Raw genomic sequence first — 55,811 nt, forward strand, 5'->3', positions numbered from 1 at the left:
GAGGCGGCTGATAGGCGGGCTGTTGCTGCTGATAATAGGCCGGCGGGACCTGGTATTGCGGCTGGCCATAAGCCGGGGCGCCGCCCGCGAACAGGGCCGGGTTGTTGATCGGGCTGAGATCGGGCGTATCGCCGACTTCCGACAGGCGCTGCGCCGTGGCGCAGGCGGTCAGGCTGGTGCCCATCAGGAGAATGGCGAAGAGGCGTGTGGCTTTCATCGGTGTTCCCCCCGGATCAGGATGCGGTGCCGCCGGAGACGACCCGGGCGCGGCCCGGACCCTCGACCATGGCTTCCACGGTGCGGTTCGATTGCAGGTTCACGAAGCGGGCGATCTCGTCTGCCCCGGCGTTTTCCAGCGCCCGGGCCCGCGCGGTCAGCGTCATGCCCGGCACGGTGAAGACCAGCGCGACGATCTCGCCGCGTTCGACCACGACCGGCGCCTGCAAATCATAGCCGCGGACCGGCTCGCCGGGTCTGAGGGCGCGCCGCGCCGCCATGTTCTCCATGGCCCCGGCATCCATCACCGCGTCGGCGCGGATGCGGTCGGCGCGGACGGGGAGCCAGTCGATGTCGGCCGGCTCGATCACCTCGCCGGCGGAAATGTGCCGCGTCAGGACCGGCACCAGCGCCGTGGCATAGGCCCGGCCTGTGACGCGCACCGGCCGGCCGCCTTCATGGGTGACGATCTCGGCGGTGAAGAGCCCGCTCGACGTGTTGTGCTGCAGGTTCGCGATGTCCGGCAGACCGGTCGCGCCGGCCGGGGCGTGAAAGCTCTGCGTGCCGGAGAACTGCACCTCGTATTCGTCGCCGGTGCGGGCATAGAGCTCCGCCGCGACCAGCTCCGTGACGAGGTCCATCCCGATCACGCGGCTTTCCCGCGTCACCGCAATGCGGCGCACATGGCTGGCATTGGCCCATTCGTAGCCGTGGCGCGCAGCCATCTCCTGCACATAGCCCGGATCGATCGAGCCGCGCTGGCCCGGCTGCGGCGCACGGGTGATTGGCGTGTCGGCGGCGTCGCCCTCGATCCCGAACAGATCGCCGAGCGTGACCATGTCGCCATCGACCGTGATCGCATCGCGCAGGATGACCGGCTCGTCGGCCAGGGCGGGGGCGGCGAACAGCGTGGCGGCGAGAAGGGCGGCTTTGAAGCGCATGATCAGCCTCCTCAGCGCAGGTTCGACGAAGCGGCGAGCATCTCGTCCGACGCCGTGATCACGCGGGCATTCATCTCGTAGGCGCGCTGCGCCTGGATGAGGGCGGTGATCTCCGACACCGAATTGACGTTCGAGGTTTCCACGAAGCCCTGGCGGATCAGGCCGAAGCCCGGCGAGCCCGGCGTGCCGCTGGTCGCCGCACCGGAGGCCGCGGTTTCGAGGAAGAGATTGTCGCCGACCGCTTCGAGACCGGCCTCATTGAAGAAATTCACCAGTTCGATCTGGCCCACGACCTGCGGGGTCGGATCGCCGTCGAGGATCGCCTGCACCTGGCCCTGCTGGTTGATCGCGACATCGCGCGCGCCCTGCGGGATGGCGATCCCCGGCGCGACCGTATAGCCGTCGGTGGTGACGATCTGGCCGTCCGGGCTGACCGCGAAATTGCCCGCGCGGGTATAGGCGTCCTCGCCGGACGGCAGCTGGATGCGGAAGTATCCGCGCCCCGAGACGGCCATGTCGTAGCGGTTGCCGGTCTGGATCAGATTGCCCTGCTCGGTGATGCGGTAGGTCGAGGCCGCCTGCACGCCGAGACCGACCTGCACCCCGGTGGGTACGATCGTGCCGGCGTCCGACGAGCTGGCGCCCATCCGGTCGACATTCTGGTAGAGCAGGTCCTGGAATTCGGCGCGCTGGCGCTTGAACCCGGTCGTGTTCATGTTCGCGATGTTGTGGGAGATGACTTCCACATTCATCTGCTGGGCCATCATGCCCGTGGCGGCGGTGGTGAGCGATCGCATGGCGTTTGCTCCTCGTTCTCTAGACGCGGCCGAGGCGTTCGATCGCCCGGCGGCTCAGTTCCTCGCCCTGGGACAGGACTTTGGACACGGATTCATAGGCGCGCATCGTCTCGATCATGCGTGTGAGTTCGACGACGGGCTGGGTGTTCGACTGTTCGAAATAGCCCTGCCGGACGGTGGCCAGCGACAGGTCGGCCTGCATCCCGTCGGGCGCGGCGTAGAGCCCGTTGCCGAGCTTCTGCAGCGCGCCGCGATCCTCGAAGCTGTACATTCCCAGCCGGGCAATCTCGTTGCCATTCTGGATGATCGCGCCGGTGGACCGGATCTCGACCGGGCCCTGTGCAATGTCGATCAGGATGGGCGCGCCGCCATCATCGAGCACCGGTGCGCCTGACGTGGACACCAGCAGCCCCTCGGCATTGGTCTGAAAGCGGCCGTCTCGGGTGTAGCGCAGATCGCCGTTTTCGGTCTCGACGGCGAAGAAGCCGTCGCCCTCGATCGCGGTATCCAGCGGCCGGCCGGTGAATTCCATCTCGCCGGGCCGGAAGTCGCGGCCGACGCCCCAGTCCTCGACATACTGAAGGCGCTGCGGGCCGTCGTCCGAGCGCGCACGGCTGGCCGGGTTGGCCTCGAGCAGCAGCATCTCGGCCTGGAATCCGGGCGTATTGGCGTTGGCGATGTTGTTGGCGAGCACATCCATCTGCCGACGCAGGGTCAGCTGACGGGAGAGCCCGATCATGAAGGCGTTTTCCATGGCGCGTCCGTCCGTTCTTTGACGTTCGGTTTGTTCCGGCCCCGTCTGACGCGGAGCTCGCACAACGCATTGCAGCGACCGTGCCATAGATAACATCCAGTGTTTTCAATGCCTTGAAGAGTTCGTTGCCGCGGCAGCCCCTGCCGCCCCGGCAGCTTCGCCCCGGCAACTGGGCAAAACCTGCCGGGAAGGGGGCTTTGCAAACCCCTCGTTAACCGGAGCGGACGTTAATCCTTGGACAAGGCGAACGCCGTGTGCGGAGCGTGAAATGGCCAAGAAAGACAAGCAAAAGCCGGAGACCGAGGCCCCCGAATCCGGAGCCGAATCCGAAGAGGGCGCGGACGGCGAGCAGCCGAAGAAGAAGGGCGGCATCATGAAGCTCGCCCTGTTCATCGGTCTGCCGGTGCTCATCCTGGCGCTGGGCGGTGTCGCGGCGATGCTTCTGCTGGGCGGGGGCGGCGGCGACGAGACCCAGGTCGCCGAGGCCGGTGAGCATGGCGAGGTTGCCGACGGTCATGGCGGCGGTGGCGGTCACGGCAGTGGCGGCGGCGCGGCCGAGCACGCCTATTTCTATGAAATCCCGCAGATGCAGATCACCATCCAGAACGGATCGGGCGGCTTCGCGCACGTCCAGATCACCTTCTCGCTGGAGATCCCCGACGAGGACTTGGCGCACGATCTCGACGAGAATCTGCCGCGCATCCTCGATCAGTTTCAGGGCTTCCTGCGCGAGCTGCGCCCGGAAGACCTCGCCGGCAGTGCCGGCGCCGAGCGTCTCCGCCTCGAACTCCTGCGCCGCGTGAACCTCGTCATGGGCGAGGGGCAGGTGCGCGCCGTTCTCATCACCCAGTTTGTGATCGCGTAGTCCATGGCCGACACAGCAGAAACCCAGGCTCCCGCCGAAGACGAAGACATGGCGGCGACCGAGGCCCCCGCCGAGGGTGCCGACGGAGATGACGAGCTCTCCGCCGAATGGGAATCCATGGTCGGCGAGGAGGGCGGCAATCACAGCGGCGGCGCGCATGAGCGCATCCTCAATCAGGACGAGATCGACTCGCTCCTCGGCTTCTCGGTGTCCGACGACGACGGCAGCGACCGCTCCGGCATCCGCGCCATCATCAATTCGGCGCTGGTGTCCTACGAACGCCTGCCGATGCTGGAGATCGTCTTCGACCGCCTCGTGCGGCTTATGACGACCAGCCTGCGCAATTTCACATCCGACAATGTCGAGGTCAGCCTCGACAACATCTCGTCGATCCGATTCGGCGACTATCTGAACTCGATCCCGCTGCCGGCCATCCTGTCGGTCTTCCGCGCCAAGCAGCTCGACAATTACGGCCTGCTGACGGTTGATTCCAACCTCATCTACTCGATCGTGGACGTGCTGCTCGGCGGCCGTCGCGGCACCTCCGCCATGCGGATCGAGGGCCGCCCCTACACGACGATCGAGCGTACGCTGGTCCAGCGCATGATCGAGGTCATCCTCGGTGATGCGAAGCAGGCGTTCGAGCCGCTCACCGAGGTCGATTTCTCGCTCGAGCGGATCGAGACCAATCCGCGCTTCGCCGCGATCGCCCGGCCCGCCAATGCCGCCATCCTGGTGAAGCTGCGCATCGACATGGAAGATCGCGGCGGCCGGGTGGAATTGCTCCTGCCCTACGCCACGCTCGAACCGATCCGTAAGATGCTGCTGCAGCAGTTCATGGGCGAGAAATTCGGGCGCGACAATATCTGGGAAAGCCACCTCGCCACCGAGCTCTGGTCCACGCAGATGGACGTGAAGGCCGTGCTCGACGAACAGCTCATGCCGCTCGGCAAGGTGATGGAGCTGAAGGTCGGCGACACGATCATGCTCGACGCCACGCCGGAGAGCACCGTCAAGCTGCGCTGCGGCTCGGTTCCGCTCACAAGGGGGCGCATGGGGCGTCTCGGCCATTCCGTCGCGGTGCGTCTCGATGCGCCGCTCACTCCCACTGCCCGCAAAGCGATGTTGAAGCTCACATGACCCTAGCTGCCCTGGCCTTCGAAGGCATTGTCGCTCTCCTCCTGCTCGCCGCCGCCATCATGATGTGGCGCGTCGACCGCAAGCTGAACGCGCTGCGTAACGGTCAGGACGGCGTGCGTCAGGCCGTCGTGGCGCTCGATGAGGCGACCGACCGTGCCCGCGCCAGCCTCGCGGCGCTCAATCGCGCGACGCACGAAAGCGGCGAGGGACTCGAGCAGACGGTGCGCGAAGCCCGCAAGGTGGCCGACGAGCTGCGGCTGCTGACCTCCGGTGCCGACCGCCGTTCGGAATCGATCGCCGGCACGCGCCCGGCGCGCAAGCCGATTGCCGACGTCTTCCCGCAGGGCGGCCGCCCCAACGTGTTTTCTGATCTCAAGGATGTGCGCTGATCATGGCTGCTCCCGTCCGTCTCCTCGCCACGGCCGGCATCCTTGCCGGCGGCCTGTTCGTCATGAAGGCGATGGACGTGGCCATGGGTCTGCCCGACGCCTGGGCAGCGTGGGCGGCGGATGACCCCGCGCAGACCCAGGAAGCTGGGCATCCCGGGAACACGGCCGAGCCCTATCTCCCGAACCTGGCGGATGAAGGACAAGGCGCGGACGCCAACTGCCCTGCCGTCTCGAATGACGTCTTCGCCGAGCGCGTCGGCGCATCGCCGAGCGAACTGGAAGTGCTGCGCGCCCTGTCGGAGCGCCGCCGCTTGCAGGATGCGCGCGCCGACGAGCTCGATACCCGCGAGGCACTGCTTGAAGCCGCCGAACAACGCGTCGACGGCCGGATCGCAGAACTCCGCGAACTGCGCGACGAGATCGAATCCCTGATCGGGTCCCTGTCCGAGGCCGAAGAGGCCGAGATGGAGCGCATCGTCGCCTTCTATCGCGGCATGGACCCCGCCGACGCGGCAGAGCGCATCGCCGCGCTCGCCCCCGATACGCAGGTCCAGATTGCCGCGCGCATGCCGGCCCGGAACTTCTCGGCCATTCTGGGTGAGATGCCGGTGCCGCAGGCCGCGCAACTGACCATGCGGATCGCCGCGCGCAATGACGTGCCGGACACGGTCGCAGAGCTGGAGAACCGCCTTGGCGAGGAGGGCTGACACAACGGCCCTCGTCGGCGCGCTGGCCGCGCTGACCTTTGCCGGATCGGTGCTGGCCGCCGAACCGGTGGAATTCCGCGTCGACACTATCGGCGGCGCGGCGCGCATCCTGATCACCTATCCCGAAGCCTTTGGCGGTGAAGCCCCGACCGCCGAAATCGAATCCGCTGCCGGCGGGACCGTGTTGATCGCCCGTTTCTCCGAACCCGTTGAAGGCAGCACGGCGACCCTGGCCGAAGCGCTGGGCGACCGGGTCGCCATGGTGCGCCTCGATCCCGATGGCTCGGCCCTGCGTCTCGCCATGCGCGGTGCGCAGGAAGCGCGCGTGACGCGCAGCTGGAACATGGTCGCGATCGATCTCGTGCCGCCGGGGGGATCTCCACCGCCGCGCATCATCTCCCCTTACGAGCAGGCGCAGATCGACGCCGCCGCCGCAGCAGCGGCAGCGCCCCCGCCGCCACCGCCGCCGGCCCTTCCGGTCGATCTGCGGTTCGGCACCGCCGCCAGCAATACGCGGATCGAATTCCTGTGGCCGGAAGAGATCGGCTATTCGCTCGATCAGGACGGCAACACGATCACGCTGCATTTCGAAGCGCCTGGCGAGATGGATCTCGCCGAGCTGCGCGCCTCGCCGCCGCGCCTCCTGCAGACGATTTCCGGGGCCCGCGGCGATACCGATCACACGCTCGAACTGCTGGTCGATGACGGTGTCTCGGCCCGCGCCTTCAATGAAGGCGGGCGTGTCGTTATTGACCTGCTTGATCCGGACCGGACAGAAGCCACCGATCTTCTCAATGCACTCGCCGGCATGGGCGAAGTCTCCGGCAGTCTTGGTGACCCGGAAGGCGACGCCGAACCGGAACAACATGCCGATGCGGGCAATCACGCCCCGCAGCCCGAACAATCCGCGCCCGAACAGGCCGCGCCTGAAAACGTCACGACGGTCGAGTATCGCGAAGATCCTGAACTGCCGCCCGAAACCGAGCGCGAGGTCCCGGAACATCTCGCGGTCGAACACGAAGCGCCACGCGCCGATCCGGTGCCGCCGGGCGGTGTGGTCCACGTCGCGGCAACCGAAGCCAATGGCGATCTGCTCGCCCGGTTCGAATGGGCCGCCCCGGTCGGCCTGTCGGTCTTCCGCCGCGGTGAGGCGATCTGGGCCGTGTTTGACGCCGACGCCTCGCTCGACATGGGCGAGGTGGCGCAGGGCGCGCGCGGTCACATCGTCGGGTTCGAGCTCGTCGATGGCGACGGCTATACCGCCGTGCGCATGGTCGCTCCGACCTCGACCAGTGCCGAGGTCCGCTTCGACGGGACTTACTGGACGCTGGCATTCTCCGAACGCATCGAGACGCCGCCGACCCCGGTCGAAGTCGATCGCCAGACCGCGCCCGGCGCGCCGTCCGGCGTGGTGCTGCGCCTCGATCATCCGACCGCCGTTCATTGGGTCGCCGACCCTGTGGTCGGCGACCGCATTGCCGTCGTCACGGCGCTGGCCCCCATCGAGGGTGTTCTCGCCCCGCGTGTGTTTCCCGGCGGCTCGCTTCTGGCATCCACGCAGGGCGCGGCGGTCGAGACCTATGCCGACGACCTGCTCGCCGAAATTGGTGAGAATGGCGTGCGCATCGCCCGGCCCGACGCGGCCAGCGGGCAGCAGCGCCCCGTGACCACCCTGGCGATGTCGGCGGCGACCCGCCAATCGCCCGCCTTCATGGATTTCGACGCCTGGCAGGGCAGTGGCAATTACTGGCGCGACCTGACAAGGCGGCAGAATGCGGCTGCGCCCGAAGATGCCGATGCCCGCGTCGAGCTCGCGCGCTTTTATCTCGCCAACGGGCTGGCACCGGAGGCTCTGGGCGCACTCGATGCCGCGCTGCTGATCCGGCCGCAACTGGCCGATGATCCGCACATCCACGCCCTGGCCGGTGTCGCCAGCTACATGATGGGCCGGATCGAGGACGCCCATACCGCCTTCGCCATTCCCGTCCTGATGAGCGACCCGGATGCCGCGCCGTGGCGCGCCATGATCGCGGCCGATCAGGAAGAGTGGGAAGAGGCAAGCCGCCGCTTCGATACCGGCAGTGAGTCGATCTACGGCTATACGCCCGAATGGCGCGCGCGTTTCCGCGTGGCCCGCGCGCGTGTCGCGCTCGAGAACAACGACTTTGCCGCTGCCTCGGCCTATCTGCGCGAATTGTCGCGCGACGAGCCGGGTCCGCGCGATCTCGCCGAGGCGGAATGGATTGCCGCGCGCGTCGATGCGGAAAGCGGCGAGGAAGAGCGCGCGATCGAACGCTTCCGTGCGCTGAGCCGCTCCGGTTTCCCCGGCGTCGAAGCCGCCTCCCTGTTGGAACTTTACCGCCTTGAACTCGCCAATGGCGACATGACGGCGCAGGAGGGCGTCGACGCACTCGAAAGCCTGCGCCTGCGATGGCGCGGCGATGCGCTCGAACTCGACACGATCCGTCTGCTCGGCCAGATCTATATCCGTGAAGGCGCCTATGCGCAGGGTCTCGAAACCATGCGCACGGCGCAGGCGCGCTTCCCCGACAGCCGCGCCAGCCGCCGGATCGGTCAGGACATGGCACGCGTCTTCCGGGCGCTCTTCCTCGAGGGCGAGGCCGACAGCCTCGACCCGATCGAGGCGGTCGCCCTGTTCTACGAATACCGTTTCCTGACCCCGATCGGCTCGGACGGGGACCGCATGGTTCGCCGCCTGGTTGACCGGCTCGTCGCCTTCGACCTTCTGGGTCAGGCCGCTGACTTGCTCGAATACCAGGTCGAGAACCGCCTGCGCGAACCCCAGGCGAGGGCACAGGTCGCAACCGATCTGACCGTCATCTACCTGACCGATCACCGCCCGGCGGATGCGCTGCGCACGCTGCGCAACACCCGCGTCGCCGGTTTGCCTGAAGACCTCGTGGCGGAGCGCCGCATGCTCGAGGCCCGCGCTCACGCCGAACTGGGCCGCTTCGAACATGCCCTCGAACTCGTCGCCGGGGATGAAAGCCCGACCGCGCGCCGCCTGCGCGCCGATGTCGCCTGGGACCGCCGCGACTGGCCCGATGCCGGCCGCCGCCTCGAAAGCGCGCTCGGCACCCGCTGGCAGGACGACACGCCGCTCGGCGAGAGCGAGCAGGCCGATGTGCTGCGCACTGCCATCGCCTTCAACCTCGCTGGGGACCGCGATTCCATCCGCCGTCTCGACCAGCGCTATGGCGCGCTGATGCGCGCAACAGCGCAGGCAACCTCCTTCGATGTGCTGACCAGCGAACTGACCGTGACCGGCGACGCCCGCGTTGGCGATCTCGCCCGCCGCATCGCCGACATCGACACGCTCGACGCCTTCATGCAGCGCTACCAGACGCGGTTCGAAAGCGGGGGCGGGGAGAGCTAGCGCTCCCTCCCCTTGAAGGGGAGGGACGCGAGCGGCCTTCGTTAGAAGGTCGGGAGCGGGGTGGGGTGAACGCGCAAACAAGACACCCCCACCCCGGTCGGCTGGCTATCGCTCAGCCTCCCGGCCCTCCCCTCAAGGGGGAGGGCGAAGAAGCAGGGTCTAGTTGACGGTAGACAGGTCCCGGCACAAGGCCGGGACAGCGCAAAGCCACTTACCCCGGTGGCGCGCCGCTCCCGATCGTGCCGAAACTCTCCACCAGCGACCCCGCGACCAGCCGCCAGCCGTCCACCAGGACGAAGAAGATCAGTTTGAAGGGCAGCGAGATCACGATCGGCGGCAGCATCATCATGCCCATCGACATCAGGATCGAGGCCACGACCAGGTCGATGATCAGGAAGGGGATGAAGAGCAGGAAGCCGATCTCGAAGGCGCGTCTCAGTTCCGAAATCATGAAGGCCGGGGCGATGACCCGGAAGGGTGTGTCCTCCGCCGTGGCCGGGCGGTCTTCCGGCGGCAGGAAGGAAATGAACAGGCCGAGATCGTCCTCCCGGACATGCGCCATCATGAAGTCCTTCACCGGCGAGGACGCCCGGTCGAAGGCCTCGTCCATCTCGATTTCCTGGTTGATCAGCGGCTGGATGCCTTCCTCGTAGGCCTCGGTGAAGACCGGCGCCATGATGAAGGCGGTCAGGAAGAGGGCGAGGCTGGTCAGGACCACGTTCGGCGGACTCTGTTGCAGGCCGACCGCGGTTCGCAGCAGCGACAGCACCACCACGATCCGCACGAAGCTCGTCGTCATGATCACGATCGACGGGGCGAGCGACAGGATCGTCAGGAGTGCGGTGAGTTGCAGGACGCGCTCGGTCAGCGTCCCGCCATCACCGAGATCGAGTGAGAATCCGGGTCCCGTCGTGGGCGCGGCGGCTTCCGCAGATGATCCGAAGATCACGAAGATGACGGCGAAGATCGCGAAGATGGCCGGAAAACGCTTCATGACGCGGTCTCCGTCGCGGATTTGGCCGGCCGCCGGTCGAGCACGATTTCCGTCCCGGCACCCAGGAGCAGGACCTGCTCTTCATCATCAATCATCACGATCACCACGCGCCGCCTGGGGTCGAGCACGAGCGATTCCGTAACCCGCAGTCTCCGCACGCGTTTCGTGCGTTCCAGCCCCTTGGTGGCGAGGCTGTTCATCAGCCGGGTGAACCAGCCCTGCGTCCCGGCGAGGGCGAACAGCCCCAACAGGCCGAGAACCACGGCGAGGGCAGCGAAATACTGGGCGAAGTCAACGACATCCATGGCGCGTCTTTACGACTCGGAAAGCTTGGTTAACGCCATTGCCAATGCTTGCCGTTAACGCCGCGTTAAACGGCGCGGCGCAGCTTCATTCCCAACGATAAAAAACCAACAGGTGCGCCATGCGTCCCGGAGACGCCCCGGTTCTCACGCTCTTGCGGGAATCCCTCGGATTTCATTCGCAAAGACAGAGCGTGCTGGCCGACAACATCGCCAACGCGAACACGCCGAATTTCGTGCCGCGCGACATCGAGGAGGCCCAGTTCCACCGGGCGCTCCAGAACGAGTTGCGCGGGTCGGTCTCGGCCGCGACGTCTGTGGCTATGGCGGCGAACCGGCCGGGCCACATCACGCCGTCGGGCGGGGATGCCGGCAACCGCACCTATCGCGCCGTTTCGGCGCCGGACAGCGAAACCACGGTGAACGGCAATGCCGTCTCCCTGGAGGAGCAGATGGTCCGCGCCCAGGACAACCGCATTCGCTACGAGACCGCTTTGGGGCTCTACGAAAAGAGCCTGGGCCTGATCCGCATGGCCGCGCGGCCCGTGGCGCGCTGACGGAGGATAGACGATGAGCGAACCTTCAGACGCCCTGACCATCGCCGCGGCGGGCCTGCGTGCCCAGTCCGCGCGTATGCGGATCATCGCGGAAAACCTGGCCAACGCGTCATCCACGGCGCGCGAGCCGGGCGGGGATCCCTATCGCCGCCAGATCCCGGTCTTCGAATCCGAGCTCGACCGCCAGACCGGTCTCGAACTGGTCCGCATGAACCGGGTCAGCGCCGACCAGAGCGAGTTCAACCTGCGCTACGAGCCGGGCCACCCCGCCGCCAATGACGAGGGATATGTCCGCTATCCGAACGTCCAGACGCTGATCGAGCTGATGGACATGCGCGAGGCCCAGCGCAGCTATGAAGCCAATCTCAACATGGTGGAATCGAGCCGTGCGATGATGCAGCGCGCGCTCGAACTGCTGCGCCGCTAGGGAGGGTATAGATGGCCGCCGATCTTTCCGCCCTTCGCGCCTACGCCGCCGCCGCGCAGAACATGTCCCGCGCGGCCGAAGGGCCGCAGGCCGGTGACGAAGCCGGCGCATCGGATTTCTCCGCCATGGTGTCGAGCGCGGTCCAGAATACGGGCAATTCCCTCGCCCAGGCCGAACAGCTGACCGCCGGCGCGGCGATGGGCCAGACCGAGCTGATCGACGTTGTCACCGCGGTCTCCGCGGCCGAAGTTCAGCTGCAGACCGTCATGGCTGTCCGCGACGAAGTGATCCGCGCCTATAACGACATCCTGAAGATGCCGATCTAGATCATCCCGGTCTTCTGAACGCATCTTCGTCATCATCGACATGAAAACCCCCGCCGGATCGCTCCGGCGGGGATTTCTTTGCCCGGAAGCGGGGATTACTCCGCGCCGGCCTGTTCGGCCTCGATCCAGTTTTCGACCCGTCTTTCCAGAACCGAGAGCGGCAGGGCGCCCTGGCGCAGAACGACGTCGTGATATTCCCGGATGTCGAAATCGTCGCCGAGTTCCTCACGCGCCATTTCACGCAGGCGCAGGATCTCGTTACGGCCGATCATGTAGGCCGTCGCCTGACCCGGATAGACGATGTAGCGGTCGATCGCGTTGACGATGTCGCCCTGCGGATTCGGCGTGTTCTCGGCGAGATAGTCGACCGCTTCCTGACGGCTCCAGCGGTGATGATGCAGGCCGGTGTCGACCACGAGGCGGCAGGCCCGCCACAGCTCCATCGCCAGCCGGCCGAAATCGGAATACGGATCCTCATAGAAGCCGAATTCGACCGGGAAATACTCCGAATAGAGCCCCCAGCCTTCGGTGTAGGCGGTGTAGCCGCCGAACCGCCGGAAGGACGGAACGCCCTCCAGTTCCTGCATGATGGCGAGCTGCATGTGGTGGCCCGGAATGCCCTCGTGATAGGCGAGCGCTTCCATCTGGTAGGTCGGCATGTCGGCCATGTCGCGCAAATTGGCGTAGTAGACGCCGGGGCGTGACCCGTTCGGGGCCGGGCGCTGGTAGAAGGCCTTGCCCGCCGAGGCTTCCCGGAATTCCTCCACCCGCCGCACGACCAGCTCGGCCTCCGGGAAGGTGTTGAACATCTGCGGCAGGGCCTCGCGCATCGTGTCGATCAGCGCCGTGGCTTCCGACAGGTAGCGTTCACGGCCCTCGTCCGTGTTCTCGTAGTAGAACTGGCTGTCGGTCCGCATGAATTCGAAGAAGTCCTGCAGCGAACCCTCGAACCCGACTTCCTCCATGATCGCTTCCATCTCGCCGTGGATGCGCTCCACTTCGGCGAGACCAAGATCGTGGATCTCCTCCGCGGTCATGTCGGTCGTCGTGTAGCCGCGCAGCATGTAGGCGTAATATTCGCTGCCACCGGGCACGTCCCAGACACCGTCGGTCTCGCGGGCCGCGGTCTCCTGCTCCCCGAACATCGCGATCAGCCGTTCATAGGCCGGGGCGAGGCTCTCGGTGAGGGCAGTTTCCGCCTCGGAGACGAGCCGGTTCTTCTCCTCCTGGGAGATGTCGAGCGCGTCCACCTTCGACCGGAAGTCGGCTAGGATCGGACTGTCTTCCCCGTCATCGAACGGCGCGCCGGAAATCACGTTGCGCGAGGTCTCGATCATCGGCAGATAGGTCCAGCGCGGCGTCGTCACCCCCATCTCGTAGGAGCGCTGCGCATTGGCGGCATTCTGGTCGAGATACTCGGCGGCATTGCGGATGCGCGAGATATAGGCCTCGGCATCCTCGACCGTGTCGACCCGGTGATTGTTGATCAGGAAGGACGGCACGCCCATGTGCGGGCCGGACCGCGGTGTGAAGGTGTAGCCGTGGTCGCGCCACTGCCAGCCTTCGGCCTCGCGCTCGCCGTCATACTCGAACAGCTCGTAGGACAGCTGCTCCGACTCCGGCAGCGTTTCCGGATCGAACGTGTCGCGCATGTAGGCGAGATCGGCCTGCGACAGGCGATAGCTCTCCTCGGCGAATTCGGGCGAAGCGTCATTCCACTCCCCGTAATTCGTCTTCCGGCCGAGGAAGGTCTGCGTCATCGGCGACCGGGCGACGCCGGCCTCGAACGTGTCCTCGAACCAGGTATTGATCTGCTGCGCAGCGTCGGGATTGTCGTTCGCCGCCGGCGTGTCAGTGTCCGACGTCGTCACCGCCGCATTGTTGTTCGCGGGAGTGTCGACGGCGTCGTCTTCGGTCTCGCCGGAACAGGCGGCGAGCGCGATCGTCGTCGCCGCGCTCATCAGAGCGAGGCGGAATCTCTTGATGCTCATGTCTGTTTCCTTTCGCGGCATCAGCCGTTCTGGTTTTCGGCGATGTATTCGTCGACGAGGTCGCTGAGCAGGGTCAACGGCACCGAGCCATTGCCCAGCACGACGTCGTGGAATTCGCGGTAGTCAAAATCTTCGCCCAGCGCGTCCATGGCCCTCTGGCGCAGGTCGAGAATGGTTTCCATGCCGACCTTGTAGGACACCGCCTGACCCGGCCACACGATGTAGCGGCGGATCTCGTTCTGGATGTCGCCGGCGGTCATCGGCGTGTTTTCCAGCATGTATTCGGCGGCCTGTTCCTCGGTCCAGCGGTGATGGTGGATGCCGGTATCGACGACGAGGCGGGCGGCGCGGAACACTTCATAGGAGAGGCGGCCGAAATCCTGATACGGATCTGTGAACATGCCCATGTCCTTGCCGAGCCGTTCGGAATAGAGCGCCCAGCCTTCGCCATAGGCCGAATACCAGGTCACGCGCTGGAACATCGGGACGCCTTCCAGTTCCTGCGCGATCGCCGACTGCAGGTGATGGCCCGGAATGCCCTCATGATAGGCCAGCGTCTCCATCTGGTAGACCGGCACTTCCTCCATATGGGCGAGGTTCACGTAATAGGCCGCAGGCGCGGACCGATCGAGCGGGCCGGGTTCATAGAAGGCGCCGGTCGCGGTCTCGATCCGGTAGGGTTCGACCGCGCGGACTTCCATCTCGGCCTGAGGCAGGCGGCCGAAATAGGCCGGAATTTCCTCGCGCATCGTGTCGACCATGGCGGTCGCCTCGGCGAGATAGCGCGCCCGGCCTTCCTCGGTGTTCTCGTAGTAGAATTCCGGGCTCTCGCGCAGGTGGGCGAAGAATTCCTGCAGCGTGCCCTCGAAGCCGACCTCTTCCATGATGGCGCGCATCTCTTCGTGGATGCGGTCGACTTCTGACAGGCCAAGCTGGTGGATGTCTTCCGCCGACAAATCGTCGCGCGTCGTGTAGTTGCGCAGCTGGGCGGCGTAATAGGCTTCGCCGCGCGGCAGGTGCCACACGCCGTCATCCTCGCCGACGGTTCCGGCCTGGCGTTCCATCTCCGCAATCAGCGCCTCATAGGCCGGCTGGACCGAATTGATGAGGGCGTCGCGGCCAGCCTCGAGAATCGCGTCCTTTTCCTCCTGCGGAATGTCGAGCGCGTTGGTCTTTTCCTGCAGGTCGGCCCAGAGCGGGCTGTCCGAACCGGTGTCGTCGAACGGCGCGCCGGTGATGATGCCGCGCGCGGTGTTGATCACGACCGGGTAGGCGAAGGCCGGCGGCTGGACGCCGGCTTCCGCGCGGGCCTGCGCCTGGGCGGTCAATTGTTCGATGGCCGGGCCAAGGCCTTCGAGGCGGCTGACATAGGCGCGGGCCTGGTCGGCATTGTTCACACGGTGATAGCCGATCAGCATGGACGGCATGTCCGAATGCGGCCCGAAGAATTGCGTGAAGATGTAGGTCTGGTCGCGGAATTCGCCCTGGTCGAGAGAGTTCTGCTGAACGAATTCGAAGAAGCGGTAGCTGACCTGTGCCTGTTCGGTCAGGCGGTCGTAGTCGAAGTCGTTGTGCAGACGATCCAGATCGCTGCGCGCACGGTCCATTCCGGCCTCGAAAGCCTCGTCGCTGACATCGTCCCAGCGGCCATAGGCATCATTGTCGTCGACCATGCCGAGATAGGTCTGGCCTTGCGGCGACAGCGCCAGCTCGCGCTCGAAGACTTCCTGGAAGAAGGCGTTCAGCCGCTCGGTCTCCGCTTCACGGTCCTCAGCCGTGATTTCGGTTCCGGTTTCGGCGTCGGTCATCGCCGTTTCGGCAGAGGTGGCCGGATCGGCGGCCGTGTTCGCATCTTCGGCTTCCGGATTACCGCAGGCGGCAAGAAGCGCGGCGGCGCTCACACTGATCAGAAATGCACGCATTGGGTCGGACCTCCCCGTCCAGACAAAGGGTTTGCTGCCCCTTTCTTAACGCCTCGGAGCGTTCGGTAAACCTGACCAATCTGTAATGTGGCGCCTCGGCCGCTGCGGCGCGTTTACACTTATTGACCCTTTCTTAACGCGAACGGGCGGAGCGTCGGCTACGCAACTTGGTTAATTCCGGGCAGGCGGCGTCCCATGAATGGCAGCGAAGTTCTCGATCTGGCGCGCGATGCGATCTGGCTGATGCTGGCGTTGTCGGCGCCGGTCATGCTGGTCGGTCTCGCCGTCGGCGTGGTGATCGCGCTCTTCCAGGCGCTGACGCAAGTTCAGGAAATGACACTGGTTTTCGTGCCGAAGATCATCGCGATCTTCGTGGCGCTTCTGATTTTCCTGCCCGTGATGGGGGCTCTGATGTCGGCCTTCATGAACGGCATTGCCGACCGGATCGTCGCCTCGTGAATGATGAACTCTCAGCGCTCGTCTATGCCGGTGCGCTGATCTTTGCGCGGCTCGGGGCGATTCTCATGCTTATGCCCGGCATCGGTGAGCCCGGCGTGCCGCCGCGCGCGCGTCTGGCCTTTGCGCTGATGTTCTCGCTGGCGCTCGCCCCGTTCATCGCGCCCGAGTTGCCCGCCGAACCGGTGCAGCCGCTGGCCATGGCCGCGATGCTGATGAGCGAGGCGCTGATCGGTCTGATGATCGGCGCGGTCATGCGCATGTTCATGTCGGTCGCCTCTGTCGCCGGCCAGATTGTCGGCCAGCAGACGGGCCTCGCCATGGCGCAGGCCTTCGACCCCTCGCAGGGGCAGTCCGGCGCCCTGATGTCGACCTTCCTGAACCTGCTTTTCATCGTGCTGATCTTCGTCACCAACCTGCATCATCTGCTGCTCCTGGCCGCCCGCGGTTCGTATGACGTCATGCCGGTCGGGTCGCTGCCGCCGCTCGCCGATGCAGCGGAATGGGCGCTGACTGTCTTTTCCGACAGCTTCCGGATCGGCATCCAGATCGCCGCGCCGCTGATCGTCTTCGGTCTGGTCTTCTATTTCGGCCTCGGCGTGCTTTCGCGCCTGATGCCGCAGGCGCAAATCTTCTTCATCGCCATGCCGGTGAACATCCTGGCCGGCTTCTTCATCTTCGCGATCTCGGTGGGGGCCATGGCCATGGTCTGGCTCCAGCGTCTCGAATCCTTCGCCGTCGAATTCCAGTAGGAGCGCGCGATGGCAGACGATCAGGACGAAAGCGAAAAAACAGAAGAGCCGACAGCGAAGCGCCTGCAACAGGCGCGCGAGAAAGGCGACGTTCCCAAATCGCAGGAGATACCGGGCTGGTTCGTGCTGGCTTCCGGCCTCGTCGTCATTGCCCTCTTGGGACCGTCCATTGCGCGCCATCTGGCCGGCAGCCTGTCGGTCTTCCTGGCGCGCCCGCACGAGCTCAGCCTCGATCCAGCCGCCGCGCTCGACCTGACGGCCGCAACCGCCTGGACGGTCGCGCTGGCGGTCGGGTTTTCCTTCCTGATCCTGATGGGCGCGGGTCTGGCCGGGCACCTCGTCCAGACCGGGCTCTTGTTCTCGACCGAGAAGATGAACCCGAAACTGTCGAAGCTGAATCCGGTTGAGGGCGTGAAGCGGATGTTCGGCCCGCAGGGCTGGGCCAACTTCCTCAAAGGCCTCGGCAAGATGGCGCTGGTCTCCGGCGCGATCTTCATCGTGATCTGGCCGAAGCGGACCGAGCTGGCAGCCCTGCCGGCCATGGACGTGTCGGGCATTCTGCAGGTCGTCCTGACGGACGTGATCCTGCTCTTCATCGCCGCGCTCGTGGCCTATGCCGCCATCGCCGCGCTCGACTACATCTACCAGCGACAAAGTTTCATGAAGCGCAACCGCATGTCGCGCCGGGATTTGAAGGACGAGCTGAAACAGACCGAGGGCGACCCGATGATCCGCGCGCGCCTTCGCCAGATCCGCCAGGAGCGCGCCCGCCGGCGCATGATGGCCGCCGTGCCGGACGCGACCGTAGTGATCACAAACCCGACCCACTATGCCGTGGCACTGAAATACGAGCAGGGCGTGACCGCCGCGCCGATCTGCGTCGCCAAGGGTGCCGACGCGGTTGCCTTGCGCATTCGGGAGCTGGCGAAGGAGCACGGCGTGCCGATCGTCGAGGATCCGCCGCTCGCCCGGGCGCTCCACGCCAGTGTTGAGATCGACGAAACCATTCCCGCCGAACACTACAAGGCGGTCGCCAAGGTGATCGGCTACGTGCTCACGCTCGCGCGCAAGCGGGCGTGACGCCGCGTTGCGATGTAGAGTTTCGAACGGACGCGCGATTCGGATCGCGTACGGAGGATTCCATGGCCGAATTTACCCAGCCCGTGAAAGCGATGCGGGCGCCGCTCTGGACCCAGCCGGTGGCTCGCGGATTGTTCTGGACCGCCGCCCTCTGCGCCCTGGCCTCGGCCGGTGTGGCACTGTTCGCGGCGTCCGAAGCGGGCTGGCACGGCTTCATCCTGCTGGCCGGGTTCGCGGTCGCCGCTTTCCTCCTGCTTTACGCGCTCGCCGCCGGTGAAGCCGCCGGGCGCGCCCTGCGCGAAAAGGCCGAACGCCATGCCCTCCCGGGACCGTCGGCACTGGCGCTCGAAGCGCTCGATCTGCTGGCAGACCCGGTGCTCGTGACCAATCGCAAGGGCGCGCCGCGCTGGGGCAATGCCGCCTATCGCGATATCGCGAAAACGGCGGGCGGTCTCGGCCAGAGCCTCGCACTCGCCGGTCCGGACCGGATCTGGGCCGGCAGCGACGGGGCGATCTATCGCCTGATCCTGGCGGCGGCCTCCGGTGCGACGGCGCGCGAACGCATGCCCGCGCTCGACGTGGACGGCGAACTGCGCCGCTACGACATCGAGGTGCGCCCCTCCGGCGACGATCACATTGTCTGGCGGGTCATGCCGTCTGTCGACGAAGTCACAGGCGAAAAGGACACGCGCCTGCGCCCGGACTGGGCCGACAATGCCCCGGCCGGCCTTATGGCTATCGACCCCAAGGGCAAGCTGCTCGACGGCAATGCGACGCTGCGCGAGTGGCTCGGCCTGAAGCGCGAGGACGAATTGCCGGCGCTGCGCGACATGCTGACCGGCGACGGCGCGCGCGCGGTGCTGAAGACCTGCGGCCAGCCCGACACGGTGCGCCTCGATGCGCGCCTCAAAGGGCGGGAAGGGGTGGAGACGCCGGTCGCCATCGCAATCCGCTGGGAAGGCGGCAAGCAGCCCGTCGGCCGCGCCATCGTCTATGGCCTGTCGACCACCGGCGCGCCGCCGGGAATCGCCCAGGCCATGCCGACCGGCGCCAAGGCCGGGCGCACCTTCGACGAGATGTTCTTCTCCGCGCCCTTCGGCGTCGCCCGGCTCGACGGGGCAGACCCGGAAGCCGCGATCATCGAGGACGCCAACCCGGCGCTGCTGCAGTATTGCGGCGGCACGGCCATCCCCGGCGCGAAATTCATCGACCTGTTCGACTGGAGCGACGGGCGCACGCCGGCCGAGGCGATCGCCCGCGCCTCCAGCGGCACGACCGAGCCGGCCGAAGTCGTCCTCAAGGGCGAATCCAAGCGCGAGGCGCACCTGGTCTTCGCACCGGCCCGCGGCGGCAAACGCGTCGCCTATGTCATCGACGTCTCGGCGTGGAAGGACCTCGAGCGGAAATTCGCGCAGGGCAACAAGATGCAGGCGGTCGGCCAGCTCGCCGGCGGCGTCGCGCACGAATTCAACAATCTGCTGACGGCGCTGCGCCTGACGGTCGACGAATTGCTCGGCCGCCATCCGGTCGGCGATCCCTCCTACGCCGACCTGCAGCACATCAACTCGACCATCGCGCGCGCCGCGGGCCTGGTGAAGAAGCTGCTCGCCTTCTCGCGCAAGCAGACCTTCCGGGTCGAGACGCTGGAAGTGCCGGACGTGCTGTCCGACTTCTCCATCCTCCTGCGCCAGATCCTCGAGGAGACGGTGAAACTGGAGATCGTCCACGGCCGCGACCTGCCGCCGATCCGCGCCGACAAGGGTCAGCTGGAAACCGCGATCATCAACCTCGTCGCCAATGGCCGCGACGCGATGCGCGAGAAGGGCGGCGGCACGATGACGATCCGCACCTCCGCCGCGACCGCAGACGAGGTCCGCGAGGCCGGGGCGCCAGACCCGGTGGCCGGCGACTGGGTCCTGATCGAGGTGCAAGACGAAGGCACCGGAATGGACGAGGCGACGCGGGAGAAAATCTTCGAGCCCTTCTTCACCACCAAGCCGCAAGGCAAGGGCACCGGGCTCGGCCTCGCCACCGTCTACGGCATCGTCAAGCAGTCTGGCGGCTTTCTTTTCGTCGAGTCCGAACTCGGCAAGGGCACGACTTTCCGCCTCTTCCTGCCCGCCACCGAGGCGACCGAGGAAGTGCGCGAGGAGGTCGAACGCAAGAAGGCCGAGCGGGCGATCGAACCCAAGCCGGCCGACCTCGCCGGGCGCGGCCGCATCCTCCTCGTCGAGGACGAGGACAAGGTGCGCATGATCGCGGCCCGCACGCTTGCCAAGCGCGGCTATGAGGTCACTGAAGCCGAGGACGGGGAGAAGGCGCTCGCCATCCTGCAGGACGGTGAGAGCACATTCGACCTCCTGATCTCCGACGTTGTCATGCCGGGCCTGGATGGTCCGGGACTCGTCGAGAAGGCGCGCGATCTCTTGGCCACGACCCGGATCGTCTTCATCTCCGGCTATGCCGAGGAGGAGTTCTCGCACACGCTCTCGCGCGAGCACGACATCTCCTTCCTGCCCAAGCCCTTCACGCTGTCGCAGCTGGCCGAGAAGGTGAAGAGCGAGATCGGCGCACGCGCCGAGGACGCCGACGCGGCCTGACAGGCCGCGTTCCGCTCCTTCAAATGTTCCGGTTGCGTTCCGGGAACAAACGCGGTACAAGCCCCTTCAATTGCCCCGCTGACGGGGCCGTGAAATAAGGGGCAGGACCCATGGCCAGCAATGCGATTCGTCTCGTGAAGAACAACGACACCTCCGACAAGAAGAAGGCGCTCGAAGCCGCGCTCTCCCAGATTGACCGTGCCTTCGGCAAGGGCTCGGTGATGAAGCTGGGCGAACGCCCGGACATGGATATCGAGGCGATCCCGACCGGTTCGCTCGGTCTCGACATCGCACTCGGCATCGGCGGCCTGCCCAAGGGCCGCATCATCGAGATCTACGGCCCGGAATCCTCGGGCAAGACCACGCTGGCGCTGCACTGTGTCGCCGAAGCGCAGAAGAATGGCGGTGTCGCCGCCTTCATCGACGCCGAGCATGCGCTCGACCCGGTCTATGCCGGCAAGCTGGGCGTCGACGTCGCCGAACTTCTGGTGTCCCAGCCGGACGCGGGTGAACAGGCGCTCGAGATCGCCGACACGCTGGTCCGTTCCGGCGCGGTCGACGTGCTCGTCATCGACTCGGTCGCCGCGCTGACGCCGCGCGCCGAGCTGGAAGGCGAGATGGGCGACAGCCTGCCGGGCCTGCAGGCCCGCCTGATGAGCCAGGCGCTGCGCAAGCTGACCGGCTCGATCTCGAAGTCCCATACGATGGTGATCTTCATCAACCAGATCCGCATGAAGATCGGCGTGATGTTCGGCAACCCCGAAACCACGACCGGCGGCAATGCGCTGAAATTCTACTCCTCCGTCCGTCTCGACATCCGCCGCATCGGCCAGATCAAGAATCGCGACGAGGTGATCGGCAACCAGACCCGCGTGAAAGTGGTGAAGAACAAGGTCGCCCCGCCCTTCCGCGAGGTCGAGTTCGACATCCTCTACGGCGAGGGCATTTCCAAGACCGGCGAGATCCTCGATCTCGGCGTGAAGGGGGGCATCGTCGAGAAGTCGGGCTCCTGGTTCTCCTACAATTCCGAACGCATCGGGCAGGGCCGCGAGAATGTACGCCGCTTCCTCCTCGACAACCCGGATATCGCCAACGAGATCGAGGCGAAGGTCCGCGCCAATTCCGGCGTGATTGCTGACGAGATGCTGACCGGCCCCGACGTCGAGGACGACGGGGGTGACGAGGCCGCCGCGAGCTGATCCGTCAGCCCGGTAACTTCGCAGCCGCAAAAATTTCAGCAGCGGGCGCTTGGCGAGGCCGGGCGCCCGTTCGTATATGGAGTGACATTCACCGCCCGTAACACCGGCACAAGACACACCCGGCCCGCACCGTGGCCGGTAAGGACGCCATGATGACCAGCCTGCGCGACATCCGCAGCGGATTTCTCGACTATTTCGCCAAGCACGATCACGAGGTCGTGCCGTCGAGCCCGCTCGTTCCCAAGGACGACCCGACGCTGCTCTTCACCAATGCCGGCATGGTGCAGTTCAAGAACGTCTTCACCGGGCAGGAAAAGCGCGCCAAGCCGCGTGTCGTGACGACGCAGAAATGCGTGCGCGCCGGGGGCAAGCACAACGACCTCGACAATGTCGGCTACACCGCCCGCCACCACACATTCTTCGAAATGCTGGGGAATTTCTCCTTCGGCGACTATTTCAAGGAACGGGCGATCGAGCACGCCTGGACGCTGCTGACGAAGGATTTCGGCCTCCCGAAGGACAAGCTTCTGGTCACCGTCTATTCGGAAGACGACGAGGCGCATGGTCTGTGGAAGAAAATCGCCGGCCTGTCCGATGACCGGATCATCCGGATATCCACGATGGATAACTTCTGGATGATGGGCGACACCGGTCCCTGCGGCCCGTGCTCGGAAATCTTCTATGATCACGGCCCGGGTATTCCCGGCGGCCCTCCGGGATCGCCCGGCGAAGACGGCGACCGTTTCATCGAGATCTGGAATCTCGTCTTCATGCAGTTCGAGCAGAAGGACGGCGGAGAGCGCATTTCCCTGCCCAAGCCCTCGATTGATACCGGCATGGGGCTGGAGCGGATCGCGGCGGTTCTGCAAGGTGTCCATAACAATTACGAGGTCGACCTGTTCAAGGCGCTGATCGAGGCGTCCGAAGAAGTCCTGTCTTCGAAGGCCGAGGGCGACGCGCTGGCGAGCCACCGCGTCATCGCCGATCACCTGCGCTCGACCTCATTCCTGATGGCGGATGGCGTGTCGCCCTCCAACGAAGGCCGGGGCTATGTCCTGCGCCGCATCATGCGCCGCGCGATGCGCCATGCGCACCTGCTCGGCGCGACCGAACCGGTCATGCACAAGCTGGTGCCGGCGCTGGTCAAACAGATGGGCGAAGCCTTCCCGGAACTGCCGCGCGCGCAGGAAATGATCCAGTCGACGCTCGAGGCCGAGGAAGAACGTTTCCAGCGCACGCTTGGCCGGGGCCTGGCCCTGCTCGACGAGGCCACGCGCGGCATGAAGGAAGGCGACTCGCTGTCCGGCGAGACGGCCTTCCGCCTCTACGACACCTATGGCTTCCCGCTCGACCTGACGCAGGACGCGCTTCGCGCCCGCGGCATGACGGTCGACACCGAGGCGTTCGAGGTCGCGATGGAAGGCCAGCGCGACGCGGCCCGGGCGAACTGGAAGGGCTCGGGCGAAGCCGCGCCGGACGCCGTCTGGTTCGCGGTCCGCGACCGGCTCGGGAAGACCGACTTCCTCGGCTATGATTGCCACGCCGAGAAGGGCGAATTGACCGCCATCGTCGCGGGCGGATCAGAACAGGACACGCTCGAAGCTGGACAAAGCGGTGAACTCGTCTTCGACCGCACGCCTTTCTACGGTGAGAGCGGCGGTCAGATCGGTGACGCCGGCGTGATCGAATTCGCCAGTGGCGCGCGTTTCGTCGTCGACGACGTGCAAAAGTGCGGCGGCGACATGCATGGTCATGTCGGGCGTCTGGAATCGGGCTCGATCGCCATCGGTGATACCGCGACCCTGACGGTCGATGAGGGCCGCCGTTCGCGCACCCGCGCGAACCACTCGGCCACCCACCTTCTGCACCGCGCGCTGCGCGATGTGCTGGGCACGCATGTGACCCAGAAGGGCTCCTATGTCGGGCCCGACCGGCTGCGCTTCGACTTCTCGCATCCCAAGTCGGTAAGCGCCGACGAGATCGCGCGTATCGAGGCCGAGGTGAATGCGATCATTCGCCAGAACGATGTGGCCGAGACCAAGGAAATGGCCCCGGAAGACGCCATCAAGGCCGGCGCGCTGGCTCTGTTCGGCGAGAAGTATGGCGACATGGTCCGCGTCCTCGCGATGGGCCGCGATGTCGAGCCGGGGCGGCGCTATTCCGTTGAGCTCTGCGGCGGCACGCATGTCGCGCGCACCGGCGATATCGCCCTGTTCAAGATCGTGTCCGAAGGCGCGGTCGCGTCTGGCGTGCGCCGGATCGAGGCGCTGACCGGCGAAGCCGCGCGGCAATGGCTGGAAAACCAGGCCGGCATCGCCCGCAAATCCGCCGAGGCGCTGAAAATCCCGGTCGGAGACCTCCAGACGCGGATCGCCGCGCTGGTCGATGAACGCAAGTCGCTGGAACGCCAGCTGGCCGAGGCCAAGAAGCAGCTCGCCATGGGCGGTGGCGGGGCCGCTTCTCCTGCGGGCCCCGAAGATGTCGGCGGCACGAAATTCATCGGCCGCGTCGCCGAAGGCGTTGGCGGCAAGGACCTTCGCGCGCTGGTGGACGACGCCAAGGGTCAGCTGGGCTCGGGCGTGGTTGCCTTTGTCGGTGTCAATGACGGCAAGGCGGCGCTGGCGGTCGGCGTGACGGACGACCTCAAAGGCAAATTCTCCGCGGTGGAGCTCGTCCGCGTTGGCGCCGAGGCCGTGGGCGGCAAGGGCGGCGGCGGCCGCGAGGACTTTGCCCAGGCCGGTGGGCCGGACGGGTCGAAAGCGGATGACGCCATCGCGGCGATCAAGTCGGCCATCGCAGGCTGATGGCAAGACAGCCGAAGTCCGACATCCAGTTCGCTGGCGACAAGGCCGCCGGGCGCGCCATTGCGTCCGTGCGGGCGGCCTTCAACACGGCGCTGGAAACCCGGTCGCTGAAGGCGATCGCCGACTGCCTGCACGCAAACGCCATCCTCGTCCCGGGCGAGGATGCGCCTCTGATCAATGGCCGCGACGCCCAGATCGAGGCGTGGACGACGATCTTCAATGAGGCGCCGGACGTCACTTATGTGCGGAGCCCCGCGCGCATCGAGGTGAACGAGGACGGATTGCTGGCGGCCGAAAGCGGACGCTGGACCGGCGGCTGGACCGTCGAGGGCATGACCGTGCGCTACACCGGGCGGTATTTCGCGAAATGGCGGCTCGACGGCGACGATTGGCGGATCGAGGCGGAAACCTTCGTCACCATGCGGCGTCAGTCCGTCTGAGGCACCGATTTTCCTGTCGCAAATCATCGCCGCGGAGTAGAATTCCCTCGGGCTGTTCAACCTGAAGGGGAGGCGTTCCGATGCGCATGATGCTTGCGTTGACCTGTCTGGCGGCGGTGTCAACAACCACCGCAAATGCTCAGTATTCCGAAGACGTGCCGGCCTATCCGGGCTGCACATGGGAAGACACGGTGCTGGCCGCGCCGGAAACGTCCTCCATGCCCGATCTCGCTCTGCGCATTCAGCGCTGCGATGATCCGGACATGCAGATCAGCCTGGATTACGCGATCGACGGCATGATCAGCGAGGTCTTCACCGACGGCTATCAGATGGAGCGGATCCAGGTCTTCCATGATCCAGACGTGGAAGCCGCGGCATTGATGCGGATGGTGGCGGAAGCCAACGTGCCAGAAGACGAACGCGTGCGCTGCACCTTCAGCGAGGACGAGCCGGGTTTCTGGACCTATGGGCCGGACGGCGATTACGAAGCCGAACTCAATGCGCTGAACGAACCGTGGGAAGCCTGCGGACTCTTTGGCGAAGGGGCGCAGGTGCAGTTCTTCAAGATCATCGGCGCGCACACCGCGGTCTATGTCTGGGCGGGTCAGGACCTGCCGCTGTTCGATCCCCGCAGCATCGAACTGGCGGAGTAACGCCCGAATGAAAAAGGCCGGGCGATGGCCCGGCCTTTTCGTTTCGGTCTATGCGGGCCTTAGCCCTTCATCGCCGCGGCGAAGCGCTCATTGACCTTTTCCAGGAAGCCCTCGGTCGAGAGCCAGCCTTGCTGGTCGCCGACGAGCAGGGCGAGGTCCTTGGTCATGTAGCCGGCCTCGACGGTGGAGATGACTGTCGCCTCCAGCTTGTCGGCGAAATTCATCACCGCCTCATTGCCGTCCATGCGGCCGCGGTGGTGCAGGCCGCGTGTCCACGCGAAGATCGACGCGATGGAATTCGTCGAGGTCTGCTCGCCGCGCTGATGCTGGCGGTAGTGGCGGGTGACGGTGCCGTGGGCGGCTTCGGCCTCGACCGTCTTGCCGTCCGGGCTCATCAGCACCGACGTCATCAGGCCGAGCGAGCCGAAGCCTTGCGCCACGGTGTCGGACTGCACATCGCCGTCATAGTTCTTGCACGCCCAGACGAAGCCGCCGGACCACTTCATCGCGGCCGCGACCATGTCGTCGATCAGGCGGTGTTCGTAGGAGATGCCCTTCGAGGCGAAGGCGTCCTTGAATTCGGCGTCGTAGATCTCCTGGAACAGATCCTTGAAGCGGCCGTCATAGGCTTTCAGGATCGTGTTCTTGGTCGACAGATAGACCGGCCAACCGCGCTGCAGGCCGTAATTCAGACTGGCGCGGGCAAAGTCGCGGATCGAGTCATCCAGATTGTACATGCCCATCGCGACGCCTGCGGACGGGAATTCGAAAATCTCGTATTCCATCTTCTCGCCGCCATCGTCCGGCGTGAAGGTCATCGTCAGCTTGCCCTTGCCCGGCACCCTGAAATCGGTCGCGCGGTACTGGTCGCCGAAGGCGTGACGGCCGACGACGATCGGCTTGGTCCAGCCCGGTACCAGCCGCGGCACGTTCGAGATCACGATCGGTTCGCGGAAGACGACGCCGCCGAGGATGTTGCGGATCGTGCCATTCGGCGAGCGCCACATCTTCTTCAGGCCGAATTCCTCGACCCGGGCTTCGTCCGGCGTGATGGTCGCGCACTTGACGCCGACGCCGTAATGCTTGATCGCCTCGGCCGCTTCGACGGTGATCTTGTCATCCGTCTCGTCGCGCTTCTGGATCGACAGGTCGTAGTATTTCAGGTCGACGTCGAGATAGGGGTGGATGAGATAGTCCTTGATCAACTGCCAGATGATCCGGGTCATCTCGTCGCCGTCGAGCTCGACGAGCGGGGTATCGACTTTGATTTTGGCCATGTCGGTCTGCTTCCGTTCTGACTGGAAAACGGCACGTGCACGTGCGTGAGGATTGAAAATGTGGCGGGTTCCTAGCACCCGCCGCGCCGGATCGAAAGGGGCCTTGGTATGCGCGCGCCCGCCATCATTCTGGTGAACCCGCAAATGGGCGAGAATATCGGCGCTGCGGCGCGCGTGATGGGTAATTTCGGTCTCGCCGATTTACGCCTCGTCGCGCCGCGCGACGGCTGGCCCAATCCGCAGGCCGAAGCCATGGCGGTGGGCTCGCCCGTGCTTGAGTCGGCCCGCGTCTTCGACACGGTTGCCGAAGCGACCGCGGACCTGTCACGCGTCTACGCCACGACCGCCCGCCCGCGCGGCATGGAAAAGCGCGTGCTGACCGGCCGCGAGGCGATCGCCGAAGCGCGGGGTGCGCTGGCTGCGGGCGAGGGGACGGGCATTCTGTTTGGCGCCGAGCGTCAGGGGCTGGAGAATGACGCGGTCGCCGGCGCGGACGCGATCCTGACTCTGCCGGTTGATCCGGCCTTCAAGTCGCTGAATCTGGCGCAGGCCGTCGCGGTCGTGGCCTATGAGTGGGCGTCGGGTGACCCGGTGCCGGAGGCCTTCACGGATATGGCCCCGCCTGCACCGCGCATCGAGATCGACCGCCTGTTCGAGCATTTCGAGACCGAGTTGGACCGTGCCGGCTTCTTCCATCCCCCCGACAAGACGCCGCTGATGATCAACAATCTGCGCTCCGCCCTCATTCGCGCCCGCTTCACCGAGCAGGAGGCCCGTACCTTCCGCGGCGCGATCAAGGCGCTGGCCATCGGCCGGGGCAAGGCCCGGATTGTCCGTGAGGATTGACGCGCGCGCCTTCGGACGCCAAAGACCCGCCCATGCCGACGATCACCTGCACCCGCCTCATCGCCTGGGACGCCCTGCACCGGATTCCGGGGCATGAGGGCATCTGCCGCGCCTTTCACGGCCACCGCTATTCCGCGGAGATCACCTGCGCCGCCGAAGCGTTGGACGGGGTTGGCCGCGTCGTCGACTTCTCGGTGATCAAGAAGAAGGTCGGCGGCTGGATCGACACCAACTGGGACCACACCGCCATTCTGATGCGCGGCGACCCGGACCCGGCGGTGAAGGCGGTCTGCGCGTCGAACGCCAGCTATGGCCGCCCGGTCTACCTGATGGACGTGCCTCCGACGGCGGAGAACATTGCCGCCGAGCTGTTCCGCATCGCATCCGACCTGCTTCTCGAAGACGGTGTCTCGGTTCAGCGCATCCGCGTCTGGGAAACCCCGAACTGCTATGCGGATGTCGTCGGCTAAAAAACTGGCCGGGCGATCATCAGCCAGAGGATGGCGAGCACGCCCGCGAAAGCCGGGAAGCCGCAGGCGAACCAGATCCGGAACCATTTGAAATAGGCCGGGGGCAGAGCCTCGCCCGACGCAGCAGCGGCCTTGGCCAGCCCATGCATGCGGTGCTGGATCCAGACGACGGGAAGCCAGAACGCCCCGACCATCCCATAGAGCGCCAGCGACCAGACGATCCAGCCTTCGCTGAGCGGCCAGCCGACCGTGCGGGCGAGTAAATAACCCGTGACGGGTTGCAGGACGACGGCGCTGGCGGTGAAGAGCCAGTCGGCGAGCACGACCGTCCCCGACACATGGGCGATCAGCCGCGCATCCCTTGTGCGATGCGCCATCACCATGAAGAAGGCGATGCCGGCCCCCGTGCCGAGGAGGACGGTCGCCCCGCCCACATGCAGCCAGCGCAGAATCAGTTCTGCCGTCATTTCTCGCTTCCGTTCATGGCCAGCGCAGCCAGTGCAGCGAGCACGATCGGAAGCATCTTCACCAGCGTGCCCATCGGGTCGGCCCAGAGATGCGGTGTGATGACCGTCGCCGATACCGCATAGGCCAGCGTCAGCGTGATCGTGCCCACCAGGGCAAGGCTGGAGGTGCGGCGTATGAGAATGCCCGCCCCGAGCGCGATATCGAGCGCCGCCCCGCCGAGCGTCAGTGTGAGGGCGGTACTCGTTGCGATCCCTTCCGCGGTCAGGATCGATGCCGCCGCATCGCGCTGGAACACGGCGACGACGCCCGAGACGATCCAGAACAGCGACAGGCCCGCGATCAGCAACGGGTGGAGGAAATAGGTCCGGGCGAAGCGCCGCGCCTGAATGTCCGCTTCGAACTCGCCGAGTGTCTGCGGGAGCGAGGAAGGCGGACCGCCGCGCGCCGCGGTCCAGGCCGACGCGTCACCGGTCACGCCCGCGCCCATCGTGCGCATCGCGGTCGAGCGCAGCGGCGTTTTCCAGCCGAGATCGGCCGCCAGATCGCCCGCCAGTCCGGCGAGGCCGGCAAGCCAGCCGGGCAATGGAAGGATCGGTACCCGCCTGAAACCAAGCCAGTCACGAATACGCCCGATCATTTCGGCGAGCGTTTGCGCCTCGTCTTCCACCAGATCCGCTTCATAGCCGGACGGGCGCTGGCCCGTAGCGCAATCGGCCGCCTCCCGGGCCAGTTCGAATACGCTGACGGTCTGGGCCGGCGCGGCCGCATGGGCGACCGGAATCGCATAGGGGAGGGCGGCGAGACCGCGCAACAGCGCCGACCCGCCCCAGGCGTGCGGCGATATCACCAGCCCGGGCTTCAGGATTGCCCAGTGCAAACGGCTTTCGCGTACCCAGGCGTCGCCCGCCGCCTTGGTCCGCATGAAGGTGGTCGTGGCATCCGGGTCTGCGCCCGGCGCGGAAATCTGCACGAAGCGGGTTACGCCCGCGGCCTCACAGGCGGCGAGCAGTGCGGCGATACCGGTGTGGTGGACCGCCCAAAGATCGTCGCCGCCGCCATCCTGCAGGGCGCCGGCGCAGTTGATCACCGCATCATAGCCGTCCAGCCCGCCGGACCAGTCCTCCGGCCGCGTCAGCCGGGCGAGATCGGCCGCGACCCACTCCGCCCCCGGAATGGCGCGGCGTCCGCGGTCGGGATTGCGACCAGCGCCGGTGACCGAAAGGCCGCGCGCCAGGCATTCGCGCACCACCGCCGAACCGATCAGGCCATATCCGCCGAGAACGAGTATCCGCATCCCTGCCTCCCGATACGAACGCTTCCCTGTTTCGCAAGTCATGGCAAGCCGTCCGCACCTTGCGGCATTGACTTTCCCCCGCCTGCGGGTAGAAACCCCGCTTCCCTCGACAGGGCAGGGCTTGGCCGCTGCCTTCGATGAACCCACGGGACGACGCGGACACCGCCGTTTTTATCGTGGATCCGGATGAGGGACCGGACCCACCGGCCCGCGCCAAAGAGAGAAACAATGACGAAGCGTCATTCGCAGAAGTACAAGATCGACCGCCGGATGGGCGAAAACATCTGGGGTCGTCCGAAAAGCCCGATCAATTCCCGTCCGTACGGCCCCGGCCAGCACGGTCAGCGCCGCAAGGGCAAGCTGTCCGACTTCGGCATGCAGCTCATGGCGAAGCAGAAGCTGAAGGGCTATTACGGCAACATCACCGAAAAGCAGTTCACGCGCATCTATGCCGAAGCCCAGCGCCGTCGCGGTAACACCGCCGAGCTGCTGATCGGCCTGCTGGAATCGCGTCTGGACGCGGTGGTCTACCGCGCCAAGTTCGTGCCGACCGTGTTCGCGGCGCGCCAGTTCGTGAACCACGGCCACGTCAAGGTGAATGGCCGCAAGGTCAACATTCCGTCCTATGTCTGCAAGCCGGGCGACGTCATCGAAGTGCGCGACCGTTCGCGCTCCATGGCGCTGGTCCTGGAAGCCCTGCAGAGCCCGGAACGCGACGTGCCGGACTATATCGACCTTGATCCGAAGGCGATGAAGGCCACCTATGCCCGCGTTCCGGAATTCGCCGAGGTTCCGTACCCGGTGAAGATGGAACCGAACCTGGTGGTCGAATTCTACTCCTCGTAATTCCGGGGATCATCGACGACATTGCGAAGGCCGCGCCGGATTGCTCCGCGCGGCCTTTTGCTTGCGCGGATATCTGACGGAATTGATTCCGGATTTCCGCGCAAGTGGAGTCGGAATCGCGTGAAACGGGAATTCCGCTTGAACAGTTCTCCTGACACGGAGAGTCCGGTATCCTGCGCAAGTGGAATCGAATGGATCGCACCCTTTGCGGCGGCACGCGGTTTGCGAGCAGGCCGGACGGGGTTATCACTTTGATTCAGGAAATCCGGGGAGTCGCATGATGTTGTTCAGAATCGCGCTGATCGCGGCGTCTGCCGCCACACTGGCGGCGTGTTCGACCGTGCAGCGGCTTCCGCTGGTTCCAGGCGGAAACGACGAACCGGAAACCCAGATCGAGACCGTGATAGGCTCGCGTCTGATCGGCGACGACATCCTGGTGGTGCGCGTTGCCTCGAACGGCTGCACGCAGAAGGGCGATTTCCGGGTCGATGTCAGCCGCCGCGACAACAGCTATTCGGTTCTGCTGGAACGCGTGCGCGAGGATTATTGCCGCGCGCTGATGCCGAACGGGGTCGAGATCGCCTTCGGTTTCGAGGAATTGGGCGTGCCGCAGGGCGCGACCGTTACGGTGGCGAATCCGACCCGGTAAGACCGCCTACGCTGCCGGGGCGACGCCCTTGTCCTTGAGGTAGATCTGAAGCTCCCCCGCCTCGAACATCTCTTTCACGATGTCGCAGCCGCCGACGAATTCGCCCTTTACGTAGAGCTGGGGGATGGTCGGCCAGTCGGAATAGGCCTTGATGCCTTCGCGAATGTCATGGTCTTCCAGCACGTTGACCGAGTGGTAGTCGACCTGGAGATGGTCGAGTACGCGCGCCACGACCGAGGAAAACCCGCACTGCGGGAAGACCGGCGTGCCCTTCATGAACAGCACCACGTCATTCGACTGGATGATGTCGCGGATATCGTCCTGAACGGTCGCACTCATGGCGGAATTCCCTTGCTTTGGTAGCGTGAGAGCTATGCAGCCGCCCCCCGGCGGTCAAGTCCCGGCCAGCGCCGCATTCGCAGCGAGATTATCCGCGCGCGTCGTGGTCGTCATCACCACGTCCACGTCGGCGCGTGCGAGTGCCGTCCTGAGCGCGGCTTCCGCGTCGACCGCCGCACTCGTACGATCCGGGGAGAGGACCGAGCGAAGCTGCCGCGCTGCATACCAGACATCGCCGCCCGTCTTCGGCAGGCCGGAGCGCTTCAGGCCGCGCATCACCTCGATGGCGATCGTGCCCATGCCCGCCTTGTTGGCACGTTCGAAGCGGTGAAGCTGCGTCTCGTCGGCGTTTGGCGGGCAGGGTGCCATCATCAGGTCGAACACGCCGCTGTCGATACCGGCGTCGAGTTCCTCGCCGCGCCCGCAAATCCCGAGAAAGCGGAAGGCCCCAACACTGCGCAACAGATCGAGCCGCTGCATCAGCGCGTCGGTCAGCTCGTGCGGCGCCGGGCCGTGCAGGAAGAGTGCATCGGCATGCCCAAGGGCGAAGCGGCGCAGGCTGTCCTGAAGCGACAATTCGATCGCGTCGGGCGTGAAGTCGCGGCGCTTGCGTCCCATCCCGGCGGACAGGACGCCGGCCTTCGTCATGATGAAGAGCGCATCGGCATCCTGGTTCTTCAATGCCAGACCGAGGCGGCTTTCCGCCTCGCCGTCGCCATAGGGCGGGGCGGTATCGAACACGGTATAGCCCGCCTTGATCGCCTTGCGGATGAGCGACACGCTCTCATTCCGGCCCACAAGCTGCGAGCCGTGCGGACCGGAAACGCCGAAGCCCAGCTTCGAGACCTCTTCGCCTGTCTTCCCCAGCCTGACCTTCTTCACGGTGCGCGCGTCTCCAGTGCCAGGGCGTGCAATTCGCCGCCCATCCGTCCCTGCAGCGCGGCATAGACCATCTGGTGCTGCTTCACGCGTGGCAGGCCGCGGAAGGCCTCGGCGACGACCACCGCCTTGTAGTGATCGCCATCGCCGGCAAGGTCGATGATCTCGACCTCTGCGCCGTCAATCCCGTCGCGGATCAGCTGGGCGATGTCATCGGCTTGCATGGGCATGAGAAATCCGTAACTGGTTCTGCTCGTATCAAAACTCTAATGCAGGGTTTTGCCGCTTCGGCGCAAGTCAGGGAAAGAGAGATCGTTATGCGCAATTTGGGTCTTGCGGCCGTCCTGGTGTCCGCCATCGCAACCGTGGCGTTCGCATCCGCACAGGCGCAGACGGTCGATCGCGATTCGGCGTTGACCGATCTGCGCATTCTTTCGGCCGATGATATGGACGGCCGCGGCACCGGCACCGAGGGGGCCGAGCGCGCCCGGGCCTATATCACGGGACGGTTCGAGGAGATCGGCATCCTCCCGGCCTTCGAGGACTACGAGCACGACTTTTCCTATGAGCGGCAGGGCGCCAGCCACGACGCCATCAACCTCGTCGGCTATATCGAGGGTACGTCGGACAGCGACACGGTGATGATCGTCACCGCGCATTACGACCACCTCGGCCATTGCGGCGGACAGATCTGCAACGGGGCCGACGACAACGCCTCCGGCGTGGCCGCCATGCTGGCGATCGCGGCGGACTTCGTGGCCAATCCGCCCGAGCATGACGTCTACTTCGCGGCGCTCGACGCCGAGGAAGTTGGCCTGCAGGGCGCCCGCGCGCTGGTCAGCGATTTCCCGGTGGCCCTCGAACGCCTCGCGCTCAACGTCAATCTCGACATGCTGGGCTATCAGGAAGAAAGCGAGCTGCCCGCCGCCGGGGCTTTTCACTATCCCTTCCTGCGCGAACGCGTGGACCGGGCCGGGGCGGTCGAGGGCATCACCCTGATCCAGGGCTATGATTCACCGGAATGGGGCGAGAATGGCGACTGGACCTATGCGTCCGACCACGGCCCCTTCCACCGCGCGGGCATCCCCTTCATCTATTACGGTGTTGATTTCCATCAGCATTATCACCAGCCGACCGATGAGTACGAAGTCATACACTACGACTTTTTCGTCGGCGCGACCCAGACCGTGATGGATGCTGTGCGCCTGTTCGACAGCGAACTGGACGCGATCCGCGAGGACCGTGATGCGGCGCGTGCCGAGCGCCCGACCAAGCCGGGCATGGGGCAGTAAAAGGGTACGGTATCCCTGCAAGAGGCAATGCAATCCCTTCTCCCCTTTTTTGAAGGGGAGAAGGTGCCCGTCAGGGCGGATGAGGGGTTCTGCTCCGTAGTCAGACGAGGGAGTCTGCCCCCTCACCCGGCGCTTCGCGCCACCCTCTCCCCCAAATGGGGGCGAGGGGAACGAGACGCCTACCCGCCCATCAGGGCGGGCAGGAAAGCGTTGTTGACGCGCTTCAGATCCTCGATCGAGACGGTCCACTCGCCATTGACGGTGAGCGCGTCGCCGCCCGCCAGACCGATCACGGTCAGCGGCACGCCGGCTTCGTCTGCTGCGGCACGGACGGCTTCGGCCTTCGCCTCGGTTGCGCCGATCAGGTAGCGCGCCTGGTCTTCCCCGAAGAGGAAGCCGTGAAGCGGCAACTCGCCCTCGTGGGCGAGGTTGAGGCCGGTGCCCGACGCCATCGCGACTTCCGCTGCCGCGGCGGCCAGACCGCCATCGGACAGGTCATGGACGATTGAGAGGCGGCCTTCCCGGATCTGCGCGCGGACGAAATCGCCATTGCGCTTCTCGACCTTCAGGTCGACCGGCGGCGGGGCGCCTTCCTCGCGGCCTTCGATCTCGCGCAGATAAAGCGAGGCGCCGAGCCAGCCATGGCTTTCGCCCACCAGCATCAACACGTCGCCCTCGGCGAGATTGCCGAACGTGCCGCGCTTTGAAATGTCCGGGATCAGGCCAACCGCGCCGACCGCCGGGGTCGGCGGGATCGCCTTGCCATTGGTCTCGTTGTAGAGCGAGACATTGCCCGATACGACCGGGAAATCGAGCGCGCGGCAGGCCTCGGCCATGCCTTCGACGCACTCGGCGAACTGGCCCATGATGTCCGGGCGTTCCGGATTGCCAAAGTTCAGACAGTCGGTGATCGCGATCGGGTCCGCGCCCGCGGCAGTCAGATTGCGCCAGGCTTCAGCCACGGCCTGCTTGCCGCCCTCCATCGGGCCGGCCTGGCAGTATCGCGGCGTGCAGTCCGTCGTGATCGCCAGCGCCTTCCTTGTCTTGTGCACGCGCACCACGGCGGCATCCGACGGGTCTTCGGAACTGGCGGCGGTATCGGCCATGACGTGGCGGTCATACTGCTTCCAGATCCACGCCTTGGAGGAAAGATCCGGCGACACCATCAGCGTCAGGATCGCCTCGGCATAATCCTGCGGCGCGGCGACATCGCCGGCGAGGATGGTTTCGCGCTTCGGCGCGCGCACCCAGGGGCGCTCATAGAGCGGGGCTTCGTCCGCCAACGGCTTGATCGGAATGTCGCAGACGGTTTCGCCCTTGTGCTTCAACAGCATGCGGCCGGTGTCGGTGGTCTCGCCGATCACCGCCACGTCGAGCTCCCACTTCCGGAAGATCGCCTCAGCCACGGATTCCTTGCCGGGCTTCAGGATCATCAGCATGCGTTCCTGGCTTTCCGACAGCATCATCTCATAGGCCGTCATGCCGGTTTCGCGTTGCGGCACGGCGTCGAGATTCATCGTGATGCCGACGCCGCCCTTGTCGCCCATTTCCACGGACGAGGAGGTCAGGCCCGCCGCGCCCATGTCCTGGATGGCGGCGATGGCATCGGTCGCCATCAGTTCGAGACAAGCCTCGATCAGCTTCTTCTCGGTAAAGGGGTCGCCGACCTGGACGGTCGGGCGGTTTTCCGCGCTGTCGTCGTCGAATTCGGCCGAGGCCATCGTCGCGCCATGGATGCCGTCGCGGCCGGTCTTCGAACCGACATAGACGATCGGCTGACCCGGCTCCGCGCCGCGCGCGTAGAAGATGTTGTCCGCGTCCGCGAGGCCGACCGCCATCGCGTTGACGAGGATGTTGCCGTCATATCCGGAATGGAAATTCGTTTCCCCGCCGACCGTCGGTACACCGACGCAATTGCCGTAGCCGCCAATGCCCGCGACCACGCCGGAGACCAGGCTGCGCGTCTTGGGGTGGTTCGGCGCACCGAAGCGCAGCGCATTCATCAGCGCCACCGGGCGAGCGCCCATGGTGAAGACGTCGCGCAGAATGCCGCCGACGCCCGTCGCGGCCCCCTGGTAGGGCTCGATATAGGAGGGGTGGTTGTGGCTCTCCATCTTGAAGATGCAGGCCTGACCGTCGCCGATATCGATGACGCCGGCATTCTCGCCCGGCCCCTGGATCACCTTGTCGCCGGTGACCGGAAATTTCTTGAGATGGACGCGGGATGACTTGTAGGAGCAGTGCTCCGACCACATCACCGAGAAGATGCCGAGTTCGACGAGATTCGGCGCGCGGCCGAGGATTTCGACCGTGCGGGCATACTCTTCCGGCGGCAGGTGATCGTCGATGATGTCCTGGGACAGGGCGGAGGCATTTGCGGTCATGTCAGACGTGTCCGGCTGGGGCTTCGGCGTTTCCGCCTTCTAGCCGTCCCGGACCCCGCACGCAAAGCCTCCGTCACCTGCCTGTCAGGCGTTCGGCCTATTTACCGGCGTTGGCGTCCCAGTACTGGACGATGCGCTCGGCGGTGGCTGCGATGTCGGTGTCGTTGCGGGTGTCGTGGACGATCAGCAGCGCCTGGCCGCCCGTGTCGACCGCCGTGCACTGAATCGTCACGTCCCGCTCCATGTGGTCGGTCTGGTAGGCATAGACGCCGATCGAACCGCGCTGCAGTTCACCGACCGAATAGACCCGCGAATAATTGTTCAGGATGCGGTAGGCGCGGCTGATGCAGTCAGCCGTGCTTGTGGAGTTCAGCAGGCCGCGAATTTCCCAGCCTGCGGCATAGGAAGGCGCTGCGGTCATCACGGCCGCAGCGGCCGCAGCCGCGATGGCAACTAACGTTCTCATGGTTTTTCCCCTGTCACTGCGAGAGCGACAGGTTTCCACAAGCCGCCCCGACCGGCAATCACCGGAACGAGGGATTTCCGAAAAATCAGGCGCTTCCGAGCAGACTTTCGAACACACCAAGCCCGTCCGTGCCGCCATGATCGGCGTCCACCGCGCGTTCGGGGTGGGGCATCATGCCCATGATCGTGCCGCGCGCATTGGTGATTCCCGCAATGTCGCGCGCCGAGCCGTTCGGATTGTTCGCATAGCGGAACACGACCTGACCTTCGCCTTCGAGCCGGTCGAGCGTGGCGGCGTCAGCGAAGTAATTGCCGTCATGGTGCGCGATCGGGAAGACGACTTCGCGCTGACCGCCATAGGCGCTGGTGAACTGCGTGTTGCCATTCTCGATCGTCAGCGGCGCCTTCTCGCAGATGAAGGTCAGCCCCGCATTGCGCATAAGCGCGCCAGGCAGGAGGCCGGTCTCGGTCAGCACCTGGAAGCCGTTGCACACACCGAGGATCGGCGCGCCGCGTTCGGCATGCGCGCGCAGTGCGGGAATGATCGCCGAGCGCGAGGCCATCGCGCCGCAGCGCAGATAGTCGCCATAGGAAAACCCGCCCGGAACCATCACGAATTCGGTGCCGTCGGGCAGTTCGGTTTCCTGGTGCCAGACCATGGCGGGGGCATGGCCCGTCACGCGCTCGATCGCGTCGTGCGCGTCGCGGTCGCAGTTCGAGCCGGGGAAGACGATAACGGCGGATTTCATGAGCAGGCCTTTAGCAGGACGGTTCGAGATTGGCGAGCGGGGGATTCAGGCCCCGTCACAGCCTACAGATTCTCGTCGGGCAGCATCCGCCCATGGAGCACACGAAGAACCAGAATCGAGTCTCCTCGAACCTCATAGAATATCGCGTGCGCCTTGTAGATGAGATGGCGGGTCGGCGGACGGATGCCGTCCAGTATGCCGCTTGCGATCGGAAATCGAGCGAGCGTTTCGAACGCCGCCGTGAGGCTCTGGCTGTAGAGCTCCGCCTGTTCCCGTCCGAAGCGCTCAAGCCCGTCTAGATAAAGGGCGACAAGGTCGTCTTCGGCACGCGAGGTGAACTCAATCCGCATGACCGCGCCGCTTCGCCTCGGCACGGGCACCATCCATGATCTGGTCGAAAGACTTCCCGCTGGGGCCGCTGGCAATGCCGTCATCGATCGCGCGCTGAAGGGCCTCCAGCTTGCGATGATTGCTCTCGCTACGGCGGATCAGGTCGCGGACGAAATCGCTCGAATTCGCGTACTCACCAGAGCGCACGCGGTCCTCGACGAATTTCTTGAGTTCGCCGGGCAGGGAAACATTCATCGTCGCCATGGGACGCTCCGCGTTTGCGAGGTCCCAGACTACCAAGAATGACAAACTTTGCCAATCGTTGGGCGGGGTACTTACTCGATCTCGACGGTGAAATTCTCGATCACCGGATTGGCGAGCAGCTTGTCGCACATTTCCTTCACGCGGGTCTCGGCGGCCGCCTTGTCGTCGCCGGTCAGTTCCAGCTCGATCAGCTTGCCCTGACGCGCTTCGGTGACTTCGGAATAGCCCATCGTCTTCAGCGCGCCGGCAACGGCGGCCCCTTGCGGATCCAGAACACCGGGCTTCAGGAATACGTGGATGCGGGCTTTCACTTCCAGGCCTCGTCGTTGGCGGCGCGGGGCGCCTCTTTCATGATTCCCAGACGGCGGGCGACTTCCGCATAGGCCTCGGTCACATTCCCGAGGTCGCGGCGGAAGCGGTCCTTGTCCATCTTCTCGTTGGTTTCGATGTCCCACAGTCGGCAGCTATCCGGGCTGATCTCGTCGGCCAGCACCGTGCGGACCATGTCGCCTTCATAGAGGCGGCCGAATTCCAGCTTGAAATCGATCAGGCGGATGCCGACCGCGGCGAACATGCCCGACAGGAAGTCGTTCACGCGCAGGGTCAGCGAGATGATGTCGTCGATTTCCTGGGTCGAGGCCCAGTTGAACGCCGTGATGTGCTCTTCCGCCACGAGCGGATCGCCGAGCGTGTCGTTCTTGTAGCAGAACTCGACGATCGAACGGGGCAGGGGATCGCCCTCGGCGATGCCGAGGCGCTGGCTGATCGAGCCTGCGGCCACATTCCGGCAGATTACTTCCAGCGGGATGATCTCGACTTCGCGGACCAGCTGTTCGCGCATGTTGAGCCGGCGGATGAAGTGGGTCGGCACGCCGATCCGGCCGAGATTCAGCATGATGAATTCGCTGATCCGGTTGTTGAGGACGCCCTTGCCCTCCAGCGTGGCCTTCTTCTTGTTGTTGAAGGCGGTGGCATCGTCCTTGAAATACTGGACGAGGGTGCCCGGTTCCGGACCCTCATAGAGGATCTTGGCCTTGCCTTCGTAGATCTTCTTGCGGCGGCTCATGGGTGCGCTCCCTGCCCGAAAAGCGCGAACGCGGCCCCGAATCGGATCGCGGGCCGCGTGTCGGATGGCGAAACTAGACCCGCGCCCGGCGGGCCGCAACGCGCACAGCAATAGGCGCTTTGCGCGATTGATTTAGTGGGTTTGCCAAGCTAACGAAAGCCCTCAGGACAGCGTAATGCGGAGACGCCCGAATGACCTCGATGGACGATCGCGAAAAAGCCTTTGAGAACAAGTACGCGCATGATCAGGCGCTGGAGTTCAAGGCCGTCGCACGCCGGAACAAGCTCCTTGGCCTGTGGGCCGCGGAACTGATGGGGATCGAGGGCGAAGCCGCCGCGAACTACGCGAAAGAGGTCGTGAAGGCCGATTTCGAGGAAGCCGGTCACGAAGACGTCTACCGCAAGGTGAAGGGCGATCTCGATGCCAAGGGCGTCGACATGTCCGAACACCTGATCCGCAAGCAGATGGACGATCTTCTCGCCACCGCGCGCCAGCAGGTCCAGGCCGAGGGCTGAGGCCTAGCTGCCGAACCGGCCCCAGCGGGCGCGCGTGCCGCGTCCGTCGATATGCACGAAGGGGCCGTGAATGGCGTTTGCGTCATAGGCGCCAATGCCGCCTTCGGGCAGGTTCTTCGCAGCGAACAGATCTTCGGCATAGTCGTAGAGGAATTCCGCGTCGGCCCGGGTGATCCGTCCGTCGCCATTGAGGTCGTCCATCACCGAGTCGTTGCCGGCCACGTCGGGATAGATGTCCGCCGCGTCGCCATACATGTGCCGGGACAGGCGGGCCGAACGGATCTCCGTATTGTAGAAGGGCGTGCGGTAGCCACTCATCACGAAGAAGCTGTCGGCATCGGTCAGCGCATCTTCCTGGAGTTCGGCCAGCACCGCTTCCAGACGCAAGAGCAGATTGCCGGAAACCAGCGCGAATTTCGGCCAGTGGCCGGGCTGCTGCTTGCAGATGAATTGCCCGATCGTGAAGCTGGGCGAGACCGGCGTGTCCATGTCGTCCTCGGTCAACCGGATTAGTCCTTCCGGGGCGTTCTGCGGGTATTCGCCGATCCGGTAGCCTTCCATTACGGTGTCTCCATTGAGCGGTGCGAGGACGAAGAGCGAAATCTCGTGCGCTTCCCCGGTCCCGTCGACCAACCGCACCTCGAGCGTGTCGGGGGCGTCCGGCGCGGTCCATTCATGCCGTTCGGCAGTTTCGCCGACCGTTTCGCCGTCGATGACGAGCTCCACCGGGGCGTCGGCTTCGATTGTCACGGTTTCACCGGGCATGGTGAGGTGGTGCCAGGTCTTGTACGGCAGGTCCTTACCGTCGACGCTGATCTCTTCGGCCGGTTCGCCCGATACAGCCTCCGCGTCGGCCGGTTCGTCCGCCTCCGTTTCCGTTTCATCGGCCGCGGCCTCCTCCGGTGCGTCAGCGCCTTCGAGACCGGCCTCCTGTCCGGGCATCCGGGCGGCAACCAGTTCGGGTGCCGCGCCGCGCTCGGCTATCGCGCTGTCGCGTTCCGCGGGTGCGCCGCAGGCTGGCAGTCCAAGTCCGCTGGCTGCGAAGGCTGCGAGGGAAAGTCCGTAGCGGATGGCTTTCATCGATCACGCTCCACGGGCTCCGACGAAGCCGAGCTCGCTGCCCGCGAGCGCCTGAACCACGGCTTCGTCGCGATTGTAGATGTCGTTGTGGAAGAGGATATCGCCGTCCTCTTCGACCTCGACGGTGAAATAGACGATGTAGACGGGCACCGGTTCGGCAAGGTCGAAACGGGTGTGCTCCTGCTCGTCCCAAGCCGTATCGATGGCCTCGATCTGGTCGGGAATTCCGCCGGCTTGCATTGTCCAGCGGGCCATCTCGTGCGGCCGTTCAAGCCGGATGCAGCCTGAGGAAAAGGCCCGGATGTCATTCTCGAACAAGTGCGTGCCCGGCGTGTCGTGCATGTAGACCGAGTGGTCGTTCGGGAACATCAGCTTCACCGTGCCGAGCGCATTGTCGGTGCCGGGACGCTGGACGAGGCGGTAGTGGTTCTCCACGCCCGGAATTGTCCAGTCGACCGAATGGGGATCGACCTGTTCGCCGGTGTCGCGGCTTAGAACGTAGTAATTGTGACTGGTGATGTATCCGGGATTGCCGCGGATATCGTCGAGCTTGTCGGCGCTCAGGATGTTTTCCGGCACGTACCAGCGCGGATTGGCGATGATGTATTCGATCGTGTCGGTAAAGACCGGCGTCTCGCGGCTCGGCATGCCGACAATGGCGCGCATGTCGAGTGCGGCCTCGCCATTCTCCCGCGCCTCGGCGCGGAAGGCGGGGACATTCACCCGGATATGCCGTTCGCCGAACATGGGCGGCGCCTGGCGCCAGCGCTCGATATTGGCGTCGATGCGTTCCAGTTTTTCCTGCGCCGTGACGTTCAGCGCCGCGATCGTGTTGGGGCCGAGCAGTCCGTCGCGTTCAAGCCCGTTGCGGCGCTGGAATTCGATCAGCGCGGATTCGACCGCTTCGGTGAAATGCTCGTCCGATGCTGTTTCCGGGATGGATTTCGAACCGTCCTGGATCTGGTTGTCGTCCTCGGACCCGGGTTCGTCGATGATAAAGCCCTCTTCCTCGAGCCGCTGCCGCAGCGTGGCAATCGCCGGATCGGTGTCGCCCGGTTCCAGCACCTCGCCCGGGTGGGGAACCGGCGTGAAGCCGCCATTGGCGACATGATCGGCATAGACGGCGCGGGCCTCGATCAGCTCACCATATTCGGGGTGCAGCGGCTGAAGCTGCGCATAGTCGAACGCGCCTTCGCCGGCATAGGCCAGCTGGACGTCAAGCGGCTCGGGATCGGGGGCGGCCACACCACCCGGCATCAGATTGGCTTCCGCATCGATGCCGTTCCGTTCGCGGTCGGCGATGCTCAGGAAGACGCGCGACAGGAAGACATCCGCGGCGGCGCGTTCCTGTCCACGGCTTCCGAGCGCGTCGACGGAGGCCTCCACCCGCTCGATCATGCCGGGCTGAAGCCTCAATCCTGCCGCCTCGGCGCGCTCGAGACGAGACAGCAGGTCGAGGGCACCGGCCTCGGACCAGATCGGGTCGTAGATGCGCTTGGCATAGGCCTCGCGCAGGGCGATTTCCAGCGGCGCGCCGGTACGCTCGTTGTGGACGATCCGTTCGTCGTCGGTGGAGAATTGCGCCCGGATATGCCGCGCTGTGCTCTCGTCGGGGATGCGCCCCGATGGCCCGCGCTGTTCGCCGACGATGTCGGCGGCGTCTTCGCGGATTTCCACGCCGTGGTCTTCGGTCACGGCGATGGCCGGTTCGACACCCGTCTCTGGAACGGGGGGCTTGCCGAATGCAACAACGCCCGCCGCGATTACGGCGGCCGCGCTCGATCCGGCGAGAAGAGGTTGAAGATAGGCCATGTGCCGCGCCTCCTTGAGAAGCGTTTGCTTACAAGGGCCAATTCGGCGCGGCGGGGCGAAGTTCCGGCTTTCGGCTGCAGAAATAAAAACGCAGTTTCGCTCGGAACCCGGGCATGGGGCATGCGTTGGCGCGCGCTCTCAAGCGCGACACCGCTCCCTTTTGAAATCGGCTTTGAGAAGGCCTGGGAAGATGTGGATCATTTCCCGGAGCGGGCGGCCGGTCTGGCCGGTCAGAATCGCTGCACCGAGCCGGGCAGTGACAGCCCGTTGCGCTCATTGTCCCAGATCATGTGGATGATCGACCAGCGCCCGTCCGGACCTTTCAGGAACTGGATGGAGTTGATGCCGCGGCGCTCGGGCACGACATCGCCGATGCTCGTCCGCGCCTCATACTGGCTCCAGGCGTGGGCGATGTTCCCGAACACGCGGATCTCGCTCGCCAGTTCCACTTCGTAGAAGTCGTTCGCGGCGAAGAAGGGCGTGGTGTCGGCGCGGTATGCCTCGCGTCCCATCACCCGCATCCACATTGACCCGTCCGGGTTCACCCCGGTGCGGATCTGGCGGCTGTCTTCGTGGAAGACCTCGTCCTGCCGGCTCCAGTCGCGCGGCCCGGCCGGCCCGGACACCATGCGATAGGCTTCGAGGATCAGGGCGTGGATCTGCTCGGCGTCCGTCATCCGAAGACTCTCCCGAAAATCGTGTCGACATGCTTCAGATGATAGGCGTCGTCGAAGCAGGCTTCGATCTGGTCGCTCGACAGGCGCGCCGTCACGTCCGCATCGGCCTTGAGGTGATCGACCAGCATGCCGCCCTCATCCCAGGTCTTCATGCCATTGCGCTGGACGAGCCGGTAGCTCTCCTCGCGCGACGCGCCGGCCTGCGTCAGCGCCAGCAGCACGCGCTGGGAATTGTGGATGCCGCCGAAGGCGTTGAGATTTTCCCGGCAGCGCTCGGGGTGGACGATCAGCTTCTCGATCATCCCGGCCGTGCGGTGCAGCGCGAAATCGAGATGGATGTTGGCGTCTGGCCCGATGCCGCGCTCAACGGAGGAGTGGGAGATATCCCGCTCGTGCCACAGCGCGACATTCTCCATCGCCGGAATCACCGCAGAGCGCACGAGCCGGGCAAGCCCGGTCAGGTTTTCGGTCAGGATCGGATTGCGCTTGTGGGGCATGGCGGACGAGCCCTTCTGCCCCGGCGAGAAATACTCCTGCGCCTCGCGCACTTCGCTGCGCTGCAGATGGCGCACCTCGATGGCGATGTTCTCGATCGCCGAGGCGATAATCCCGAGCGCGGCGAAATAGTTCGCATGCCGGTCGCGCGGGATGACCTGGGTCGAGATCGGTTCGACCGTCAAACCCATCTTCTCCGCGACATGCGCCTCGACTGCCGGGTCGACATTCGCAAACGTGCCGATGGCGCCGGAAATCGCGCAGGTCGCGATCTCGTCGCGCGCCCGCACAAGGCGTTCGCGGCCGCGGGCGAACTCGGCATAGAAACGCACGAATTTCAGCCCCATCGTCGTCGGCTCGGCATGGATGCCGTGGCTGCGCCCGATGCAGATCGTGTGCTTGTGCTCCATGGCGCGGGCTTTGAGCGCCGCCAGCACCCGGTCCATGCCGGTGAGCAGTAAATCCGCGCTGCGCTTCATCTGCACGGCGAGGCAGGTGTCGAGCACATCGCTGCTCGTCAGCCCCTGGTGCACGAAGCGCGCGTCCTCGCCGACGATCTCGCCGAGATGCGTCAGGAAGGCGATGACGTCATGCTTCACCTCCGCCTCGATCTCGTCGATGCGGGCGATGTCGAAATTGGCGTCCTTGGCCTTCCACACCGCTTTCGCGGCGCTCTCGGGCACGACGCCCAGCTCGGCCAGCTTGTCGGTGGCGTGCGCCTCGATCTCGAACCAGATCCGGTATTTCGTCTCCGGCGACCAGATGTCGGCCATTTCCGGGCGGGTATAGCGGGGGATCATCGGCGCCTCGTTCTCACGCGTCTCGGGATGGGCGCGGTTTGGGACGGGCAGGGGAATTGGTCAAGAGGCGGACACCCTCGCGCTTCGAGGCTGGTTTCGCCAGCACCTGAGCAGGAGGGTGTTTCCCCTCGCCCCCATTTGGGGGAGAGGGGGTTAGGGGTGAGGGGGCGCACGCAGACTTCAATTACGGAGCAGAACCCCTCATCCGCCCTTCGGGCACCTTCTCCCCTTCAAAAGGGGAGAAGGGATTGTTGTTGTCTTCTCATCCTGAGGTGCCGCCGTCAGGCGGCCTCGAAGGTCGAGGAGGGAAGACCCCTCACCCTAGCCCTCTCCCTGCAGGGAGAGGGAATACTGCTCGGCGTTTCTTCCCCTCTCCCTTGAGGGAGAGGGTGGCCCGAAGGGCCGGGTGAGGGGGAGATAGCCACCCTTCACATATTTAATTCAATGCTTCCGGTGTCGTCGATAGAGACGATCAAGTTTCGCCTTCGGACCAATGAGGCTGGCGTCTCCGTGAAGGTGATCGATATGCAACCGGTACAAGGTTGCTCCGTGCGCAATGCGAACGTTGGAGACATCTCCAATCGGGTGCGTAATCGTGTATAATTGCCAAACTTGGTGGCCGATCAGTTCGCGTAGGATACTCCTGATTTCGCCGGATGTTGTCGGGGCTCGAAGTGGGATCCCCCAGCAGGAAGAGCGCCGTCCATCGAATTTAATTTTCTCCGGCGGACCAATCTGCAAACGTTCCGGTGCGTCCGAATTCATAACGCCCCCCAATCCACCTTCGCATCCTTGTCCAGCGTCTTCGCCGCGTCGGGCATGGCGTATTTCAGGCCCGAGCCGCAATTGTAGAGCACGGCCTCGGCGTCACGCTCGATCAGGCCGCCCGAAAGCGCCTTCTGATAGGCCGCCAGCGTCGCCGCGCCTTCCGGGCAGAGGAGGAGGCCGTCCTCCCGCCCGCAGGTGACGCGCGCCGCTTCGATCGCGGTTTCACTGACCGCCAGTGCCGCGCCGCCGCTTTCGCGCACGGCCCTGAGGATCAGGAAATCGCCGATGGCTTTCGGCACGCGGATGCCCATGGCGGCGGTCCGGGCGTTCTTCCATTCCTCGGCGTGTTCCTCGCCCGCCTCGTAGGCTTTGACGATCGGGGCGCAGCCCTCGGCCTGGACGGCGAACATCTTTGGCCGTTCGGGCCCGATCCAGCCGAGCCGCTCCATCTCGCCAAACGCCTTCCACATGCCGATCAGGCCCGTGCCGCCGCCCGTGGGGTAGAAGATCGCGTCCGGCAATCGCCAGCCGAGCTGGGCGGCGAGTTCCAGCCCCATCGTCTTCTTGCCTTCGATCCGGTAGGGCTCCTTCAGGGTCGAGACGTCGAACCAGCCCATCTCCGCCTTACCGGCCGCGACCAGTGCGCCGCATTCGTGGATATAGCCATTGACCCGGTAGACATGCCCGCCATGCAGCGCGATCTCGCGGAGGTTCACTTCCGGCGTGTCGGCGGGCGCAAAGCACCAGCTTTCCATGCCGGCGCGGCTGGCATAGGCCGACAGCGCCGCCCCGGCATTGCCATTGGTCGGCATCGCCATGCGCGTGATGCCGAAGGATTTCGCCATCGCCACGGCGAGCGCGAGGCCCCGTGCCTTGAAACTGCCGGTCGGCAGGCGGCCTTCATCCTTGACGATCAGCCGTCCTTTTCCGCCGGATTTCGCCATCGTGGCGGGGACGTCGATCAGCGGCGTATCGATTTCGCCGAGCGCGACGACATCCTCGTCACGGTCGACGGGCAGGATTTCGCGCCATTTCCAGAAGCCGCCGCCGCGCGCCCAGATCGCGTCGCGGTCGAGTGCCGGCTTCGCCGCGTCGAGGTCGTAGCGCGCCAGAAGCGGCTTGCCCGCTTCCGACAGGTTATGCGGCTGGGAGCGGTCATACCGCTGCCCCGTCGCCGAGCATTCGAGATGGGTGAAGAATGTCATGCGCGCATCTTCGCGATTCCGGTTCGGGTGACAACGCCATCCATCTTTTCCTCCCCCGCTCGCGGGGTCGGAAACCCGAGGTGCTTAAAGCAGCCCCAGCGTCCGGAAGCTGGCCGTCGTTTCGCGCCCGATCACGAGATGATCGTGCAGCACGATGTCGAACGGTTTCGCCGCCTCGGCGAGTGCCTTGGTCATCGTCACGTCGGCGCCCGAAGGGGTCGGGTCGCCGGACGGGTGGTTGTGGACGAGGATCAGCGCGCTCGCCTCGTGCGCCAGGGCGCGTTTCAGCACTTCGCGCGGATAGACCGGCGTGTGATCGACCGTGCCTTTCGACAGGACCTCGTCGGCGATCAGGCGGTTCTTCTTGTCGAGGAACAGGACGCGGAATTCCTCCGTCCGGGCGTGTTGCATCGCCGTGCGGCAATAGTTCACCAGCGCCGACCAGGACGAGACGACCGGCTTGCCGATCACGCCTTCGCGTGCCATCCGCCCGGAAATCGCGAGCAGAAGTTTCAGATCGAGCGCGACCTTGCGCGACACACCCTTGATCTCTTCCAGCTGGTCGACCGGGGCCGCCGCCACACCGCCGAGATCGCCGAAGGCGGCGATCAGCGTCTTGGCCAGCGGCTTCACATCGCGCCGCGGAATGGCGTTGAACAGGAAGAGTTCGAGCAGTTCGTAGTCGTGCAGGCCTGCGCCGAGCCCGTCGGCGAATTTTTCCCGCAGGCGTTCGCGGTGACCGAGATGGTGCGGCGCGTCCTCCCCCATGGGCGCGCCCGCCGTCAGACCTTGTAGGGCGGGCAGTCGAGCCCGGCAGGGGATTTGGTGAAGATCTCGACACCCGTTTCGGTCACACCGACCGAGTGTTCGAACTGCGCCGACAGCGACTTGTCGCGCGTCACCGCGGTCCAGCCATCGGAGAGGATTTTCACGTCCGGCCGGCCGAGATTGAGCATCGGTTCGATGGTGAAGAACATGCCCGCCTCCAGCACGGGGCCTTCGCCCGGCTCGCCGTAGTGCAACACGTTCGGCTCGTCATGGAACAGGCGGCCGAGCCCGTGGCCGCAAAAATCGCGCACCACGCCATAGCGGTTGTCTTCGGCATGCTTTTGTATGATCGAGCCGATCTCGCCGAGCGTCACGCCCGGGCGCACCGCCTCGATGCCCATCATCATGGCTTCATAGGTGACTTCGATCAGCCGCTCGGCCTTCCGCTTCGGCTCGCCGGCGATGAACATGCGGCTCGTGTCGCCATGCCAGCCATCGAGGATGATCGTCACGTCGATATTGACGATATCGCCGTCCTTCAGGGGTTTCGGCCCCGGAATGCCGTGACAGACGACATGATTGATCGAGGTGCAGCTGGACTTCGTGTAGCCGCGATAGCCGAGCGTCGCCGGCACGCCGCCCTTGGAAATCATGAACTTCCGGATGCGCTCGTCGAGCTCTTCCGTCGTCACACCCGGCTCGACGTAAGGCGCAATGTAATCAAGCGTTTCTGCCGCCGCGCGGCCCGCCTTGCGCATGCCTTCGAACCCGGCCGCGTCGTGGATCTTGATCCGTCCGTCGCGCTGGGGCTGGGTGTCGTTGTTGTCGAGGTCGTAGGCGAGGTTCATCGGGTTTCCGTCGGCGGTCATGGCCCCGATATAATCGGGGCGCGCGGTTAAGGAAACACCGCACGCCCCGAAACACTCAGCTTTGGCTTGCAGACCGGTCTAGCGGCCGGCGCCGAAATACTCGCCGAAGAAGTCACCCTCATTCCATTGCGGGCGCTCGTCGGCGTTCGCGATCTCTCGCGCGATCACGAAATTGATGTCCGCGAACTTGGCGGCCTGGTCGTAGAGCAGGTCGAGATCCACGGAGTCCGAAACACGGTGATAATTCGTGTTGAGGAAGCCCATGAAGCCTTCGCCCTGATCCCAGCGCGGATCCGGCGAGGAGAAGCCCGTCATCAGGAAGAGGGACGGGATGCCCTGACGCACGAAGTTGTAGTGGTCGGAGCGGATGAAGAGATTCTGCTCCGGGATCGGGTCCTCGCTGACCGTCACGTCGAGCTGTGACGCGGCCCGCGCGGCGATCGGACCAAGTTCGGACCGCTCCGCGCCGAAGGCGATCACGTCGGAGAATTCATAGACGATCACCGGCATGTCGAGGTTCACGTTGGCGATGATGTCCGCCTGCGGCACGGTCGGGTTCTGCGCGAAGTATTCCGAACCCAGGAGACCCTTTTCTTCCGCTGCCAGCGCGACGAAGACCACGGAACGCCGCGGCGCGCCGAGTTCCACGAAGGTGCGCGCGGTTTCCAGCATGATCGACACGCCCGACGCATTGTCGACCGCGCCGTTGCAGACATTGTCTTCCTCGGTCGCGCTGCGGCAACCCGAGGCGACGAAGGCGTTCTGCTCGAACGTGCCGATATGGTCGAGGTGCGCGGTCAGAACCACGAATTCGCCGGAGAGTTCCGGATCGCTGCCCGGCAGCATGCCGACGACATTCGGCTCTTCATAGAGCTCGCGGTCCGTGCGTGACGCAATGGTCGCGGTCTGGTTCAGGGCGAAGCTCTGCGGTCCGTCGGCGAGGGCCGCGGTCGCTTCTTCCAGCGTCATTGGCGCATTCGCGAACATCGCCGTTGCGACGTCGGAGGAAACGGTCGCATTGACCTGCAGCTGTTCGTAATTGCGTTCGGCGCCCGACGGCCCGATCGCGACATTGGCGCGGCCCACGGCACCACTTGCGAAACCGGCAAACTGCTCGGAATTGGCACCGGAGATGGTGATCATGCCGACCGCGCCGTGCTGGGCGGCATAGTCGCGCTTGGTCGATCCGCGCAGCTGGTGCGAACGCTCGTCACTGGGCATCACGCCTTCCGGCGCGCCGCCGAGGACGACAACGATCCGGCCATTCACGTCGACGCCTTCATAGTCATCATAACCGTGATGGGGCAGGGACAGACCGTAGCCCACGAAGACCAGTTCCGCCGTCACCTCGGCCTCGTGGAGAATCGGGTTCGCGCTGACGAAAACGTCCTGGCCGTGCGTGTACTCGGTTCCACCCACGGCGAGACGGGCGCCTTCCGGGTTCGAGCTCATCCGCTGGAACGGCACCATCGCGAAATAGCCGCCCTCGTCACCGGCCGGCTCCAGGCCGATCAGGCGCATCTGTGTGGCCACATAGTGCGACGCGATCAGGTATTCCTGCGAACCGGCATCGCGTCCGCCCATCAGGTCGGTCGACAGGAAGCGGATGTGCGCTTCGATTGCATCGGGGGAGATGTTCGGCAGATCGACACTGCCATTGTCGGCGACGATGTCGGAACCGTTCGCATCATCGTTATCGGCCGTATTGACGTCGAAGGTCGCATCGCCGCACGCGGCAACGCCAAGAACCGCAGCCAGCGCTGCATAACGGAAATCGAACATGCCACTCCCCGGATGAATTCAGACCGGCGGACTATAGGCAGCATGCGGCATCGGGCAATGTTGCGCTGCTTTAACTTTCCGTCATCAGAGCAGCAGCGACCGAAGGCTTCACGCTGTAGTGTTCGGCGAGCTTGGGCGACATGCGCGTCGGGCGGCCGCTCGTCAGCTTGAAGCAGACCAGATCCATCCGGGCGCGGAACACCGTCGCGCCATCGCCCACGCGGCGGAACTGGTAGCGGCGCTCGGCACGCAGCTTCCCGTCAGACTTCGAAATCCAGACGGCGCAATCGATCGCATCGCCGGTGCGCAGATGCCCCAGATAGTCGCATTCCGACCGGATGATCGCCATGCCGTAATCCCACTCGGCGAATTGCGTGCGGGGGTGTTGCGGGAAGTGGTCCTCCCACTGTGCCCAGGCGGTTTCGTGAGCCCAGACGAGGTAGCGCGCATTGTTGACGTGACCGAACTCGTCGAGATCGGCTTCGCCGGCTGTAATCCGCAGAATGAAGGGATCGGGCAGGTCCCAGCCGTCGAAATTGCTCATCACGCGCTCCGTTGCTTCGCCGGGTTTGGCAAAATTTCCCATGACTTGCCAGTCTTGCGCGGAGCTAAACCCGAGATTGTCTGGTCAGGCCGCCGCGACTACAGTGCGGAGGCTGGGGAGAGACTTCATGCGTCACTTTGCACTTGCCGTTCTCGCTGCGGTTTCGGCGGCTTCGGCCGCGTTCGCTGCGCCGGTCGAACTCGAACCGGCAACGCAGGCCCGGCTTGAAACCGGTCAGCGCCAGCGCGTCATCGTCGAATTCGCGGTGCCGGCTGTGGAATACGCCCGCGCCGACGGCGCATCCGACCGAGAGATCGCCGCGCTGATCGCGCAGGCCCGCGACCGTGTGCTCGCGTCCGCATTCGGCCGCCCCGCCGGCATGTTGGCGACTCTGGACGACGTCGACCCGCAGGGGCCGGTCATGGCCCGCGAATTCCGCTACACTCCGGCCGCAGCCATGCTTCTGAGTGCCGCGGAGGTCGCTGCCCTTGCCCGCGAGCCGGGCGTGGCGCGCATCGTCGAGGACCGGCTGGATGCGCCGTCACTGGACTACAGCGTGGCCTATGCCGGTGCCCTGCGAATGCACGAGCGCGGCCATCGAGGCACAGGCACGTCCATTGCTATTCTCGACACCGGCGTCGACCTTCAGCACGACATGTTTACGGGCCGCACTGTGGCGTCGGCCTGTTTTTCGACAACCGAGACCGGCCAGTCGACAAGCTTCTGCCCCGACGGTGTTGCGCAAAGCTTCGATGCCCAGGCGGGAGACAATTGCGAAGGGCCCGGCCCCGGCGTCAGCGGAGCCTATGGCTGCGAACACGGGACGCATGTCGCAGGTATCGCGCTGGGCTCCCAGATACCGCACCCATCGATGGCGAATGTGAACCTGATCGGCGTCGCGCCGGATGCAGGTCTGATTGCGGTGCAGGTTTTTTCGCGCTTCAGCGAGACCCAGTTTTGCGGATCGAACAGCCCCTGCGCGCTCAGCTATTCGAGCGATCAGATAGCTGCGCTGGAATGGCTCTACGAGCATCGCGCGCAACTATCTCTGACGTCGATAAATATGAGTCTGGGCGGCGGCCGGTTCGCCGATGCGTGCGTCGACGATCCGCGGCGTGAAATCATCACGATGCTACGCGAAGCGGGGGTCGCCACGGTCATTGCTACGGGAAATGACGGCTTTTCCGGTGCGATTTCGGCGCCAGCCTGCATCCCCGAAGCCGTGGCCGTTGGCGGAAACGGAAATTACTCCAACGAAGGATTCTGGCGCGATCTTTACGCCCTCGGAGAGAATATCATGTCGGCCTATCCGGGCCGTAACGACACCGGCGGACGGGCGACGGTCGAGGCGACGGGCACATCCATGGCCACGCCGCATGTGGCAGGGGCTTTCTCGGTCCTGCGGGAGGCTCATCCGAATGCCAGTATCGACCAGATCGAGGCGGTGCTTCAGGCTACGTCTGCCGAGTTCTCCTATCGTTCGATCAAGATGTCGCTCGCATCGGATATTTTGACGCTCTACTCGGGGGGAATGATCGGTTCACTGCAGACGGAGCAGGACGGTCAGATCCGTCTGTATGGTCACCGCCTTGAAGACACCGGCACGCTTTATCGCGATCTCACGCTGACCAACACGTCCGGCACGACACTGGGCTGGATCGTGTCAACGGAGGAAGACTGGATCGTCTTCCAGCTGCTGAGCGGCGGCAGCCCGCAGGGCGACCCCATTCCCGGTCAGATCGGCGGCAGCGTCGCGGCAAACGACAGCGTGACATTCCGCATCAGCATCAACCTTCAGGAGGCGCGGGACGGTGTCCAGCGAGGGCTGATCTGGATCGGGTCGAGCGACGCGGTCTCACGCATGCCGCTTCCGGTCAATCTCGAGATGCGGGAAGCCTTGCCGCGAAACGACGATCTTGCCGGTGCCTTCGTGATGGGCCGTCCGGGAATCGAAACCCGGTTTTCCAACCGGTTTGCGACTGCCCAGGACGGCGAGCCTTCGCATGGCGGTCAGTCGCCGACCGGGACGCTTTGGTGGACGTTCACGCCGTCCATCACGTCAACCTATGCGATTTCCGCGTTCGGCACGGATTTCGACACCGTGCTCGGCGTTTACTCGGGGGATGAAATCACGGCGCTTTCGACCATTGCGTCGAACGATGATGGCTACGAAAATTCGACCAATTCACGCGTTCAGCCTGTATTGACCGCTGGCACGGCCTACCGGCTGGCGATCGGCGGCTACGACCCCAGCGAACGCGGCGACGGAAGCCTGCTGATCGAGCCGGTTGCGCCGCCCCCGCCGAACGACCGCATTGTCAACGGATTTGCGATCTCGGGTGCGCGCGGGCGGATCGACGTCAACACGGCCGGGGCGACCCAGAATGATGACGAGTTCTATGTGCGACAGAACGCCGTCTGGTACACTTGGACCGCGCCAGCCGATGGCACCTTCACATTCTTTTCCAATCTGCACATGCGGATTTTCGATTTCCCTTACCCGATCTCGTTGTGGGAGGTGTCGTACCCGTCCCCAGACCGCGGTTACGAAATTCCTGCCGAAGCCGGCGCGACCTATTACATTGGTGTCTGGGACGGCAGACTCGAACCGCCATGGAGCCCATCGACGCTGTTCTGGTATCCGGCTGACGAACCGTCACAGCCGCTTCGCAGCGCCGTCGTCCCGGCCATGCGTACGGTCACGACGGGAAGCTGGGCGACAGCCTTCGCGACGCTTGTAAATCCGGTGTCCTACGATCAGCCAGTCAGCAATTGCCTTGTACGGGCGCCGAACGGCTTCGCCGGCGAATTTCACTATCAGACCACCGACTCGACGACGAATACGCTGACCGGGACGCCGGACACGCCCGTGTCGCTTGCACCAGGGCAGTCGCAGTCCTTCCTGATCTCGCTTCGCTCGGCACAGATCGAGACCGCCAATCTGGCGCTTCAATTCGTCTGCGATGACGAGATGGCCTTGCAGAATTCAGTCAACACATTCCGCCTCGTGACGACCGGATTGAATTTGCCTGATCTGATAAGCGTCGCCGTGACGCCCTCGGGGAATGGCATTCTCGATCTTCGCCCTGACCGCAACAGTGCCTTCGCCGTTGCCGTCATGAATTCGGGAGGACCATCCGATTTCCGCGTGGCGGCCAGCCGATGGTCGGGGCCGATGACCGGCACGTTTTGCGAGACCGACCCGGCAACGGGTGTGTGCGTCAGCGAACGTGCGTCGGAGCTGAACCTGAATTTTGCCGCCGGACAGGTGCGGACCTTTACGGTTTTCGTCAGAGCGGACGAGGGCGCCGATATCCCGCTAAATCCGGCAACCAATCGCTATGGTCTGATTTTCTACGCCAGATTCGGAGACAACTCGATGGTATCGGGAGATGCCTCCATCGCAGTCCGGACCTTGGCTGAGTAGCCACTGGTCACCCGCGAACTCCTGCGCCATATCCGTCTCCGATAGAGGAGGCTGGACATGAGCGAACGGGTGACGGCGGGCGTGGTGCTGATCGGGGATGAATTGCTGTCGGGGCGCACGCGCGACATCAATCTGCAGCAGATCGCGCAATTCCTCGCCCCGCTGGGCATTCCGGTCGTCGAATGCCGGACGGTGTCCGACGAGGAAGACCGCATCGTCGAGGCGGTGAACGCGCTCAGGCACCGCTGCACCTATGTCTTCACCACGGGCGGGATCGGCCCGACGCATGACGACATCACCGCCGACAGCGTCGCCAAGGCGTTCGGCGTCAATATCGGCGAGCGCGCCGACGCCATGGCCATCCTCGACGAGTGGTATTCGAAGACCGATACGCCGCTGACCGAGTCCCGCCGCCGTATGGCGCGTATCCCGGATGGCGCGACGCTGGTCGCAAACCCCGTCACCGGCGCGCCGGGCTTCCAGCTTGAGAATGTCTTCGTGATGGCCGGCGTGCCGAAGATCGCGCGCGGCATGCTGGAAGACATCGCCCCGCGCCTGACACGCGGCGCAGTCACCCATGCCGTCACCGTCTCTGCCGGCGGTCTGAGGGAAGGGGATATCGCCGACGCGCTGCGGACGCTGCAGGCGGACCATTCCGGCGTCTCGCTCGGCTCCTACCCCTTCTTCGTCGAACAGCCCGGCGGGTCGATCAAGCGCGGTACCAATCTGGTGGCCCGCTCGACCGATGCGGGCGAACTGGAAACCGTCGCGCAGGCGCTCGAAGCCCTGGTCCGTCAGGCGGGCGGCATTCCGGCGCGGATATCGGAATAACCCCCTCACCCTGACGCGCGTCCCTTTCGGGGCCGCGCGTCATTCCCTCTCCCTCGAGGGAGAGGGAGGGGACCCGGCCTGAGCCGAAGGCGAACGTCGGGGAGGGTGAGGGGGAGAGAAAATACCGCATCCCGCCGCAATTCTCTTCAAATCGCCCCGATTCCGCCTGTCTGTCGCACGAATCCGGTTTAACGTTCCGGACCCGCGGGGACAGACAGGGAAGGGACACCACCATGCAACGCCGATTTTTGAGCGGAGCTGCCGCCTGCGCGATCGCGCTGACGACGCTGCCCGCCGCACCGATGGCCGCCGCACAGGAGCGCCAGCCGCAGCGCTATGATCTCGACGGCATTTTCGAGCGCTGCCCGACCCTGGTCGCGCATCGTGGTTATGACGAGGAAGAGGATTACGCCGGCCGTGGCCGGCCTATGTATGGCGCGACCCCTCCGCCGCCAGCCCCGCCGCCCCCACCACCGCCGCCCCCGCCTCCGCCTCCGCCGCCTCCTCCGCCTCCAGGACAAACGGCCGAGGTCGCGGATGCACTTGTCGTGACCGGTTCGCGGATCGCCGCGCCCCAAGAGCCGCAGCTTCAGCCTCAGCCCGTGCCCGGCGATATCGACCGCGAGCGCTATGAGGATGTCGAGATCAACCCGGTCGCGGTGACGAGCGAGGATCCGGTTTCCACCTTCTCCATCGATGTCGACACGGCGAGCTATTCCAATGTCCGCCGCTTCCTGCGGGACGGCGACTTGCCGCCAACCGATGCGGTGCGGATCGAGGAGATGGTGAACTACTTCACCTACGATTACCCGCTGCCGGAAAGCATGGACACGCCCTTTGGCGCGAACGTCACCGTCCTGCCAAATCCGTGGAATGCCGAGACCGAACTGATGCATATCGGCATCCAGGGC

General features: G+C 65.1%; 54 protein-coding genes and 1 pseudogene (1 of these 55 cut by a window edge). 25 read left to right on the top strand and 30 right to left on the bottom strand.

Translation table 11 applies throughout. The features are described 5' to 3' along the window. From L5876_RS01555 to flgF, 4 genes and pseudogenes are all read right to left on the bottom strand, one after another. Positions 1–217: pseudogene (locus L5876_RS01555) on the bottom strand (hypothetical protein); the annotation flags it as partial. A 16-nt stretch (positions 218–233) separates the two neighbouring features. Then, on the bottom strand, positions 234–1,157 hold the full coding sequence (gene flgA / locus L5876_RS01560; RefSeq protein WP_236954335.1) for a flagellar basal body P-ring formation chaperone FlgA: 924 nt from the start codon (positions 1,155–1,157) through the stop codon (positions 234–236). 11 nt (positions 1,158–1,168) lie between these two features. Continuing rightward, a complete protein-coding gene (gene flgG, locus L5876_RS01565) occupies positions 1,169–1,954 on the bottom strand; it encodes a flagellar basal-body rod protein FlgG (protein ID WP_236954336.1) in 786 nt (261 codons plus the stop codon). A gap of 19 nt (positions 1,955–1,973) precedes the next feature. Continuing rightward, entirely contained in the window at positions 1,974–2,693 is a 720-nt protein-coding gene (flgF, locus tag L5876_RS01570) for a flagellar basal-body rod protein FlgF (protein ID WP_236954337.1), read from the bottom strand. Between the two features lie 283 nt (positions 2,694–2,976). Here flgF and fliL point away from each other — a divergent pair, with 283 nt between their 5' ends. Genes fliL through L5876_RS01595 form a run of 5 tightly spaced genes read left to right on the top strand, consistent with a single transcriptional unit; the run spans position 2,977 to position 9,206 of the window. Beyond that, positions 2,977–3,573 (top strand): flagellar basal body-associated protein FliL, encoded by a 597-nt coding sequence (gene fliL, locus L5876_RS01575; RefSeq protein WP_236954338.1) that lies wholly within the window; start codon positions 2,977–2,979, stop codon positions 3,571–3,573. A gap of 3 nt (positions 3,574–3,576) precedes the next feature. After that, positions 3,577–4,713: a flagellar motor switch protein FliM gene (fliM, locus tag L5876_RS01580; protein ID WP_236954339.1), complete on the top strand. Its 1,137-nt coding sequence runs from the start codon at positions 3,577–3,579 to the stop codon at positions 4,711–4,713. Next, positions 4,710–5,102, top strand: coding sequence for a DUF6468 domain-containing protein (locus L5876_RS01585; protein ID WP_236954340.1), 393 nt, complete (start codon positions 4,710–4,712; stop codon positions 5,100–5,102). Before fliM ends, L5876_RS01585 begins: the two co-directional genes overlap by 4 nt. A gap of 2 nt (positions 5,103–5,104) precedes the next feature. After that, positions 5,105–5,809, top strand: a complete 705-nt coding sequence (locus L5876_RS01590; RefSeq protein WP_236954341.1) for a MotE family protein — start codon at positions 5,105–5,107, stop codon at positions 5,807–5,809. Then, positions 5,793–9,206 carry a hypothetical protein gene (locus tag L5876_RS01595; RefSeq protein ID WP_236954342.1) on the top strand — a complete coding sequence of 1,138 codons (3,414 nt, stop codon included), beginning with the start codon at positions 5,793–5,795 and terminating at the stop codon, positions 9,204–9,206. The genes L5876_RS01590 and L5876_RS01595 overlap by 17 nt, the downstream gene beginning before the upstream one ends. Positions 9,207–9,417: 211 nt before the next feature. On the opposite strand, the gene fliP is transcribed toward L5876_RS01595, so the two are convergent. Further along, entirely contained in the window at positions 9,418–10,200 is a 783-nt protein-coding gene (gene fliP / locus L5876_RS01600; RefSeq protein WP_236954343.1) for a flagellar type III secretion system pore protein FliP, read from the bottom strand. Beyond that, positions 10,197–10,505, bottom strand: coding sequence for a flagellar biosynthetic protein FliO (locus L5876_RS01605; RefSeq protein ID WP_236954344.1), 309 nt, complete (start codon positions 10,503–10,505; stop codon positions 10,197–10,199). Before L5876_RS01605 ends, fliP begins: the two co-directional genes overlap by 4 nt. Positions 10,506–10,624: 119 nt before the next feature. Here L5876_RS01605 and flgB point away from each other — a divergent pair, with 119 nt between their 5' ends. From flgB to L5876_RS01620, 3 genes are read left to right on the top strand one after another with little or no spacing between them, the layout of a single operon-like run. After that, complete coding sequence (gene flgB, locus L5876_RS01610; protein ID WP_272906791.1) at positions 10,625–11,059, top strand: flagellar basal body rod protein FlgB; 435 nt, start codon at positions 10,625–10,627, stop codon at positions 11,057–11,059. Between the two features lie 13 nt (positions 11,060–11,072). Then, positions 11,073–11,486, top strand: coding sequence for a flagellar basal body rod protein FlgC (flgC, locus tag L5876_RS01615; protein ID WP_236954346.1), 414 nt, complete (start codon positions 11,073–11,075; stop codon positions 11,484–11,486). 11 nt (positions 11,487–11,497) lie between these two features. After that, positions 11,498–11,812 (top strand): flagellar hook-basal body complex protein FliE, encoded by a 315-nt coding sequence (locus L5876_RS01620; RefSeq protein WP_236954347.1) that lies wholly within the window; start codon positions 11,498–11,500, stop codon positions 11,810–11,812. A gap of 95 nt (positions 11,813–11,907) precedes the next feature. Here the strand turns inward: L5876_RS01620 and L5876_RS01625 are convergent, their stop codons facing one another. Both L5876_RS01625 and L5876_RS01630 read right to left on the bottom strand, forming a co-directional pair. Beyond that, positions 11,908–13,803, bottom strand: a complete 1,896-nt coding sequence (locus L5876_RS01625) for a DUF885 family protein (protein ID WP_236954348.1) — start codon at positions 13,801–13,803, stop codon at positions 11,908–11,910. A 20-nt stretch (positions 13,804–13,823) separates the two neighbouring features. Beyond that, entirely contained in the window at positions 13,824–15,725 is a 1,902-nt protein-coding gene (locus L5876_RS01630) for a DUF885 family protein (protein WP_236954349.1), read from the bottom strand. 195 nt (positions 15,726–15,920) lie between these two features. Here L5876_RS01630 and fliQ point away from each other — a divergent pair, with 195 nt between their 5' ends. The 8 genes from fliQ (at position 15,921) to L5876_RS01670 (ending at position 25,709) form a co-directional block, all read left to right on the top strand. Next, complete coding sequence (gene fliQ, locus L5876_RS01635) at positions 15,921–16,184, top strand: flagellar biosynthesis protein FliQ (RefSeq protein ID WP_236954350.1); 264 nt, start codon at positions 15,921–15,923, stop codon at positions 16,182–16,184. Then, on the top strand, positions 16,181–16,933 hold the full coding sequence (gene fliR / locus L5876_RS01640) for a flagellar biosynthetic protein FliR (RefSeq protein WP_236954351.1): 753 nt from the start codon (positions 16,181–16,183) through the stop codon (positions 16,931–16,933). The genes fliQ and fliR overlap by 4 nt, the downstream gene beginning before the upstream one ends. 9 nt (positions 16,934–16,942) lie before the next feature. Then, the gene (flhB, locus tag L5876_RS01645) at positions 16,943–18,013 is read left to right on the top strand and encodes a flagellar biosynthesis protein FlhB (RefSeq protein ID WP_236954352.1); all 1,071 of its coding nucleotides are present in this window, start codon (positions 16,943–16,945) and stop codon (positions 18,011–18,013) included. A gap of 62 nt (positions 18,014–18,075) precedes the next feature. Continuing rightward, positions 18,076–20,613 carry an ATP-binding protein gene (locus tag L5876_RS01650; protein WP_236954353.1) on the top strand — a complete coding sequence of 846 codons (2,538 nt, stop codon included), beginning with the start codon at positions 18,076–18,078 and terminating at the stop codon, positions 20,611–20,613. A gap of 110 nt (positions 20,614–20,723) precedes the next feature. Further along, a complete protein-coding gene (gene recA / locus L5876_RS01655) occupies positions 20,724–21,812 on the top strand; it encodes a recombinase RecA (RefSeq protein WP_236954354.1) in 1,089 nt (362 codons plus the stop codon). 152 nt (positions 21,813–21,964) lie between these two features. Then, positions 21,965–24,616, top strand: coding sequence for an alanine--tRNA ligase (gene alaS, locus L5876_RS01660; RefSeq protein ID WP_369281003.1), 2,652 nt, complete (start codon positions 21,965–21,967; stop codon positions 24,614–24,616). Further along, complete coding sequence (locus tag L5876_RS01665; RefSeq protein WP_236954356.1) at positions 24,616–25,056, top strand: nuclear transport factor 2 family protein; 441 nt, start codon at positions 24,616–24,618, stop codon at positions 25,054–25,056. The genes alaS and L5876_RS01665 overlap by 1 nt, the downstream gene beginning before the upstream one ends. An 80-nt stretch (positions 25,057–25,136) precedes the next feature. Then, positions 25,137–25,709, top strand: coding sequence for a hypothetical protein (locus L5876_RS01670; RefSeq protein ID WP_236954357.1), 573 nt, complete (start codon positions 25,137–25,139; stop codon positions 25,707–25,709). 59 nt (positions 25,710–25,768) lie between these two features. Here L5876_RS01670 and L5876_RS01675 read toward each other — a convergent pair whose 3' ends face one another. Next, positions 25,769–26,986 carry an NADP-dependent isocitrate dehydrogenase gene (locus L5876_RS01675; protein ID WP_236954358.1) on the bottom strand — a complete coding sequence of 406 codons (1,218 nt, stop codon included), beginning with the start codon at positions 26,984–26,986 and terminating at the stop codon, positions 25,769–25,771. Between the two features lie 108 nt (positions 26,987–27,094). Here L5876_RS01675 and L5876_RS01680 point away from each other — a divergent pair, with 108 nt between their 5' ends. Then, positions 27,095–27,832: an RNA methyltransferase gene (locus L5876_RS01680; RefSeq protein ID WP_236954359.1), complete on the top strand. Its 738-nt coding sequence runs from the start codon at positions 27,095–27,097 to the stop codon at positions 27,830–27,832. Positions 27,833–27,864: 32 nt separating this feature from the next. Next, positions 27,865–28,302: a 6-carboxytetrahydropterin synthase gene (locus L5876_RS01685; RefSeq protein ID WP_236954360.1), complete on the top strand. Its 438-nt coding sequence runs from the start codon at positions 27,865–27,867 to the stop codon at positions 28,300–28,302. Here the strand turns inward: L5876_RS01685 and L5876_RS01690 are convergent. Together L5876_RS01690 and L5876_RS01695 are read right to left on the bottom strand one after the other, a co-directional pair. Continuing rightward, positions 28,299–28,769 carry a DUF2269 domain-containing protein gene (locus L5876_RS01690; protein WP_236954361.1) on the bottom strand — a complete coding sequence of 157 codons (471 nt, stop codon included), beginning with the start codon at positions 28,767–28,769 and terminating at the stop codon, positions 28,299–28,301. The genes L5876_RS01685 and L5876_RS01690 overlap by 4 nt on opposite strands. Beyond that, positions 28,766–30,064: an SDR family oxidoreductase gene (locus tag L5876_RS01695; protein ID WP_236954362.1), complete on the bottom strand. Its 1,299-nt coding sequence runs from the start codon at positions 30,062–30,064 to the stop codon at positions 28,766–28,768. The genes L5876_RS01690 and L5876_RS01695 overlap by 4 nt, the downstream gene beginning before the upstream one ends. Before the next feature lie 228 nt (positions 30,065–30,292). On the opposite strand from L5876_RS01695, the gene rpsD reads away from it, so the two are divergent. Together rpsD and L5876_RS01705 are read left to right on the top strand one after the other, a co-directional pair. Further along, positions 30,293–30,910, top strand: a complete 618-nt coding sequence (rpsD, locus tag L5876_RS01700; RefSeq protein WP_236954363.1) for a 30S ribosomal protein S4 — start codon at positions 30,293–30,295, stop codon at positions 30,908–30,910. Positions 30,911–31,187: 277 nt separating this feature from the next. Next, complete coding sequence (locus L5876_RS01705) at positions 31,188–31,559, top strand: hypothetical protein (protein ID WP_236954364.1); 372 nt, start codon at positions 31,188–31,190, stop codon at positions 31,557–31,559. Between the two features lie 6 nt (positions 31,560–31,565). Here L5876_RS01705 and grxD read toward each other — a convergent pair whose 3' ends face one another. Genes grxD through L5876_RS01720 form a run of 3 tightly spaced genes read right to left on the bottom strand, consistent with a single transcriptional unit; the run spans position 31,566 to position 33,007 of the window. Continuing rightward, complete coding sequence (grxD, locus tag L5876_RS01710) at positions 31,566–31,898, bottom strand: Grx4 family monothiol glutaredoxin (protein ID WP_236954365.1); 333 nt, start codon at positions 31,896–31,898, stop codon at positions 31,566–31,568. Between the two features lie 54 nt (positions 31,899–31,952). Continuing rightward, positions 31,953–32,780, bottom strand: coding sequence for an aldo/keto reductase (locus tag L5876_RS01715; protein WP_236954366.1), 828 nt, complete (start codon positions 32,778–32,780; stop codon positions 31,953–31,955). Continuing rightward, positions 32,777–33,007, bottom strand: a complete 231-nt coding sequence (locus L5876_RS01720) for a BolA family protein (RefSeq protein WP_236954367.1) — start codon at positions 33,005–33,007, stop codon at positions 32,777–32,779. The genes L5876_RS01715 and L5876_RS01720 overlap by 4 nt, the downstream gene beginning before the upstream one ends. Positions 33,008–33,094: 87 nt before the next feature. Between L5876_RS01720 and L5876_RS01725 the strand changes: the two genes are divergently transcribed. Next, a complete protein-coding gene (locus L5876_RS01725; protein WP_236954368.1) occupies positions 33,095–34,069 on the top strand; it encodes a M28 family peptidase in 975 nt (324 codons plus the stop codon). 179 nt (positions 34,070–34,248) lie between these two features. Here the strand turns inward: L5876_RS01725 and purL are convergent, their stop codons facing one another. The 7 genes from purL to purC form a co-directional block, all read right to left on the bottom strand. Beyond that, the gene (purL, locus tag L5876_RS01730; protein WP_236954369.1) at positions 34,249–36,453 is read right to left on the bottom strand and encodes a phosphoribosylformylglycinamidine synthase subunit PurL; all 2,205 of its coding nucleotides are present in this window, start codon (positions 36,451–36,453) and stop codon (positions 34,249–34,251) included. Positions 36,454–36,550: 97 nt separating this feature from the next. Then, positions 36,551–36,919, bottom strand: coding sequence for a hypothetical protein (locus tag L5876_RS01735; protein ID WP_236954370.1), 369 nt, complete (start codon positions 36,917–36,919; stop codon positions 36,551–36,553). Between the two features lie 85 nt (positions 36,920–37,004). Then, positions 37,005–37,667: a phosphoribosylformylglycinamidine synthase subunit PurQ gene (gene purQ / locus L5876_RS01740; protein WP_236954371.1), complete on the bottom strand. Its 663-nt coding sequence runs from the start codon at positions 37,665–37,667 to the stop codon at positions 37,005–37,007. 62 nt (positions 37,668–37,729) lie between these two features. Further along, on the bottom strand, positions 37,730–38,017 hold the full coding sequence (locus tag L5876_RS01745) for a type II toxin-antitoxin system RelE/ParE family toxin (RefSeq protein ID WP_236954372.1): 288 nt from the start codon (positions 38,015–38,017) through the stop codon (positions 37,730–37,732). Continuing rightward, the gene (locus L5876_RS01750; RefSeq protein WP_052290536.1) at positions 38,007–38,261 is read right to left on the bottom strand and encodes a type II toxin-antitoxin system ParD family antitoxin; all 255 of its coding nucleotides are present in this window, start codon (positions 38,259–38,261) and stop codon (positions 38,007–38,009) included. The genes L5876_RS01745 and L5876_RS01750 overlap by 11 nt, the downstream gene beginning before the upstream one ends. 71 nt (positions 38,262–38,332) lie before the next feature. Further along, complete coding sequence (purS, locus tag L5876_RS01755; RefSeq protein ID WP_236954373.1) at positions 38,333–38,572, bottom strand: phosphoribosylformylglycinamidine synthase subunit PurS; 240 nt, start codon at positions 38,570–38,572, stop codon at positions 38,333–38,335. Further along, complete coding sequence (gene purC / locus L5876_RS01760; RefSeq protein ID WP_236954374.1) at positions 38,569–39,327, bottom strand: phosphoribosylaminoimidazolesuccinocarboxamide synthase; 759 nt, start codon at positions 39,325–39,327, stop codon at positions 38,569–38,571. The genes purS and purC overlap by 4 nt, the downstream gene beginning before the upstream one ends. 191 nt (positions 39,328–39,518) lie before the next feature. On the opposite strand from purC, the gene L5876_RS01765 reads away from it, so the two are divergent. Next, entirely contained in the window at positions 39,519–39,842 is a 324-nt protein-coding gene (locus L5876_RS01765) for a DUF1476 domain-containing protein (protein ID WP_039719044.1), read from the top strand. Positions 39,843–39,845: 3 nt separating this feature from the next. On the opposite strand, the gene L5876_RS01770 is transcribed toward L5876_RS01765, so the two are convergent. From L5876_RS01770 to L5876_RS01810, 9 genes are all read right to left on the bottom strand, one after another. Beyond that, positions 39,846–40,922, bottom strand: a complete 1,077-nt coding sequence (locus L5876_RS01770; RefSeq protein WP_236954375.1) for a D-Ala-D-Ala carboxypeptidase family metallohydrolase — start codon at positions 40,920–40,922, stop codon at positions 39,846–39,848. A gap of 3 nt (positions 40,923–40,925) precedes the next feature. Continuing rightward, the gene (locus L5876_RS01775) at positions 40,926–42,734 is read right to left on the bottom strand and encodes a murein L,D-transpeptidase (RefSeq protein ID WP_236954376.1); all 1,809 of its coding nucleotides are present in this window, start codon (positions 42,732–42,734) and stop codon (positions 40,926–40,928) included. A gap of 230 nt (positions 42,735–42,964) precedes the next feature. Next, positions 42,965–43,411 (bottom strand): hypothetical protein, encoded by a 447-nt coding sequence (locus L5876_RS01780; protein WP_236954377.1) that lies wholly within the window; start codon positions 43,409–43,411, stop codon positions 42,965–42,967. Next, the gene (gene purB, locus L5876_RS01785; RefSeq protein WP_236954378.1) at positions 43,408–44,706 is read right to left on the bottom strand and encodes an adenylosuccinate lyase; all 1,299 of its coding nucleotides are present in this window, start codon (positions 44,704–44,706) and stop codon (positions 43,408–43,410) included. The genes L5876_RS01780 and purB overlap by 4 nt, the downstream gene beginning before the upstream one ends. A 761-nt stretch (positions 44,707–45,467) precedes the next feature. After that, on the bottom strand, positions 45,468–46,679 hold the full coding sequence (locus tag L5876_RS01790; protein WP_236954379.1) for a threonine synthase: 1,212 nt from the start codon (positions 46,677–46,679) through the stop codon (positions 45,468–45,470). An 84-nt stretch (positions 46,680–46,763) separates the two neighbouring features. Further along, positions 46,764–47,447 (bottom strand): DNA repair protein RadC, encoded by a 684-nt coding sequence (gene radC / locus L5876_RS01795; protein ID WP_236954380.1) that lies wholly within the window; start codon positions 47,445–47,447, stop codon positions 46,764–46,766. 14 nt (positions 47,448–47,461) lie between these two features. Further along, positions 47,462–48,295 (bottom strand): type I methionyl aminopeptidase, encoded by an 834-nt coding sequence (map, locus tag L5876_RS01800; protein WP_369281004.1) that lies wholly within the window; start codon positions 48,293–48,295, stop codon positions 47,462–47,464. Positions 48,296–48,394: 99 nt separating this feature from the next. Further along, positions 48,395–50,098, bottom strand: coding sequence for a M28 family metallopeptidase (locus L5876_RS01805; RefSeq protein WP_236954381.1), 1,704 nt, complete (start codon positions 50,096–50,098; stop codon positions 48,395–48,397). A gap of 70 nt (positions 50,099–50,168) precedes the next feature. Next, a complete protein-coding gene (locus tag L5876_RS01810; RefSeq protein WP_236954382.1) occupies positions 50,169–50,642 on the bottom strand; it encodes a thioesterase family protein in 474 nt (157 codons plus the stop codon). Between the two features lie 127 nt (positions 50,643–50,769). Between L5876_RS01810 and L5876_RS01815 the strand changes: the two genes are divergently transcribed. The 3 genes from L5876_RS01815 to L5876_RS01825 form a co-directional block, all read left to right on the top strand. Beyond that, positions 50,770–54,069: a S8 family serine peptidase gene (locus tag L5876_RS01815; protein WP_236954383.1), complete on the top strand. Its 3,300-nt coding sequence runs from the start codon at positions 50,770–50,772 to the stop codon at positions 54,067–54,069. A 57-nt stretch (positions 54,070–54,126) separates the two neighbouring features. Continuing rightward, entirely contained in the window at positions 54,127–54,900 is a 774-nt protein-coding gene (locus L5876_RS01820) for a molybdopterin-binding protein (protein WP_236954384.1), read from the top strand. A 233-nt stretch (positions 54,901–55,133) separates the two neighbouring features. Beyond that, positions 55,134–55,811 carry the 5' portion of a VWA domain-containing protein gene (locus L5876_RS01825; protein ID WP_236954385.1) on the top strand. The gene runs 1,164 nt beyond the window's last position, so the window shows 678 of its 1,842 coding nt (coding positions 1–678); its start codon is at positions 55,134–55,136; the stop codon falls past the right edge of the window.

The organism is Hyphobacterium sp. SN044 (genome assembly GCF_021864465.1).
In the GTDB taxonomy this organism is placed as follows: Bacteria; Pseudomonadota; Alphaproteobacteria; order Caulobacterales; family Maricaulaceae; genus Hyphobacterium.

What these genes read in the sequence shown, in the direction of transcription:
- flgA (WP_236954335.1), bottom strand. Translation starts at nt 1,157, where the DNA reads ATGCGCTTCAAAGCCGCCCTTCTCGCCGCCACGCTGTTCGCCGCCCCC.
- flgG (WP_236954336.1), bottom strand. Translation starts at nt 1,954, where the DNA reads ATGCGATCGCTCACCACCGCCGCCACGGGCATGATGGCCCAGCAGATG.
- flgF (WP_236954337.1), bottom strand. Translation starts at nt 2,693, where the DNA reads ATGATCGGGCTCTCCCGTCAGCTGACCCTGCGTCGGCAGATGGATGTG.
- fliL (WP_236954338.1), top strand. Translation starts at nt 2,977, where the DNA reads ATGGCCAAGAAAGACAAGCAAAAGCCGGAGACCGAGGCCCCCGAATCC.
- fliM (WP_236954339.1), top strand. Translation starts at nt 3,577, where the DNA reads ATGGCCGACACAGCAGAAACCCAGGCTCCCGCCGAAGACGAAGACATG.
- L5876_RS01585 (WP_236954340.1), top strand. Translation starts at nt 4,710, where the DNA reads ATGACCCTAGCTGCCCTGGCCTTCGAAGGCATTGTCGCTCTCCTCCTG.
- L5876_RS01590 (WP_236954341.1), top strand. Translation starts at nt 5,105, where the DNA reads ATGGCTGCTCCCGTCCGTCTCCTCGCCACGGCCGGCATCCTTGCCGGC.
- fliP (WP_236954343.1), bottom strand. Translation starts at nt 10,200, where the DNA reads ATGAAGCGTTTTCCGGCCATCTTCGCGATCTTCGCCGTCATCTTCGTG.
- L5876_RS01605 (WP_236954344.1), bottom strand. Translation starts at nt 10,505, where the DNA reads ATGGATGTCGTTGACTTCGCCCAGTATTTCGCTGCCCTCGCCGTGGTT.
- flgB (WP_272906791.1), top strand. Translation starts at nt 10,625, where the DNA reads ATGCGTCCCGGAGACGCCCCGGTTCTCACGCTCTTGCGGGAATCCCTC.
- flgC (WP_236954346.1), top strand. Translation starts at nt 11,073, where the DNA reads ATGAGCGAACCTTCAGACGCCCTGACCATCGCCGCGGCGGGCCTGCGT.
- L5876_RS01620 (WP_236954347.1), top strand. Translation starts at nt 11,498, where the DNA reads ATGGCCGCCGATCTTTCCGCCCTTCGCGCCTACGCCGCCGCCGCGCAG.
- L5876_RS01625 (WP_236954348.1), bottom strand. Translation starts at nt 13,803, where the DNA reads ATGAGCATCAAGAGATTCCGCCTCGCTCTGATGAGCGCGGCGACGACG.
- L5876_RS01630 (WP_236954349.1), bottom strand. Translation starts at nt 15,725, where the DNA reads ATGCGTGCATTTCTGATCAGTGTGAGCGCCGCCGCGCTTCTTGCCGCC.
- fliQ (WP_236954350.1), top strand. Translation starts at nt 15,921, where the DNA reads ATGAATGGCAGCGAAGTTCTCGATCTGGCGCGCGATGCGATCTGGCTG.
- flhB (WP_236954352.1), top strand. Translation starts at nt 16,943, where the DNA reads ATGGCAGACGATCAGGACGAAAGCGAAAAAACAGAAGAGCCGACAGCG.
- L5876_RS01650 (WP_236954353.1), top strand. Translation starts at nt 18,076, where the DNA reads ATGGCCGAATTTACCCAGCCCGTGAAAGCGATGCGGGCGCCGCTCTGG.
- recA (WP_236954354.1), top strand. Translation starts at nt 20,724, where the DNA reads ATGGCCAGCAATGCGATTCGTCTCGTGAAGAACAACGACACCTCCGAC.
- alaS (WP_369281003.1), top strand. Translation starts at nt 21,965, where the DNA reads ATGACCAGCCTGCGCGACATCCGCAGCGGATTTCTCGACTATTTCGCC.
- L5876_RS01665 (WP_236954356.1), top strand. Translation starts at nt 24,616, where the DNA reads ATGGCAAGACAGCCGAAGTCCGACATCCAGTTCGCTGGCGACAAGGCC.
- L5876_RS01670 (WP_236954357.1), top strand. Translation starts at nt 25,137, where the DNA reads ATGCGCATGATGCTTGCGTTGACCTGTCTGGCGGCGGTGTCAACAACC.
- L5876_RS01675 (WP_236954358.1), bottom strand. Translation starts at nt 26,986, where the DNA reads ATGGCCAAAATCAAAGTCGATACCCCGCTCGTCGAGCTCGACGGCGAC.
- L5876_RS01680 (WP_236954359.1), top strand. Translation starts at nt 27,095, where the DNA reads ATGCGCGCGCCCGCCATCATTCTGGTGAACCCGCAAATGGGCGAGAAT.
- L5876_RS01685 (WP_236954360.1), top strand. Translation starts at nt 27,865, where the DNA reads ATGCCGACGATCACCTGCACCCGCCTCATCGCCTGGGACGCCCTGCAC.
- L5876_RS01690 (WP_236954361.1), bottom strand. Translation starts at nt 28,769, where the DNA reads ATGACGGCAGAACTGATTCTGCGCTGGCTGCATGTGGGCGGGGCGACC.
- L5876_RS01695 (WP_236954362.1), bottom strand. Translation starts at nt 30,064, where the DNA reads ATGCGGATACTCGTTCTCGGCGGATATGGCCTGATCGGTTCGGCGGTG.
- rpsD (WP_236954363.1), top strand. Translation starts at nt 30,293, where the DNA reads ATGACGAAGCGTCATTCGCAGAAGTACAAGATCGACCGCCGGATGGGC.
- L5876_RS01705 (WP_236954364.1), top strand. Translation starts at nt 31,188, where the DNA reads ATGATGTTGTTCAGAATCGCGCTGATCGCGGCGTCTGCCGCCACACTG.
- grxD (WP_236954365.1), bottom strand. Translation starts at nt 31,898, where the DNA reads ATGAGTGCGACCGTTCAGGACGATATCCGCGACATCATCCAGTCGAAT.
- L5876_RS01720 (WP_236954367.1), bottom strand. Translation starts at nt 33,007, where the DNA reads ATGCCCATGCAAGCCGATGACATCGCCCAGCTGATCCGCGACGGGATT.
- L5876_RS01725 (WP_236954368.1), top strand. Translation starts at nt 33,095, where the DNA reads ATGCGCAATTTGGGTCTTGCGGCCGTCCTGGTGTCCGCCATCGCAACC.
- purL (WP_236954369.1), bottom strand. Translation starts at nt 36,453, where the DNA reads ATGACCGCAAATGCCTCCGCCCTGTCCCAGGACATCATCGACGATCAC.
- L5876_RS01735 (WP_236954370.1), bottom strand. Translation starts at nt 36,919, where the DNA reads ATGAGAACGTTAGTTGCCATCGCGGCTGCGGCCGCTGCGGCCGTGATG.
- purQ (WP_236954371.1), bottom strand. Translation starts at nt 37,667, where the DNA reads ATGAAATCCGCCGTTATCGTCTTCCCCGGCTCGAACTGCGACCGCGAC.
- L5876_RS01745 (WP_236954372.1), bottom strand. Translation starts at nt 38,017, where the DNA reads ATGCGGATTGAGTTCACCTCGCGTGCCGAAGACGACCTTGTCGCCCTT.
- L5876_RS01750 (WP_052290536.1), bottom strand. Translation starts at nt 38,261, where the DNA reads ATGGCGACGATGAATGTTTCCCTGCCCGGCGAACTCAAGAAATTCGTC.
- purC (WP_236954374.1), bottom strand. Translation starts at nt 39,327, where the DNA reads ATGAGCCGCCGCAAGAAGATCTACGAAGGCAAGGCCAAGATCCTCTAT.
- L5876_RS01765 (WP_039719044.1), top strand. Translation starts at nt 39,519, where the DNA reads ATGACCTCGATGGACGATCGCGAAAAAGCCTTTGAGAACAAGTACGCG.
- L5876_RS01770 (WP_236954375.1), bottom strand. Translation starts at nt 40,922, where the DNA reads ATGAAAGCCATCCGCTACGGACTTTCCCTCGCAGCCTTCGCAGCCAGC.
- L5876_RS01775 (WP_236954376.1), bottom strand. Translation starts at nt 42,734, where the DNA reads ATGGCCTATCTTCAACCTCTTCTCGCCGGATCGAGCGCGGCCGCCGTA.
- L5876_RS01780 (WP_236954377.1), bottom strand. Translation starts at nt 43,411, where the DNA reads ATGACGGACGCCGAGCAGATCCACGCCCTGATCCTCGAAGCCTATCGC.
- purB (WP_236954378.1), bottom strand. Translation starts at nt 44,706, where the DNA reads ATGATCCCCCGCTATACCCGCCCGGAAATGGCCGACATCTGGTCGCCG.
- L5876_RS01790 (WP_236954379.1), bottom strand. Translation starts at nt 46,679, where the DNA reads ATGACATTCTTCACCCATCTCGAATGCTCGGCGACGGGGCAGCGGTAT.
- radC (WP_236954380.1), bottom strand. Translation starts at nt 47,447, where the DNA reads ATGGGGGAGGACGCGCCGCACCATCTCGGTCACCGCGAACGCCTGCGG.
- map (WP_369281004.1), bottom strand. Translation starts at nt 48,295, where the DNA reads ATGAACCTCGCCTACGACCTCGACAACAACGACACCCAGCCCCAGCGC.
- L5876_RS01805 (WP_236954381.1), bottom strand. Translation starts at nt 50,098, where the DNA reads ATGTTCGATTTCCGTTATGCAGCGCTGGCTGCGGTTCTTGGCGTTGCC.
- L5876_RS01810 (WP_236954382.1), bottom strand. Translation starts at nt 50,642, where the DNA reads ATGAGCAATTTCGACGGCTGGGACCTGCCCGATCCCTTCATTCTGCGG.
- L5876_RS01815 (WP_236954383.1), top strand. Translation starts at nt 50,770, where the DNA reads ATGCGTCACTTTGCACTTGCCGTTCTCGCTGCGGTTTCGGCGGCTTCG.
- L5876_RS01820 (WP_236954384.1), top strand. Translation starts at nt 54,127, where the DNA reads ATGAGCGAACGGGTGACGGCGGGCGTGGTGCTGATCGGGGATGAATTG.